This is a genomic window from Streptomyces sp. NPDC050504, assembly GCF_044458065.1.
In the GTDB taxonomy this organism is placed as follows: domain Bacteria; phylum Actinomycetota; class Actinomycetes; order Streptomycetales; family Streptomycetaceae; genus Streptomyces.
The window spans coordinates 343294-400056 of record NZ_JBITHO010000004.1 but is presented as its reverse complement, the minus strand read 5'-3'; the positions used below and the strand labels follow the sequence as shown (position 1 = coordinate 400056).

At 74.1% G+C, this 56763-nt stretch carries 48 protein-coding genes (2 of these 48 cut by a window edge); 23 read left to right on the top strand and 25 right to left on the bottom strand.

Annotated features, from left to right (window positions below):
- Positions 1 to 597: part of a trypsin-like serine peptidase coding region (locus tag ACIBNE_RS17065; protein ID WP_399272197.1), annotated on the bottom strand (this coding region is incomplete at its 3' end). Its footprint begins 338 nt before the window's first position; the window shows 597 of its 935 annotated nt.
- 164 nt (positions 598 to 761) lie between these two features.
- Complete coding sequence (locus ACIBNE_RS17060) at positions 762 to 1781, bottom strand: hypothetical protein (protein WP_399272195.1); 1020 nt, start codon at positions 1779 to 1781, stop codon at positions 762 to 764.
- A gap of 145 nt (positions 1782 to 1926) precedes the next feature.
- Between ACIBNE_RS17060 and ACIBNE_RS17055 the strand changes: the two genes are divergently transcribed.
- Positions 1927 to 4773: a M4 family metallopeptidase gene (locus tag ACIBNE_RS17055; RefSeq protein WP_399272193.1), complete on the top strand. Its 2847-nt coding sequence runs from the start codon at positions 1927 to 1929 to the stop codon at positions 4771 to 4773.
- An 83-nt stretch (positions 4774 to 4856) separates the two neighbouring features.
- On the opposite strand, the gene ACIBNE_RS17050 is transcribed toward ACIBNE_RS17055, so the two are convergent.
- A complete protein-coding gene (locus ACIBNE_RS17050; RefSeq protein WP_399272191.1) occupies positions 4857 to 5732 on the bottom strand; it encodes a lysozyme in 876 nt (291 codons plus the stop codon).
- A 253-nt stretch (positions 5733 to 5985) separates the two neighbouring features.
- Here ACIBNE_RS17050 and ACIBNE_RS17045 point away from each other — a divergent pair, with 253 nt between their 5' ends.
- Positions 5986 to 6471 (top strand): MarR family winged helix-turn-helix transcriptional regulator, encoded by a 486-nt coding sequence (locus ACIBNE_RS17045; RefSeq protein WP_399272190.1) that lies wholly within the window; start codon positions 5986 to 5988, stop codon positions 6469 to 6471.
- Between the two features lie 132 nt (positions 6472 to 6603).
- Here the strand turns inward: ACIBNE_RS17045 and ACIBNE_RS17040 are convergent, their stop codons facing one another.
- Positions 6604 to 7374: a hypothetical protein gene (locus ACIBNE_RS17040; protein ID WP_399272188.1), complete on the bottom strand. Its 771-nt coding sequence runs from the start codon at positions 7372 to 7374 to the stop codon at positions 6604 to 6606.
- Positions 7375 to 7728: 354 nt separating this feature from the next.
- Here ACIBNE_RS17040 and ACIBNE_RS17035 point away from each other — a divergent pair, with 354 nt between their 5' ends.
- The 5 genes from ACIBNE_RS17035 to ACIBNE_RS17015 all read left to right on the top strand — a co-directional run bounded on the left by ACIBNE_RS17035 (position 7729) and on the right by ACIBNE_RS17015 (position 13384).
- Positions 7729 to 10539, top strand: coding sequence for a nitrate- and nitrite sensing domain-containing protein (locus ACIBNE_RS17035; RefSeq protein ID WP_399272186.1), 2811 nt, complete (start codon positions 7729 to 7731; stop codon positions 10537 to 10539).
- Positions 10536 to 11054, top strand: a complete 519-nt coding sequence (locus ACIBNE_RS17030; protein WP_399272184.1) for a roadblock/LC7 domain-containing protein — start codon at positions 10536 to 10538, stop codon at positions 11052 to 11054. Before ACIBNE_RS17035 ends, ACIBNE_RS17030 begins: the two co-directional genes overlap by 4 nt.
- Complete coding sequence (locus ACIBNE_RS17025; RefSeq protein WP_399272182.1) at positions 11051 to 11449, top strand: DUF742 domain-containing protein; 399 nt, start codon at positions 11051 to 11053, stop codon at positions 11447 to 11449. Before ACIBNE_RS17030 ends, ACIBNE_RS17025 begins: the two co-directional genes overlap by 4 nt.
- A 73-nt stretch (positions 11450 to 11522) precedes the next feature.
- Positions 11523 to 12116, top strand: a complete 594-nt coding sequence (locus ACIBNE_RS17020; RefSeq protein WP_399272951.1) for a GTP-binding protein — start codon at positions 11523 to 11525, stop codon at positions 12114 to 12116.
- A 35-nt stretch (positions 12117 to 12151) separates the two neighbouring features.
- Positions 12152 to 13384, top strand: coding sequence for a styrene monooxygenase/indole monooxygenase family protein (locus ACIBNE_RS17015; protein ID WP_399272180.1), 1233 nt, complete (start codon positions 12152 to 12154; stop codon positions 13382 to 13384).
- A gap of 98 nt (positions 13385 to 13482) precedes the next feature.
- Here the strand turns inward: ACIBNE_RS17015 and ACIBNE_RS17010 are convergent, their stop codons facing one another.
- The 5 genes from ACIBNE_RS17010 to ACIBNE_RS16990 form a co-directional block, all read right to left on the bottom strand.
- Complete coding sequence (locus tag ACIBNE_RS17010; RefSeq protein WP_399272178.1) at positions 13483 to 14661, bottom strand: C40 family peptidase; 1179 nt, start codon at positions 14659 to 14661, stop codon at positions 13483 to 13485.
- A gap of 138 nt (positions 14662 to 14799) precedes the next feature.
- Positions 14800 to 17454: a PQQ-binding-like beta-propeller repeat protein gene (locus tag ACIBNE_RS17005; protein ID WP_399272177.1), complete on the bottom strand. Its 2655-nt coding sequence runs from the start codon at positions 17452 to 17454 to the stop codon at positions 14800 to 14802.
- A gap of 116 nt (positions 17455 to 17570) precedes the next feature.
- Positions 17571 to 17918, bottom strand: a complete 348-nt coding sequence (locus ACIBNE_RS17000; protein ID WP_399272175.1) for a hypothetical protein — start codon at positions 17916 to 17918, stop codon at positions 17571 to 17573.
- A 10-nt stretch (positions 17919 to 17928) separates the two neighbouring features.
- Positions 17929 to 18657, bottom strand: a complete 729-nt coding sequence (locus tag ACIBNE_RS16995; RefSeq protein ID WP_399272173.1) for a TetR/AcrR family transcriptional regulator — start codon at positions 18655 to 18657, stop codon at positions 17929 to 17931.
- 84 nt (positions 18658 to 18741) lie between these two features.
- Entirely contained in the window at positions 18742 to 19683 is a 942-nt protein-coding gene (locus ACIBNE_RS16990) for a diiron oxygenase (protein WP_399272171.1), read from the bottom strand.
- 179 nt (positions 19684 to 19862) lie between these two features.
- Between ACIBNE_RS16990 and ACIBNE_RS16985 the strand changes: the two genes are divergently transcribed.
- From ACIBNE_RS16985 to ACIBNE_RS16975, 3 genes are all read left to right on the top strand, one after another.
- Positions 19863 to 20960 carry a ferritin-like domain-containing protein gene (locus ACIBNE_RS16985; RefSeq protein ID WP_399272169.1) on the top strand — a complete coding sequence of 366 codons (1098 nt, stop codon included), beginning with the start codon at positions 19863 to 19865 and terminating at the stop codon, positions 20958 to 20960.
- Positions 20961 to 21053: 93 nt separating this feature from the next.
- Complete coding sequence (locus tag ACIBNE_RS16980; RefSeq protein ID WP_399272167.1) at positions 21054 to 21560, top strand: DinB family protein; 507 nt, start codon at positions 21054 to 21056, stop codon at positions 21558 to 21560.
- Between the two features lie 274 nt (positions 21561 to 21834).
- Positions 21835 to 23124, top strand: coding sequence for a hypothetical protein (locus tag ACIBNE_RS16975; RefSeq protein ID WP_399272165.1), 1290 nt, complete (start codon positions 21835 to 21837; stop codon positions 23122 to 23124).
- 326 nt (positions 23125 to 23450) lie between these two features.
- On the opposite strand, the gene ACIBNE_RS16970 is transcribed toward ACIBNE_RS16975, so the two are convergent.
- The 8 genes from ACIBNE_RS16970 to ACIBNE_RS16935 form a co-directional block, all read right to left on the bottom strand.
- On the bottom strand, positions 23451 to 25235 hold the full coding sequence (locus tag ACIBNE_RS16970; protein ID WP_399272164.1) for a trypsin-like serine peptidase: 1785 nt from the start codon (positions 25233 to 25235) through the stop codon (positions 23451 to 23453).
- A 97-nt stretch (positions 25236 to 25332) separates the two neighbouring features.
- Complete coding sequence (locus ACIBNE_RS16965; protein WP_399272162.1) at positions 25333 to 26409, bottom strand: amidase family protein; 1077 nt, start codon at positions 26407 to 26409, stop codon at positions 25333 to 25335.
- A gap of 179 nt (positions 26410 to 26588) precedes the next feature.
- On the bottom strand, positions 26589 to 28052 hold the full coding sequence (locus ACIBNE_RS16960) for a penicillin-binding transpeptidase domain-containing protein (protein WP_399272161.1): 1464 nt from the start codon (positions 28050 to 28052) through the stop codon (positions 26589 to 26591).
- Positions 28049 to 29428: an FtsW/RodA/SpoVE family cell cycle protein gene (locus ACIBNE_RS16955; RefSeq protein WP_399272159.1), complete on the bottom strand. Its 1380-nt coding sequence runs from the start codon at positions 29426 to 29428 to the stop codon at positions 28049 to 28051. Before ACIBNE_RS16955 ends, ACIBNE_RS16960 begins: the two co-directional genes overlap by 4 nt.
- 134 nt (positions 29429 to 29562) lie before the next feature.
- Positions 29563 to 29925, bottom strand: a complete 363-nt coding sequence (locus tag ACIBNE_RS16950; protein ID WP_399272157.1) for an SH3 domain-containing protein — start codon at positions 29923 to 29925, stop codon at positions 29563 to 29565.
- A 59-nt stretch (positions 29926 to 29984) separates the two neighbouring features.
- On the bottom strand, positions 29985 to 31430 hold the full coding sequence (locus ACIBNE_RS16945) for an ATP-binding protein (protein WP_399272155.1): 1446 nt from the start codon (positions 31428 to 31430) through the stop codon (positions 29985 to 29987).
- Positions 31427 to 32320: a hypothetical protein gene (locus ACIBNE_RS16940; RefSeq protein WP_399272154.1), complete on the bottom strand. Its 894-nt coding sequence runs from the start codon at positions 32318 to 32320 to the stop codon at positions 31427 to 31429. Before ACIBNE_RS16940 ends, ACIBNE_RS16945 begins: the two co-directional genes overlap by 4 nt.
- 242 nt (positions 32321 to 32562) lie before the next feature.
- Positions 32563 to 32898 (bottom strand): zinc-ribbon domain-containing protein, encoded by a 336-nt coding sequence (locus tag ACIBNE_RS16935; RefSeq protein WP_399272152.1) that lies wholly within the window; start codon positions 32896 to 32898, stop codon positions 32563 to 32565.
- A 118-nt stretch (positions 32899 to 33016) separates the two neighbouring features.
- Here ACIBNE_RS16935 and ACIBNE_RS16930 point away from each other — a divergent pair, with 118 nt between their 5' ends.
- On the top strand, positions 33017 to 33832 hold the full coding sequence (locus tag ACIBNE_RS16930; RefSeq protein WP_399272150.1) for a nuclease-related domain-containing protein: 816 nt from the start codon (positions 33017 to 33019) through the stop codon (positions 33830 to 33832).
- Positions 33833 to 34097: 265 nt separating this feature from the next.
- Here ACIBNE_RS16930 and ligD read toward each other — a convergent pair whose 3' ends face one another.
- A complete protein-coding gene (gene ligD / locus ACIBNE_RS16925; RefSeq protein ID WP_399272148.1) occupies positions 34098 to 34991 on the bottom strand; it encodes a non-homologous end-joining DNA ligase in 894 nt (297 codons plus the stop codon).
- Between the two features lie 59 nt (positions 34992 to 35050).
- Here ligD and ACIBNE_RS16920 point away from each other — a divergent pair, with 59 nt between their 5' ends.
- From ACIBNE_RS16920 to ACIBNE_RS16905, 4 genes are all read left to right on the top strand, one after another.
- The gene (locus ACIBNE_RS16920) at positions 35051 to 36097 is read left to right on the top strand and encodes a Ku protein (RefSeq protein ID WP_399272146.1); all 1047 of its coding nucleotides are present in this window, start codon (positions 35051 to 35053) and stop codon (positions 36095 to 36097) included.
- 212 nt (positions 36098 to 36309) lie between these two features.
- A complete protein-coding gene (locus ACIBNE_RS16915) occupies positions 36310 to 39030 on the top strand; it encodes a tetratricopeptide repeat protein (protein ID WP_399272144.1) in 2721 nt (906 codons plus the stop codon).
- Complete coding sequence (locus ACIBNE_RS16910) at positions 39027 to 40409, top strand: hypothetical protein (RefSeq protein WP_399272142.1); 1383 nt, start codon at positions 39027 to 39029, stop codon at positions 40407 to 40409. The genes ACIBNE_RS16915 and ACIBNE_RS16910 overlap by 4 nt, the downstream gene beginning before the upstream one ends.
- Complete coding sequence (locus ACIBNE_RS16905) at positions 40394 to 41458, top strand: hypothetical protein (protein WP_399272141.1); 1065 nt, start codon at positions 40394 to 40396, stop codon at positions 41456 to 41458. The genes ACIBNE_RS16910 and ACIBNE_RS16905 overlap by 16 nt, the downstream gene beginning before the upstream one ends.
- Positions 41459 to 41505: 47 nt before the next feature.
- On the opposite strand, the gene ACIBNE_RS16900 is transcribed toward ACIBNE_RS16905, so the two are convergent.
- A complete protein-coding gene (locus tag ACIBNE_RS16900; protein ID WP_399272139.1) occupies positions 41506 to 42087 on the bottom strand; it encodes a TetR/AcrR family transcriptional regulator in 582 nt (193 codons plus the stop codon).
- A 285-nt stretch (positions 42088 to 42372) separates the two neighbouring features.
- Here ACIBNE_RS16900 and ACIBNE_RS16895 point away from each other — a divergent pair, with 285 nt between their 5' ends.
- The 3 genes from ACIBNE_RS16895 to ACIBNE_RS16885 are packed head-to-tail and all read left to right on the top strand — an operon-like array spanning position 42373 to position 45385.
- Positions 42373 to 43635, top strand: a complete 1263-nt coding sequence (locus tag ACIBNE_RS16895; protein WP_399272137.1) for an ABC transporter substrate-binding protein — start codon at positions 42373 to 42375, stop codon at positions 43633 to 43635.
- On the top strand, positions 43632 to 44582 hold the full coding sequence (locus ACIBNE_RS16890) for a carbohydrate ABC transporter permease (RefSeq protein ID WP_399272135.1): 951 nt from the start codon (positions 43632 to 43634) through the stop codon (positions 44580 to 44582). The genes ACIBNE_RS16895 and ACIBNE_RS16890 overlap by 4 nt, the downstream gene beginning before the upstream one ends.
- Positions 44582 to 45385 carry a carbohydrate ABC transporter permease gene (locus ACIBNE_RS16885; RefSeq protein ID WP_399272133.1) on the top strand — a complete coding sequence of 268 codons (804 nt, stop codon included), beginning with the start codon at positions 44582 to 44584 and terminating at the stop codon, positions 45383 to 45385. The genes ACIBNE_RS16890 and ACIBNE_RS16885 overlap by 1 nt, the downstream gene beginning before the upstream one ends.
- 3 nt (positions 45386 to 45388) lie before the next feature.
- Here ACIBNE_RS16885 and ACIBNE_RS16880 read toward each other — a convergent pair whose 3' ends face one another.
- Positions 45389 to 46357, bottom strand: a complete 969-nt coding sequence (locus tag ACIBNE_RS16880; RefSeq protein ID WP_399272132.1) for an LLM class flavin-dependent oxidoreductase — start codon at positions 46355 to 46357, stop codon at positions 45389 to 45391.
- A gap of 125 nt (positions 46358 to 46482) precedes the next feature.
- Here ACIBNE_RS16880 and ACIBNE_RS16875 point away from each other — a divergent pair, with 125 nt between their 5' ends.
- Positions 46483 to 47382: a dihydrodipicolinate synthase family protein gene (locus ACIBNE_RS16875; protein ID WP_399272130.1), complete on the top strand. Its 900-nt coding sequence runs from the start codon at positions 46483 to 46485 to the stop codon at positions 47380 to 47382.
- A 184-nt stretch (positions 47383 to 47566) separates the two neighbouring features.
- Here the strand turns inward: ACIBNE_RS16875 and ACIBNE_RS16870 are convergent, their stop codons facing one another.
- The 5 genes from ACIBNE_RS16870 to ACIBNE_RS16850 all read right to left on the bottom strand — a co-directional run bounded on the left by ACIBNE_RS16870 (position 47567) and on the right by ACIBNE_RS16850 (position 52535).
- Complete coding sequence (locus tag ACIBNE_RS16870; protein ID WP_399272128.1) at positions 47567 to 49084, bottom strand: methyltransferase; 1518 nt, start codon at positions 49082 to 49084, stop codon at positions 47567 to 47569.
- Positions 49085 to 49401: 317 nt separating this feature from the next.
- The gene (locus ACIBNE_RS16865; RefSeq protein WP_399272127.1) at positions 49402 to 49875 is read right to left on the bottom strand and encodes a protein-tyrosine phosphatase family protein; all 474 of its coding nucleotides are present in this window, start codon (positions 49873 to 49875) and stop codon (positions 49402 to 49404) included.
- Between the two features lie 4 nt (positions 49876 to 49879).
- On the bottom strand, positions 49880 to 50632 hold the full coding sequence (locus ACIBNE_RS16860; protein ID WP_399272125.1) for an amidohydrolase family protein: 753 nt from the start codon (positions 50630 to 50632) through the stop codon (positions 49880 to 49882).
- Positions 50632 to 51411, bottom strand: coding sequence for a hypothetical protein (locus ACIBNE_RS16855; RefSeq protein ID WP_399272123.1), 780 nt, complete (start codon positions 51409 to 51411; stop codon positions 50632 to 50634). Before ACIBNE_RS16855 ends, ACIBNE_RS16860 begins: the two co-directional genes overlap by 1 nt.
- Entirely contained in the window at positions 51408 to 52535 is a 1128-nt protein-coding gene (locus tag ACIBNE_RS16850; RefSeq protein WP_399272121.1) for a DegT/DnrJ/EryC1/StrS family aminotransferase, read from the bottom strand. Before ACIBNE_RS16850 ends, ACIBNE_RS16855 begins: the two co-directional genes overlap by 4 nt.
- A gap of 160 nt (positions 52536 to 52695) precedes the next feature.
- On the opposite strand from ACIBNE_RS16850, the gene ACIBNE_RS16845 reads away from it, so the two are divergent.
- The 4 genes from ACIBNE_RS16845 to ACIBNE_RS16830 form a co-directional block, all read left to right on the top strand.
- Complete coding sequence (locus tag ACIBNE_RS16845; protein ID WP_399272119.1) at positions 52696 to 53922, top strand: hypothetical protein; 1227 nt, start codon at positions 52696 to 52698, stop codon at positions 53920 to 53922.
- 169 nt (positions 53923 to 54091) lie between these two features.
- A complete protein-coding gene (locus ACIBNE_RS16840) occupies positions 54092 to 55171 on the top strand; it encodes a mandelate racemase/muconate lactonizing enzyme family protein (protein ID WP_399272117.1) in 1080 nt (359 codons plus the stop codon).
- A 134-nt stretch (positions 55172 to 55305) separates the two neighbouring features.
- Positions 55306 to 56577, top strand: a complete 1272-nt coding sequence (locus tag ACIBNE_RS16835) for a sensor domain-containing protein (RefSeq protein WP_399272115.1) — start codon at positions 55306 to 55308, stop codon at positions 56575 to 56577.
- Positions 56577 to 56763 carry the beginning of a response regulator gene (locus ACIBNE_RS16830; RefSeq protein ID WP_399272949.1) on the top strand. 446 nt of this gene lie beyond the right edge of the window, so 187 of the gene's 633 nt are visible here — the first part of the coding sequence; the start codon lies at positions 56577 to 56579; its stop codon lies off the right edge, out of view. The genes ACIBNE_RS16835 and ACIBNE_RS16830 overlap by 1 nt, the downstream gene beginning before the upstream one ends.

The following is a 56763-nucleotide window of genomic DNA, read 5'->3' as shown; positions in this document are numbered from 1 at the left end:
CGTGCACATGATCGGGCGGTTGGTCGGGTTGTGGTCCGGGCCCGGGTAGCCGAAGACGGTCACGCGGCGTTCGGGCCCCGACGCCCAGTCCGGGGCCAGGCCGCCGACGACCTCCTGGACGCTGCGGCCCTTGGCGTCGGGGGCGAGGGTCAGGAAGGCGTAGTCGTACGCCTCCGAGTCGTCGCCGTCCGCGCGCCAGCGCGGGTCCACCTCGACCTTCGTCACCCGCCAGGTGCCGTACGGGGCGGTGCCCTTGCCCCGGCCCGAGAAGGAGGGGGCGAAGCTGAAGTCGGCGGCGTAGCGCTTGTGCTCGTACACGCAGTGGGCGGCGGTCGCCACGACGTTGCCCCGGGGGCTGTCGACCACGCTGGCCGAGCACCAGTGCTCGCCCTCGTTCTCCGGGTCGTCGTCCACGAGCACGCCCACGGCGGGGACGGTGGCGGTAGCGGAGACCGCGGCGGACTGGGTGGGGCGGGGCTGCTGCTTCCCGCGGGCGCCCGGGTGCTGGGATGCGGACGAGGCCGTGGTGCAGCCCGCGGTGGCGGTGGCCAGGGCGAGGGCGGTGAGCACCCCGGTGATCGTTCGGATCTTGCGCATGGCGTCCATCCTTAACCAGGTGACGCGGTGGATGGAAGCGTTGCTTTGGGGTGGGGTGTCCTGGTACGGGGTCCCGCGCCCCCGGAAGGGGCGCGGGGAACCGCGCGAGGGCGGGGCGGCGAGCCACCCCGCCCCGCGCCGCCCCACCCCGCGCCGCGCCGTTCCTAGAAGTGCAACCACCCCCGCAGCGTCGCCTGGGCGCCCGCCTGGAAGCGGGTCTCGGCCCCCAGGTGGTCCAGCAGCCGGCTGATCCGGCGCCGAGCCGTGTGCACGTGCACCCCCAGCCGTCGCGCTATCGCCTCGTCCTTCAGTCCCGACGCGAGCAGCCCGAGCAACTCCCGCTCCGGACCCGGCAGTTCGTCACCGGGCTCCGCGGGGCCTCCCGCGCGTCCGAGCGGGGTGGACCGCTCCCACACCGTCTCGAACAACGGCAGCAGCGCGTTCCGCAGCAGCGTGTCCCCGATCACCAGCGCCGTGGCCGTGGGATCCGTCGCGTCGGAGGGCGGCAGCAGCGTCACCCGGCGGTCCACCGCGATGAGCTTCGTCGGGACGCCGGTGCTCACCCGCGCCCGCAGGCCCTGCTCGACGAGCCCGGTCAGCGAGGCCATCCGGCCGGGGAAGGCCAGGCCCTCGCGGTCGATGACGGTGCGCACCTCCACCCCCCGGTCGAGCAGCGCCCCTATGTCCAGTCCCGGAGCGCGCGAACTCCCTTCCTCCGCACTCCCCTTGATGTAGGGAGGCCGGTCCAGGATCGCCACCTCGCGCTCCGCGGACGCCAGCAGGTACTCGGCGCGCTCCCCGATCGCCCGGGGCCCGGTCACCACCTCTATTCCGTCCTCCGCCGCGGCGGGCGAGCCGGACATCAGGCGTCCGGCCAGTTGGTCGGCGGTCATTCGTAGCCGTTCCAATTCGGCTGATTTCAGATGGAGTTCGGCCTGGCGCCGGTGGATGAGCGTGCGGATCGCGGCGGCAGGAGCGGCTGGTCTGGGCAGCTGTGCCGTCGGATCGGGCAGCGCGAAGCCGTGGGCCACGAGCCGGTCGAGCGCGTGGTCCACGTCCTCCTCCGAGAGTCCCAGCAGGGCGGCCAACTGGCCTGTCGTGTCGCCCTGTTCCCTGAGCAGCGCCTCGTAGGTCCGTTCTTCGGCCTCCCCCAGGCCCAGTGTGTGCAGTTCCCCCTCGTTCATGACGGGATTCTCACCTTGCATTCAGGAGCCACACAAGTGGGCGTGTCCACTTGTCAACACGGTCGCAACATTGATCGCCCGACCCCCCGGAAGGTTGCATGACCATGACCACCGCCAGGCTTGAGCAGCACGTGGGAGGGGTTTCGTGCGCAAGCACAAAACAGTCAGACGCGGCATATCCGGGGCTGCGGCCCTGCTGGGCGCCACCGCGCTCGCCGTGACCGCGCTTCCGGCACAGGCGGCCACCACCGCCGCGCCCGTACCGCCGGGAGACATCGTCCCGGGCACCGAGACCGCGACGCCCGCGCTCGTCGACGGGCTGCGCGAGGCCGTGGACGCCAAGGCCGCGCCGGCCGACGCGGCCCGCGGCCACCTCGCCGCCAAGGAGAGCCGCTACAAGATCGAGGACGCCAGGGGCGACCTCGTCCCGCTGCGCACCACCGTGCGCGGCGCGGAGGAGACCGTACGGCTCCAGCAGCGGCACAAGGGCGTCCCCGTGCTCGGCGGCCAGTACGTCGTCCGCATGGAGAAGAAGGCCGGGAAGCGCGTCGTCACCGGCACCTCGGGCAAGTACTTCACGGGCCTCACCGCCGACACCACGCCGAAGGTCAGCGAGGACCTGGCGGTGCGCCGCGCGGTCAGCGCCACCGCGGCCCGCCTCGGCGCGACCAAGTCGCTGAGCAAGGCCGACGCCGTGCGCAAGGAGGGCGCCAAGTCCGCCAAGGCGGCCGCGCTCAGCGGCACCGCCGCGGGCCTCGTGGTCGTCCCGCGCGGCGAGGGCGTCCTCACCTACCAGGTGACCGTGCGCGGCACCCACCCGATCACCGGCGCGCCCGTGATCCAGCAGGTGTACGTCGACGCGGACGCCGGCTACCCCGTGCTCCAGTACAGCGGCATCAAGACGATCGGCGCGCCGCACGCCGCGCAGGGCAGGGCGAAGGCCGCCGCGCGGACGAAGGCCGACCGGACGAGGGCCGGGCTCGGGGCCGTCGCCGACTCGCCGAGCATCGAGGGCGAGGGCACCCTGCTCAGCGGTGCCAAGGTGCCGCTGAACCTGTACTACAACAAGTCCAAGGGCGCGTACGACCTGATCGACTACGCGCGCATGGCGGGCACCAGCAAGAACGCCCTCACCACCTGGGACGCGCGCGGCCGCGACGTCAGCGAGGTCTCGGGCCGCTGGCCCAGCGGGCTCAAGGAGTTCACCTCGCCCGCGCTCGAACTGGGCAAGGAGCACACCGAGTCCGGCGCCGTGGACGCGCACTGGGCCGCGGGCGAGGTCTACGACTTCTACAAGGACCGGCTCGGCCGCGACGGCCTCGACGGCCGCGGCATGACGGTCAACTCCCTCGTGGGCGTCACCGAGTTCGGCCAGGGCTACGTCAACGCCTTCTGGGACGGCCAGAAGATGGTGTACGGCTCGGGCGACGAGGAGTACAAGCCGCTCTCCGCCGACCTCGACGTGGTGGGCCACGAGATGACGCACGGCGTCGTCGAGCACACCGCCAACCTGGTGTACGCGGGCCAGTCCGGCGCCCTCAACGAGGCGGTCGCCGACTACTTCGGCAACGCCATCGACGTCGAGGCGTCCGGCATCCCGATGTCCGACCCGGCCTCCGGCTTCATCGGCGAGGACCTCTGCCGCACCACCAAGCCCGCCGACTGCGCCTTCCGCAACCTCAACGACGGGCGCACCACGTCGAAGACGTTCCTCGGGACGACCTTCGACGACGGCGACAACGGCGCGGTGCACCGCAACTCCACGATCTTCTCCGGCGCGCTGTGGGACATCCGCCAGGACCTCGGCGACACCGTGCTCGCCGACAGGGTCGTCTACAAGGCGCTGGCCGACTACATGACGCCGCTGGACGGCTTCACCGAGGCCCGCAACGCGGTGATCGCCGCGGCCAAGGACCTGAACTTCACGGCGAAGCAGCTCAACGTCGTCAAGCGGTCCTTCAACACCCACGGCATCGTCCCCGGCTGGGAGGAGGCCCTGGGCGTCGACACCGACACCCTGCTCGGCTCGGTCAACACCAGCGGCACCGGCCTCGGCGCGGGCGGCGGCTGGTGGGCGGCCTCGCAGTCCAACGACGACGGCTCCGAGCCGTACTCCGTCTACGCGGGCCGCACCGACGGCGCGGGCGCGCCCAAGCTGATCAGCCCCAACGACGGGCGCTACCACGTCTACCCGGCGACCGACGGCAAGACGGTCGTCTGGGCCGCGTACGGCACGACCAGCGTGGACGTGCTCTCGCGCCGCATCACCGGCGGCCCGACCACCAAGCTGTACACCGCGTACGCCAACGTGCAGGGCCTGCGGGTGGAGAACGGCGTGGTCGTGCTGGAGACCAGCGACCCGTTCGGCGGCCGCCACGTCGGCTACCTGAAGCCGGGCGACCGCGAGCCCACCTGGGTCGACGGCGGCAAGTACTACCTCGGCACCGCGCTGCCCTCGATCAAGAACGGCAAGATCGCGTACGCCAAGCTGTACCCGGGCACGACCGACTACCTGCTCGGCACCGAGGTCTACGACCTGGCCACCAAGAAGACCGCGCTCGCGGGCCAGCTGGGCGAGCCGCAGAGCATCGGCCAGACCGCGATCAACGGCAGCAACGTCTTCTGGACCGTCGACGAGAACCCGAACGACGAGGGCCAGGTGGCGGTGCGCCGCGCCAAGCTGAACGGCACCGAGCCGTCCGACATCAGCTCGGAGCACAAGTCCGACGCGCTGTACGGCTACGAGCTGACGGCCTCCGACGAGGCGGTCACGGTCGCCTCCACGACGCCCGACACCGTCTACCGCAACGAGACGCTGTCCAAGCTGTGGCAGATCGCGCCCGACGGCTCCAGCAAGGTCCGCTTCTCCTGCAACCGCGGCGAGCAGCTCTGGCCGACGGCCGCCGGGGGCACGCAGGTGGTGTGGCTCGACGGTACGACGGGACGCACCAACCTGGTGACGCGCGAGCGCCCCGCGGACGCCTGCAACTGACCCGTTGGTGAAGTGGGTCGAAGTGGTCGGACCCCCGGCGCCCGTGCGCCGGGGGTCCTTCGCGTTCCCGTGCGGGCGTCCGCTCAGCCGTTGGCGAGGGCGACGACGCGGTCGAGGGCGCCGTTGAACTTGTTGTGGTCGCCGACGATCGGACCGGACGAGGTGTACTGCCACATCGTCTGGTAGCCCCAGCCCGCGGGCAGCGTGCCGGGCGTGGTGTTGTAGCGGGCGATCCAGAGCGGGTTGGTGGCGCCGAAGCCGCCGTAGTTGCCGGTGCACTGGGTCCACCAGCTGGTGGCGGTGTAGATCACCGCGTCGCGGCCGGTGCGGGCCCTGTAGCGGTTCAGGAAGTCGGCGATCCAACCGACCATCGCCGACTGCGACTTGCCGAAGCAGGCCGCGCCGTACGGGTTCCACTCGATGTCCAGCGCGCCGGGCAGCGTCCTGCCGTCGCGCGACCAGCCGCCGCCGTTGTTGACGAAGTAGTCGGCCTGGGCGGCGCCGGTGGAGGTGTCGGGGGTGGCGAAGTGGTACGCGCCGCGGACCATGCCGACGTTGTACGAGCCGTTGTACTGCTGCGCGAAGTACGGGTTCTTGTAGTACGTGCCCTCGGTCGCCTTGACGTAGGCCCACTTCACGCCGCTGCTCCACAGGCCGGACCAGTTGACGTTGCCCTGGTGGCTGGAGACGTCGACGCCCTCGGTCTGCTCGGCGCGGGTGTCGCGCGGCAGCCCGCCCTGCCCGTCGTGCTTCACCACGCCCGTGCCGAGGTGGGCGGAGCCGCGGGCGGGCCACGTCGCGGCCTTCGCGGCGCCGGAGTCCGGGTCGGCGGCGTGCGCGGTGGCGGGGAGCGCGAGGAGGGGTGCGAGGAGGGCGGCGGCCGCGAGGGCGCCGACGCGGGTGCGGGAGGGAGCGCGGTCGCGGGTGCGGGGGGCGGTGGCTGGTCTGAGCGCGGGCATGTTCGTGCCTCCGGGGCCTCGGTGGGGGGAGCTGGGGAGCTGATCCGGGACGTGCTCTGGGGCAGCCTGACGGCCGGTCGACATGTAATGGTGTGGACATGTCATGTACGACGCTACGCACGTAGACCCGGGTGGCGGAAGAGGGGCAGGTTTCCGCCGTTGGTCTACTCCTGCGAAATACTGGCCGAGCTGCGGTGATGAGTGGCGCGGGAAGAAACTTTCAGGATCGGGAAAGCGTGTGAGGGGTGCTGACGTGCACGGAAGCGGAAGTGAGGGTGAACCTCCGGTTGGGGTCGGGAGTGGTGTGAACCAGGAATTCCTGACCCTGGAACGGGAGTTGGCCGTCTTCCTGCGCCGCGCGCGGGCGTCGTCCGGGGAGATGGCGCGCGAGCTCCACCCGGAGCTGGAGCCCGCCGCGTACGGCCTCCTGGTCCGGCTGGAGGAGGCGGGTGCCCAGCGGGCGACGGACCTGGCCGGGTACTTCGGGGTCGGCAAGGCGACGATGAGCCGCCAGCTGCGGGCGCTGGAGGAGCTGGGCCTGGTGACCAGGGAACCCGACCCGGCGGACGGGCGCGCGTCGCTCGTGCGGCTGACGGGGGAGGGGCGCGAGCGGTTCGGCCGGGTGCGGAGCGCGCGGCGGTCGCGGTACATGCGCAAGCTCGCGGGGTGGGACAAGGGAGAGGTCGCGGAGCTCGCGAGGCTGCTGCGGCAGCTGAACGCGGGGGAGGCGGAGGAGTAGGGGGGGCGCGCTCCCGGGCCCCGTTGCCCTGGTGCCGTTGCCCTGGCCCGCCCAGGGACCCCGCTGCCCCGGGACCCCGCCGCCCCGGGGTAACGGCGTCCCTGGGCCGCGGGGTCCCCGGTGGGCCGCCCCCTAGAGCTCCGCCCACACCACCGTCGCGTCGTCGTGGCGCTTCCCCGGGTGGCCTCCGGTCTCCTCCAGCTCCCGCACCCGCGCGACCAGCGCCTCCGCCCCCTCCTTCTTCACGACCCCCAGCAGCTCGCTCCAGTCGCCCGCCCCGAAGACCTCCGTCCAGCGCGTCGCGCCGTCCGTCAGGGCCAGGAGCGCGCGGACCTCCGCGCGCGGCGTACGGCCGGTCACGGCCCTCGCGGCCACCCCGGGATCCGCCGCCGCGGTGAAGAAGCCGCCCTCCTTGTTGCGCAGCGTCTCGTCCGTGGCCTCCGCCGTCCGCAGGGCCTCCCGCGGCACGCGGTCCAGGCGGTCGTCCAGGACCGGGAGCACCTCGCCCGACGGCGACTCAAGGAGCAGCGCCGAGTCCGAGAGCACCAGGTGCTCCACCTCCTCCGCGTCCCAGCGCGCGATCACCACGGTTGCCTGAGGAGTGCGTACGTGAGAAAGGTCACAGGTCTCCGCATGCGCCGCCGCCGTCCGCGCGATCCCCGCGGAGAGAATCTCGGCCAGCGTCAGGTTCCGGTGCGAACCGGACAGTTCCAGCAGCGCGCCGCCCAGCCGCGCCGTGAACCAGGGGACTCCGTGCACACATCCGTCGTCTCCCCGCGGCGGCGTCACCCCGTCGAGAACGACGAGTGTTCCTCCCTGGCCAGAAGCGGGGATGGCGGTTCCGGTCCAGTCTTCGTTGGGGCGTTCGACAGTGCCCGGTGCGGTGGTCTGTTCGATGCGCATGGCAGCCAGTCTGCACGACGTCTCCACGGCGCCCACACGGCACGTGAAATGGCCCGTACCAGCAGGTCACGGCCGTTCGACGGGCCGGAGAACACCAGGGTTCCGTACTGCGGGCGGGCATCCTGCCAAAGCCCGCGCGGAAGTTCCAACCGGCACCCCGCGACCCCGCCACGACGGCTTGATCGTCAACTCACGATTGTTGTTCACTCGTTCGGGTGGTGGAACGGTCATCGTGCATTGCCCTCCCAAAAGCACTGGAATGGTCTGAAGCCGTGCCAGACGCACCAGGGGCGGGCTCACATGACCGAGCGTCACCTCTGCTGAAGGGCGGACTAGTCGAGATTGCGAGCATCGGTGCAGAAGAAGCGGCCGCGGGGCAACGACGCCCCCCAGACCGGCTCCCCCCAAACCACGGGTAGCACCGAAAGCCCAGGCGCCGAGAGCCCCGGCAGGGCGCGCCGCGTCCGCACCCGCCTCGTCGCCTCCGTCGCCGCCGTGGGACTCGTCGTCATCGGCGCGGGCACCCCCGCGGTCCTCACGGCGTCCGGCGACCTCAAGGACGCCCAGAACCTCGTCACCCTCGCCGAGCTCAACCAGCAGGCCCTCACCCTCGCGCACTCCCTCGCGGACGAGCGCGACGAGATCACCGCGTACATCGCGGCGGGCCGCGCCGACGGCGACGGAAAGCTCACCGACGCCCGCTCCACCCGCGTCGACCGGCAGATCGACGAGATCCGCCCCGAAGCCCCCGCCGAGCTGCGCCGCGAACTGGCCACCGTCGCCTCCGTCCGCCGCACGGCCCTCACCGGCAAGGGCACCGCGCTCGAAGCCCACAAGGCGTACTCCGACGTCATCGGCAAGCTCCACCGCATCGCCGACGACCTCGCCGAGCGCACCCCGGCGGCCAACGCGTCGTCCGGCGCCCGCCTGGGCCGCGCCCCCGCCGACCTCGGCCACGCCGTCGAACAGGCGTCGGCCACCGGCGGACTGCTCCTGGCCGCGCTCTCCGTGCCCCGTGCGGAGAAGGCGGACGAACCGGAGTACGACCCGGTCACCGGCCGGCGCGTCGAGAGCGGCGAAAACGGCGAGAACGGCGGAAACAGCGAGAACGGCGACAGCGAGGCCGACCGCGCGCGCGGCGCCCTCACCGCCGCCGCCCAGCAGGCCCGCGTCCGCGAGCTGGCCTTCCTCGCCGACTTCGACCAGGCCGCGTCCGCCGCCGACCGCGACTCCCTGGAGTCCACCGTCGCGGGCCCCGAGGTCAACGCGGCCGAGCGCTTCCTCGCCCAGCTCACCGACCGGCCCACCCTCACCGGGGACGAGCTGAAGACCGCCCCCGACAAGCTGGCCGCCGCGCTCTCGGCCCGCACCGACCGGATGCGCGGCGTCCAGTCGACCATCGGCGCCGCCCAGGTCCAGCGCATCGAGGCGCTGCGCGACGACGCCGTCACCGACCTCGAACTGCGCATCGCGCTCCTCGGCGGCTGCCTGCTGCTGGCGATCGGCGTCTCCACCGCCACCGCCCGCACCCTCACCCGCCCCCTCGCGGTGCTGCGCATCGGCGCCGCCAGGCTCGCGGCCGCGCCCGACCCCAAGGCCGAGGAGCAGATCCGCTTCACCGGCCGCAACGACGAGTTCGCCCAGGTCGTACGGTCGCTCAACGCGCTCCAGGGCAAGCTCGCGACCCTCTCCTCGCGCGCCGAGCGCGTCGAGGCCGACCGCACCGTCGTCGTCGCGGAGCGCACCGCGCTCACCGCCGAACTCTCCGAGCAGCGCGCCGAGCTCAGGCGCCGCACCACCGAGCTGACCGTCGAGCTCACCAAGCTGCGCGACACCGTGCACCACAGCTTCGTCAACCTCTCCCTGCGCTCGCTCGGCCTCGTCGAGCGCCAGCTCTCCATCATCGAGAAGCTGGAGGAGCGCGAGCAGGACCCGGAGCGCCTCTCCACCCTCTTCAAGCTCGACCACCTCGCCACGGTCATGCGCCGCCACAGCGAGAACCTGCTGGTCCTCGCGGGCACCGAGCACCAGCACGGCCACGCGGGGCCGATCCCGCTGGTGGACGTCCTGCGCGCGGCGGTCAGCGAGATCGAGCGGTACGAGCGGGTCGACATCCAGTCCCTGCCGCCGCACGCCCAGGTCGCCGGGTTCGCCGCGGACGACCTCAGCCACCTCCTCGCGGAGCTGCTGGAGAACGCCACCGCCTTCTCGCCGCCCGACTCCCGCGTCAAGCTCTCCGGCTGGCTGCTGGAGAGCGGCGACGTGATGCTCTCCGTCCAGGACGAGGGCATCGGCATGGCGGGGGAGCGGCTGGCCGAGCTGAACGCCCGCCTCGCCGACCCCGAAGGGGCCGTCGACCCGAAGGGCGAGGGCCTGGGCATCCGCGTCACCGCGCTCCTCGCGGCCCGGCACGGCGTCCGCGTCGAGCTGCGCGACCAGAAGCAGGGCGGCATCACGGCCGTCGTCGTGCTCCCCGGCACCCTGCTCCCCACGGCCCCGCCCGCCACGCCGTCGCCCGTCGCGGTCGTCGCCGCCGCGGCCCTCGCCGAGCCCCCGGCCCCGGTGAACCTGCCCGGTTCGGTCGCGGAGGCCAACTCCAACGCGCTGCCGCCCCGCGGCGCGCCCGGCGACCCCGAGACCACCCTCCAGGTGCGCCGCCCCGACCCGTACGCGATAGGCCCCGACACCCACGAGCGCGCCGACGGGGCCACGGGGGAAGCGCCCGCCGAGGCCGCGCCCGCCGGCGCCGATGCGACCGCCGCGGAACAGGCCGCCGGGACTGCCACGGAACAGGCCACCGAGACCGTCGCGGAACAGGCCGCCGAGACCGCTGAGACCGCCGAGACCGTCGAGCCGGCCGCCCCCGCGCCCGCCGTCGACGGGGCGACGGGCGAGCGCCTGACCGACAAGGGGCTGCCCAAGCGCACCCCCAGGATCACCAAACCGGCCGACGCCCCGGAGCGGGGCCGCGGCGGCATCGACGCGGAGGAACTGCGCCGCCGCCTCGGCGGCTTCCACCAGGGAGCCAAGGACGGCAGGCGCGACGTCGAAGCGGAACTGTCGGAGACGGCGGCGGCAGCGTCAACAGCAGCACCAGCAGTGGCAGGATCAGAGAAGCAACTGACCGAGGACGCGGGGGACAGTGTCGAGGAGGCACGCAGTTGACTGCGCCCAGCACGTTCGGACTGAGTAACGCAGCCCAGAATCTCCACTGGCTGCTGAGCAACCTCGTCGAGGAGGTGCCAGGGGTCCACTCGGTCGCGGTCGTCTCGTCCGACGGACTGCTGCTGCTCTCCTCCGACCCGACGCACGCCGAACGGCGCGCCGAGCGCCCGGCGGAGAACGCCGAACAGGCGCCCGGCGGACGGCGCGACGGGCCCCGGGGCTCCAGCGCCGACCTCGCCACCATCGTCTCCGGCATCGCCAGCCTCACCGTCGGCGCGGCCAGGCTGATGGACGGCGGCGGTGTCAAACAGACCATGGTCGCGATGGACCGGGGCAGCGTCTTCGTCATGTCGATCAGCGACGGATCGCTGCTCGGGGTGCACGCCGCGCCGGACTGCGACATGAGCGTCGTCGCGTACCACATGGCGCTCTTCGTCGGCCGCGCGGGACACGTCCTGACGCCCGAACTCCGCAGCGAACTGCGGAAGTCCATGGAGCTGGAGGGGGACAGGTGACCCCTGCCTTCCCCGGCCTCCCGGTGCGCGGCGAGGGGCGCAGGCCCGCGCGGGTGCGCCCGTACTCGCTCACCGGCGGCCGCACCAGGGCGGGCCGCGTCCTGCTCGTCGAGACGTTCGTCGGCGCGCTGGAGGCCCCCGCCGTCCGCGGCGAACTGACCGGCGGGGAGCGGCGGACGATGCCGGAGATGGCCGCCATCGTCGAGCTGTGCCGCCGCATGCGCACGGTCGCCGAGATCTCCGCGCTGCTGAAGATGCCGCTCGGCGTGGTCCGGGTGCTCCTCAGCGACCTCGCCGACCAGGGAAAGATCCGTGTGTACGGGACCGGGCACGGCGAGGGACGTCCCGACCGCGCACTGCTCGAAAGGGTGCTCAGTGGACTCCGTCGGCTCTGAGGTCGGCAGGACGCGGGAACGGGTGCCGGATGCCGTGCCCCAACAGCGCGCCACGGACGGGCCGCCGGCCGCCGTGGCCGACGAAGGCACCCCGCGCGCCTGGGAGTTGGAGACCGACCGCGCACCGATCTCCACGAAGATCGTCGTCGCGGGCGGCTTCGGCGTGGGCAAGACCACGCTGGTCGGCTCCGTCTCCGAGATCACGCCGCTGCGCACCGAGGCGCTGATGACGACGGCGAGCGAGGAGACCGACGACCTCGCCGCGACGCCCGACAAGCTCACCACGACCGTCGCGATGGACTTCGGCCGGATCACGCTCGACGACGACCTGGTGCTGTACCTCTTCGGCACGCCGGGCCAGCAGCGCTTCTGGTTCATGTGGGACGACCTGGTGCGCGGCGCGGTGGGCGCCGTGGTGCTCGCCGACACGCGCCGCCTCGCGGACTGCTTCCCCGCGCTCGACTACTTCGAGAGCTGCGAACTGCCGTACGTGGTTGCCGTCAACCACTTCGAGGGTACGGAGAGGTTCGAGGCCGAGGACGTGCGCGAGGCGCTGACCGTACCGCCGCACGTGCCCGTGCTGATCATGGACGCACGCGATCGCATCACGGTCGTCGAGACGCTGCTGGCGCTGGTCGCCCGCGCGCTCGACACCACCCCCGAATAGCCGACGGACCCACCAGCACACGGAGAACCACCGCCATGCGGAAGATACTCATAGTCGGAGCCGGCCAGTCCGGGCTCCAGCTCGCCCTCGGCCTCCAGTCCAAGGGCTACGAGGTCACCCTCATGTCCCAGCGCACGGCGGACGAGGTCCGCGCCGGGCGGGTCATGTCCACCCAGTGCATGTTCCACACCGCGCTCCAGCACGAGCGCGACCTCGGGCTGAACTTCTGGGAGACGCAGGCCCCGAGGATCGAGGGCCTCGGCGTCTCCGTCGGCGCCCCCGACGGCACGCGCCCCATCGACTGGGTCGGCCGCCTCGACGGCTTCGCGCAGTCCGTCGACCAGCGCGTCAAGATGGCGGGCTGGATGGAGACGTTCGCCCAGCGCGGCGGGCAGCTGGTCATCCACGGCGCGGCCGTGTCCGACCTGGACTTCTTCGCCCGTACGTACGACCTGGTACTGGTCTCGGCGGGCAAGGGCGAGCTGGTGTCGATGTTCGCGCGGGACGCGGCGCGCTCGCCGTACGCCGAGCCGCAGCGGGCGCTGGCCGTGGCGTACGTCCACGGGCTCGGCCCGCGCCCCGAGCACCCCGAGTTCGACGCGGTCCGCTGCAACGTGGTGCCCGGGGTGGGCGAGCTGTTCGTGATGCCGACGCTCACCACGTCCGGCCGGGCCGACATCCTCTTCTGGGAGGGCGTGCCCGGCGGGCCCGTCGACGTCTTCCGGGGCGTCAAGGACCCGGCCGAGCACCTGGCGCTGACGCTGGAGCTGATGGAGAAGTACACGCCCTGGGAGTACGCGCGGGCGACGAAGGTCGAGCTGACGGACGCGAACGCGACGCTCGCGGGGCGGTACGCGCCGACCGTCCGCACGCCCGTCGGGCGGCTGCCCGGGGGCGGGGCGGTGCTCGGCGTCGCCGACGTGGTCGTCGCGAACGACCCGATCACGGGCCAGGGCTCCAACTCCGCGTCGAAGTGCGCGGCGGCCTACCTCGACGCGATCGTAGAGCGGGGCGAAGGGGCGTTCGACGAGGCGTGGATGCGGGCGACGTTCGACCGGTACTGGGAGACGGCGCGGCACGTCACGAAGTGGACGAACGCGATGCTCGGGGAGCTGCCGGAGCACGTGGCGGGGCTGCTGGGCGCGGGGAACGGGGCGCAGGCGGTGGCGGATCGGTTCGCCAACGGGTTCAACGACCCCTCGGACTTCGAGGGGTACTTCTACGACCCCGAGAAGACCGCGGCGTACCTCGCGGAGGTGGCGGGCTAGTCCCGTTGCCCGGGGGCGCCCGCTTCGCGGGGTTCCCGGGCGACGGGGTGCCGTTTCCGCCTGCGGCGGGCCCGCTCGCGGCGGGCGGGCCCGCGCCGCTACCCGTTGAAACCGGTGTCCGCCCCCGCCCCCGCCCCGGGAGGCAGCTCCGGCGGGGCGTACGACTCCACCGCGCCCGCCCCCGGATCGGGCCGCACCGCCCCCAGCAGGGGGTTCGCCGCGATCGGCGAGACCTTCACCCGCGCCCCCGGGCGGGGCGCCTGCACCACCATCCCGTCCCCCAGGTACATCGCCACGTGCGTGGCCTTCGGGAAGTAGACCACCAGGTCACCGGGGCGCAGGGCGCGCAGCGGCACCTTCGGCAGCCGCTTCCACTGCTCCTGCGACGTCCGGGGGATCGCCCGCCCCGCCCGCCCCCACGCCTGGGACGTGAGCCCCGAGCAGTCGAACGCCCCGGGCCCCTCCGCGCCCCACACGTACGGCTTGCCGATCTGTGCGACCGCGTACCGCAGCGCCGCGTCCCCCTCGTCGGACGGCGCCCGCTCCCCGCTCAGCGCGCCGCTCGCCAGCAGTTCCCGCTGGGCGGACGCCAGCTGCGCGGACTCCAGCCTGGCGACCTCCGCCAGCTGCTCGGGCGTGAGCGAGGCCAGCAGCGCCTCGACCTCCTCCAGCCGCCCCCGTACCGCGTCCCGCCGCTCCTTGCCCGTCCGCGCCAGCTCCTGCTGCTTGTCCAGCGCGCGCCGCGCCGCCTTCGCCAGCTCCGCCTCGCCGCGCTCGCGCCGCTCCAGCCGCGCCACCGCCGCCGTGCGCGCCCGCGCCGCCCGCTCCAGGACGTGGCTCTGGTCGAGCGCGCGCCGCGCGTCGCGGGAGAGCAGCAGGTGGAGGTACGGGGAGATGCCGACGCGCCCCTGGTACTCCTCGCGGGCGAGGCGCCCCATCTCGCCCCTGCTGCGGGCCAGTCGCAGACGGGACCTGGTGAGCGCGCCCGTTGCCCGCGCGGTCGCCGCGCGCTCCCGCTTCAGCGCCTCCTCGACCGCGTTGTACGCCTCGCTGGCCTCCTCGGTCTGCCGGTACAGCGTCTGAAGCCGCGTCAGCAGGCCCGCCACGGACGAGGGTTCGGCGGCGGCGGTGACCGGTGCGGGCTCGGCGGCCGCCGGTACGGGCGCCGCCGTCAGCGCGGCCAGTACGACCGCCGCGGCCCCCGCGACCCGCAGTCCCCGCCCCCGGGCCCGCCCCCGCGAGCCCGCGTCCGCGCCCCGCGCTCCCGTGCCTGACACCTCATCACCTCCGCCCGCGGGCCGGTCCCTCCGGCCCATGGTGATGATGCGGCGGTACGGCGGCGCCCACCTCGCGGGTGGGCGAGACGCCGCACCGCGCTCACTCGTTGAGGCGATTCCCGGCGTGGCGCCTGGACCTCACGCCACCGGCAGCGCGTACACGTTCGGCCCGCGCCAGACGACCAGCCTGCCGCCCGCCGCCAGCGCCCGGTAGCCCGCGCCGCCCGCCCCCGGCCCGCCCGCGTCCTGGAACTTCCACAGCCGCCGTCCGTCCGCCGCGCCGAACGCGGTCACCTGCGCCGCGTCCACCGCGAGCACCGTGCGGCCCGAAGCGCTCACGGTCACCACCGGCAGCCCGCCGCCCGGCGCCTCGGTCGTCTGCCGCCACCTCCTCCGGCCGCTCGCCGCGTCCACCGCGAACACCTCGGCGGCGCCGTTCGCCACGTACACCGCCGTGCCGTCCGCCCGCGCCGCGCCGAGCGCGGTCGCCCCCGTGGCGAGCCGCCAGCCGCGCTTCGCGCCGCGCGCGTCGTACGCGTCGAGGTTGCCGCCCTCCGTCGCGTACAGCGCGCCGCCGCCCCGCGCCCGGTCGCCGGTCACCGCGACGTTCTGCCGGATCCCCGGCGAGTACGCGGCCCACGTCCGCCTCCCGCTCGCGCGGTCCAGGTGGAAGAAGAGCGCCCGCCCCTTGGCCCGGTTCTTCTGTACGGGGGTGAGGGTGCCCGCGACCTGCCGCAGCACGATCCCGTCGGGGCGCACGGACACCGCCAGGAACGTGGGGAACGCCGCGCCGACCGCGTTGTCCACCGTGCTGCGCCACAGCTCCTTGCGGGCGGCCGTGTCGTACGCGAAGACGTAGCTGCGCTTGTTCCTGCCCTTCAGGGTCTGCCCCGCGAACCAGACCGTCGTGCCGTCGGCAGCGATGACCTGCTGCACCGTCGTCGTCGCCCCCGGCGTGAGCGCCGAGCGCACCGGCACGCGGAACTTCACCGCGCCGTCGCGGGCGCCGACCCAGAGGAACTCGGCGGCCCCCACGACGAAGGCGTGCGCCGCGTCCGCTGCGACCGGCCGGTGCGCGGTGGCCGCGGCCGACTGCGTCCAGAGCCTGCGCCCGGTCCGCAGGTCGACGCCGGTCGTCGCGGCCTTGTCCGCGACGAGCAGCACCTCGTCGCGCCAGACGACGGTGTTCGGGCCCGCGGGCCCGGAGTGCCGGTAGTGCCAGAGCGGGGCCGGAGCGACGCCGGGGACCGGCGCGGGCGGGGCCGCGGCAGGCCGCGGGCGCGGCTCGCCGGTGGGGCCGTCGGCCGCGGCGGCCCCGTCGCCTTCGCCGTCGGTCAGCAGGGCGCCGCCCGCCCCGCCGACGGCCAGCCCGGCGGCCCCGCCGACGAGCCCGAAGAGCAGCGCGCGGCGGGAGGGCGCGGCGGGGGAGGCGGGGGCCGGTCCGGAGGCGGGGACGGGCGTCGGTACGGGCGTGGGCGCGGGGCCGAACTGCGCCGGGGGCGCGGCCGTGGCCGGACCGAACCGCCCGGCGACGGGCTGGGCGGCGACGGGCTGGGCGGCGGCCCGCTCGGCAGGGGCGGGCGCCGCCCCCTGGGCGGGAACGGCCTGGGCGACCGCGGGCAGCGGGGCGGGCGCCCCCGGCGCCGGAGCCTCCGTCGCCAGGGGCAGCGCCTGCCGCGTCGCCCCCGGGGTCAGCGCCAGGGTCGCGGACTCGACCGCGCCCTCCTGCCTGACGCGGGGGATGCCGAGCGCGGCGGTGGCCCGGTCCCGTACCGGTTCGAGGTCCGACACCGCGACGCCATCGGCGGCGGGCACGGAGTCGGAGACCGCGTCGGCCACGGGCACCGCGTCCCGCGGCCCGGCTTCCGCCGTACTCACTGCTCCTTCTGCTCCTTCTGCTTCTTCCGCTGCTCCGGTCTGCTCGGCCCGCTCCGCCCGCGCCGCCTGTTCCATGACCGCGGCGAGTACGCGCTCCGGCAGCCAGCCCGCCGTCGCCAGCGCCGCCGCGCCCTCCAGGGCCAGCTCGGCGGCGACCTCGCCCGCGCCAGGCCGGTCGTCGGGGGCCTTGGCCAGGCACCGGGCGACCAGGCCGCGCAGCGCCTCGGGGACCTCGGACAGCTCCGGCTCCGCGTGCGCGATGCGCTCCGCGTCGGCGTCCGGGAAGGGGGTGGTGCCGGTCGCCGCGTACGCGAGGAGGAGGCCGAGCACGAACACGTCGGACGCGGGGCCCGGCCGGCCGCCCGCGACCTGCTCGGGCGTCAGGTAGCCGAGCCGTACGGAGAGCTGGCCGCCCTCGCGGGCCTCGGCGGACGCCGCGGCGCCCAGCGGGCCGAACGCGGTGAGCCGGGGGCCGTCGGCGGCGAGCAGCACGGTGTCGGCGGCGAGCCCCTGGAGCGCGGCGCCGGTCGCGTGGACCCGGGAGAGGGTCTCCGCGATGCCCGCGCCCAGCACGCGCACCGCGCGCTCGGACAGCGGCCCGCCGAGCGCGATGGCCTCGCCGATCGTCACGGCGGGGACGTAACCGGTCGCGGTCCACAGCTCGGCGCCCTCCGTGCGGGAGGCCAGCGGCGGCTGGACCCAGCCCCCGGCGAGGAGTTCACCGGTCCTGGCCTCCGCCGCGTACCTGCGGCCGAACGCCGGGAGCGCGGCCAGCTCGGGGCGGGCGCGGGAGACGACCACCGCGGCGACGTCGCCCTCGGCGAGGTACCGCACCGTGCTCGCGGTCTCCCCGAGGCGCCCCAAGGCCCGGTAAGGGCCGATCTGGTGCGGGTCGTCGTGACGCAGCGGTTCCATGCGCATCCCCCTCGTGGGCCGGAAGTGCCCGACCCCTGGATCGGTGTGCCGACCGGTCCGTCCGGTGCGCCGGGCGGCGGGTCCCACCGGCCCCGTGCGGCACAAGTGCGCCGATCCTACGAGGCATCCCCGTCCGGGCGCTGCCCGCTCGGCCCAGGGTTCCCTCCTTCGGGGTGCCCGGAGTCCCCGCGGGCCCCGCTCCTGGGCTTGGACCAGGGCCAGCGCAGCTCGCGCCGCTCGCGCCCGCCGGGTGCGTACGCGTACTTCCAGCCGCGCTGGAGGCCGAGGCGCTTGGTGTAGCCGTACGGCACGCGCTCGTAGGCGTACACGGTCGGCGGGCCGCCGTCGGCGTCCGGGACGGGGACCTCGTACCACTTCGGCGGGTGCCCGGTGGGGCCGACCAGGACCGGCAGGACGCGGCCGTCCAGCGGGCCGCCTTCGAAGGGGGTGTTCTCGCTCTTCACCCGGCCAGTGTCACAGCAGGTGGGCCGCCTCGCTCACCACGGGCACGACCTGGCGGGCGAGGCGGCCCACGGGGCTGTCCGCGGTCTCCAGGCGCAGGATGCCGGCGACGACGCCCGCCGTCTCCTCGTCGGACGCGGCGGTGACCGCGAGCAGCCCGATGAGCTGGTCGACCAGCCAGTCGCGCAGCTCGTCGGCGGGCGGTCGCTTGCCCTCGTCCAGCCAGATCAGGGACGCGGCCTCGACGGACGCGATCCAGGTGCGGGCCGTCATCCGCAGCCGGGGGCCGGGGTCGGGCCGCCCGAGGTGCAGCAGGATCTGCTCGGCCGCCACCCGCCGCACCTCGTCGACGATGGAGGTGGTGCGCGAGGTCTCCACGACGCTGCCGCCGCGCAGCAGCGCGCTGAAGCCCGCGTCGTGCTCGTCGACGAAGGCGAGGTAGCGGGTGAGGACCCGGGCCAGCCGCTCGGTGGGCGGCCCCGCGGGCGGCTCGCCGAAGCACAACTCCAGCTCGTCGGCCGCCGAGCGCAGCGCCGCCTCGTACAACTGCTGCTTGCCGCCCGGGAAGTAGCGGTAGACGAGCGGCCGGGAGACCCCCGCGACCTCCGCGACGTCGTCCAGCGACACGTCCTCGGGGGCGTGCTGCGCGAAGAGCGACAGCGCGGCGCCGAGGAGTTGGCGGCGCCGCTCGGTGACGCTGAGCCTGCGGTACGCGGGAGTGGTCGCCGTCGGAGGTGTCATGTTCGGCAGCGTAACCGCACCCTTCGCGGCGGGCGGAGGGGAGTGGGGCAGCTCACGGGCGCCCGCCCGCGCGGCCGGCGGCACTCACGCGAGCAGGCCCGAGCTCTTCCACAGGCGCCGCCCGACGCCGCGCAGCACTCCGATGTCGTCGAGGAAGTCGGTGAGCCGCTTGGCGCCCGACCGCATGACCTCGGCGCGGTGGCCGCTCGCCCGCACCTGGGCGAGCGCCTCGTGGCGGTCGAGGCCGACGTTCTCGTACGCCAGGGGGTTGATGAAGCAGAGGGAGAAGACGCGCGCGGCCTCGCCGCAGCTGACCCGGGTCAACTCCCGTTCCCAGCGCGGCGCCGTGACCATCTGGCGGCGCAGCTCCTCGCGGGCGTAGCGGACGTGGCGCGCCTCCTCGACGACGTGGATGCGGGTCACGCCGCGCACCAGCGGCTGTACGCGCTCGTCGGGGAAGGTGAGGCGCTGCATCCAGTCCAGGACCTCCTCGCCGAGCAGGGTCGCGGCGAACGAACCCGGCGTCGTGGAGACGGTCTTCAGGACGCGCGCGAGGTTGTGGTAGACCCTCGGGACCGGGTATTCGGGCGCCCCGCCCTTCTCGATCATCCGGGCGAACATCATGGAGTGGCGGCACTCGTCCGCTATCTCGGTCAGCGCGTACCGGACGTGCTTGCTGGTCACGGGCTTGTCGTAGATGTGCCGCACGAGCAGCTGCATCAGGATGATCTCGAACCAGATGCCGAGCGAGGCGAGCGCCGCCGCCTCGTGCCGCGCGAGGTCCATCCGCTGCTCGTCGGACATCCTCCGCCACAGCGGGGTGTCGTAGAGCGAGACCAGCTCGGGCGGCCAGAACCACTTGCCCGCTTCGAGCGGCGCGTCCCAGTCCAGCTCCTCGTCCGGGTCGAAGGAGTGCTTCGCGGAGGATTCGAGCAGCCGCGCGGCGACCTGCTCGCGGTCCCTGAGCGGGCCGAGCGCGTCGCGCAGGAGCTGGACGTCGCGTTCGGTCACTGGCGTGGTCGTCATGGCTGAGAACACCTCGTGCGGTGGGCGGTGGGTGGTGTTACCGGTGGTCACCTCTTATGAGACTGCCCGTCAGCAAGCTGGTCAATCCCTTGCGCACGACTTGTTGACCGGGCGTCTACCAACGTGTGAGCCTGCCAACACCCTTACCTGTAAAGGGACATGAGGTGAAGGAGTCGCCGGTGTCGACGCACGACCTGTACACGAGTGCCCCCGCTGAACCGATCTGGCAGGTGCCCGCCACCGGTGCGGCGCGCTTCAACTGGGAGTACGACGAGGGGCGCGAACGGCTCCTCGCGCTCTACCAGAAGGGCAAGGACAAGCAGTGGGACGGCGCTAAGCGCATCGACTGGGACGCCGAGGTGGACCCCTGCGACCCGCTCGGCACCCCCGACGAGGTGCTGACGCTGTACGGCACCCGGCACTGGGCCAAGCTCACCGAGAAGGACAAGGGCGACCTGCGCAGGCACTACGCCTCCTGGCAGTTCAGCCAGTTCCTCCACGGCGAGCAGGGCGCGATGGTGTGCGCGGCGCGCATCGTGGAGTCCGTGCCCGACCTCGACGCGAAGTTCTACTCCGCGACGCAGACCATGGACGAGGCGCGGCACGCGGAGGTGTTCGGCCGCTTCCTGCACGAGAAGGTCGGGATGCTCTATCCCGTCAACGACAACCTCCAGGCCCTGCTCGGCGACACCCTGCGCGACTCGCGCTGGGACATGCCCTACCTCGGCATGCAGGTCCTCATCGAGGGCCTGGCGCTCGCCGCCTTCGGCATGATCCGCGACACCACGGACAAGCCGCTGCCGAAGCAGATCCTGGCGTACGTGATGCAGGACGAGGCCCGGCACGTGGCCTTCGGCCGGATGGCGCTGCGCGACTACTACAAGCAGCTCACCGACGCGGAGCTGCGCGAGCGCGAGGAATTCGTCATCGAGGGCTGCTACTTGATGCGCGACCGGCTGCGCGGCGTCGAGGTCCTGGAGAACTTCGGTATCCCGAAGGCGGAGGCGGAGGAGTACAGCGAGCAGTCGGAGTTCCTGAGCCTCTTCAGGAAGCTGCTGTTCAGCAGGATCGTCCCGTGCGTCAAGGACATCGGCCTGTGGGGCGAACGGCTCCAGAAGGCGTACGTGGACATGGGCGTCCTGGAGATGGGCGACTCGAACCTGGACCTGCTGATGGCGGAGGACGAGGAGATCGCGGAACGCCTGGACAGGGAGCGGTTCGCCGCCGAGGAGGCGGGGCGGGTCGCGGAGGTGGCGGAGACGATCGCGGAGGCCTAGGGCGTGTCGGGGGTGGTGCGGGGTGCCGGGCGGGGCGCGCGGGGAGTGCGGGGCGCCCGCACGTGCAACTCCCCGCCCGGATAGCGTGACTCGATGACGCAGACGCAACGAAACCGAGACGCGGGCCCTCCCGAGTGCCCGCCGGACGAGAAGTCGACCCTGCTCGCGTTCCTGGACTACGTCCGCGCGTCGGTGGCCGCGAAGGCGCTGGGCCTCGACGACGAGCGGGGCCGGACGCCCGGAGTGCCCTCGGGCACCAGCGTCCTCGGCCTGGTCAAGCACCTGACGGCGGTGGAGGTCTACTGGTTCGCCTGGGCCTTCGACGGCGCCGACGTCCCGCACCCGGACTTCGGCATGGACGTCGCCGACGACGAGAGCGCGGAGGGCCTCGTCGCCGCCTACCGCGCGGCGGTCGAGCGGTCCAACGCGATCGTCGCGCGCTGCGACGACCTGGAGCGGCCGTGCGCCCGCGCGGCGGGCCGGGCCGGGCTCGTGCGGTCGCTGCGCTGGGTCCTCGTGCACATGATCGAGGAGACGGCGCGGCACGCGGGCCACGCCGACATCCTCCGCGAACAGGCCGACGGCGCGACGGGGCGGTGAGCGGGGCGGGGCGGTGACCGGGGCGGGGCCGTGGCCGATGCGATTCGGCGTACCGTAGGAAAGTATTCCGGTTAGTAACCCTTCCGGGTGATTACCTCCAAGGGCCCGTGGGGGTAATGCTCCCTTCAGCCGTACGGCTCCAACATCCGTACGCCGCGGCCCCGTTCACGTCGCATCCGTCGTGGGCGGGGCCGCAGGGCGTCACGCCCCGTCGCGCCGGTCCCTGTCGGTGGGGCCGCCGGGGGTGACGCGGAGGGGAAAGGGGACCACCCCCATGTCACGCACCACTCTTCACCCCAGGCCCGCCGGCCGCCTGCGCAGACGGCTGACCGCGCTGGCCCTGCCCGGCACGCTGACCTTCGCGCTCGTCGGCACGGGACTGGTCGCGCTCGCGCCGCCCGCCGCGGCCGACACGGAGACGACCTTCTCGTACACCGGCGGCGCCCAGTCCTACACCGTGCCCGCGGGGGTGACCGCGATCGTGGTGGACGCCTTCGGCGCGCAGGGCGAGGAAGGGGCCGTCGGCGGCAACGCGGGCGGCAGGGGCGGCCGGGCCAAGGCCCAACTGCCGGTCACGCCGGGCCAGGTGCTCCAGGTCAACGTCGGCAGCGTCGGCGGCTGGAACGGCGGCGGCGCCGGGGGCGCGGGCACGCGGCCCGGGGCCTACGGCGGCTCCGGCGGCGGCGCGTCCGACGTGCGCGCCGACGGCTACGGCCTGGGCGACCGGCTGCTGGTGGCCGGTGGCGGCGGCGGTGGCGGCAACTGGTTCGACAGCAGCCCCGGGGGTACGGGCGCCGGAGGCGCCGGGGGCGGCACCAACGGCGTCGCGGGCGCCGACGGCAACGGCGGATCCGCAGGCGGTGGGGGAGGAACCGCCTCCGGAGGGGCCGGCGGAGCGGCCGGGAACGGCGCCGCGGCCGGAGCGCCCGGCACGGAGGGCGCCGGAGGCGCGGGCGGCGCCGGCGTCAGCGGCACCACGGGCGCGGGCGGCGGCGGTGGTGGCGGCGGCTGGTTCGGCGGCGGCGGTGGCGGCGGCCAGCAGCAGGCCGACGGCAGCGCGGGCTCGGCAGGCGGCGGCGGGGGCAGCGGCCACGGCCCGGCCGGGACCGCCTTCGACACCGGCGTGCGTACGGGCAACGGCCAGGTGACCATCACCGCGGTCGGCGGGAACACCGCGGCCGACATCGACGTGGACGTCACCGCGAAGCCGAACCTGGGCCTCCTGGTGCCCTACCTCACGTACACGCTGACCGCCCGCAACACCGGGCCCGACGCCGTCGACCACGCGACGGTCACCGCGACGCTGCCGCAGGGCGCGGGCGCCACCAACCTGCCCGCCGGATGCACCGCGGGAGCGGGAACCGTGACCTGCTCCTACGGGGCCATCGCCGACGGCGCGAGCGCGTCCAAGTCGTTCCGCGTCCCGCTGCACCTGCTGTCCCTGGGAGGGGTGTCGGTCACCGGCAAGCGCACCGCGTCCGCCCCGAACGACCCCAACCCGGCCAACGACAGCGAGTCGGTCAACTGCACGGTCGTCTCGATCCTGCTGGCCACCTGCAACTGACCGGGCCCCCGGCCCGGCCGTCCGGCAGCGGACGGCAACCGGGCCCCGGGCCGCGTCCCTCCTGGGAGGAACGCGGCCCGGGGTCCGTGCGCGGCGCCCCCAGGAGACGGGGGATGTGCCCCCGGGAGCGCCGCTTCCCTCACCCGCGCCGACAGCGCGCACGCGCCGCGCCTGCTCGGGTAGTCACGAGTGGGCCGCCGCGCCGAGCACTGCTGCCCGGACCGCTTCCCTCTGCTGCTCAGAGCCTTTCACCGGGGTGCGGGCGGCGGTATCTGCCGATCGGCAGAGATCGACGGGCGCGGGCGCGGGACCGTGGCCCGACCGGGCTACTTGACCTTCGGCGGTACGAGCCCGCGCTCCGTTCCCGCGCCCGTCCGCAGCGAGAGGGCGCCGTCGCTCCAGCGGACCAGGAGGTCGTCCGGGCGGCCCCCGCCGTCGTAGTCGCCCGCCGTCACCACCAGCGGCCGCTTCCACAGCGGGTTCGCCGCAGGCAGCGGCGTCCCCGGGCCGAGCCCCGCCGCGCTCACGTCCTGGTAGCGGGTCAGCCCGCCGTCGGCCCCGCGCACCAGCAGGTCCCCGTAGGAGTTCCCGGCGAAGTCGCCGTCGGCCAGCAGCGTCGCCGCCGCCCACCGCGGACCGGGCCCCACGAGCCGCTTCTCCCTGCTGAACTTCGTCCGGTCGCCCACGTCCGAGTACAGCGAAAGCTCGCCGTCCTTCCAGCGCACCACGACGTCGTCGGCCCGCCGGTCGGCGCCGTGCCGACCCGCGACGACCTGGGTGGCGCTCTTCCAGACCGAGCCCTTGGGCGCGAGCACGATCTCCTTGGTGGGCTTGGCGTTCGGGCTCACGTCCGCGTAGAGGCTCACCTTGCCGTCGGGCCAGCGCACGAGCAGGTCCGGCGCCGCGGTGCCGGTGAAGTCGCCGCCGGTGACGGCCGCCGCGGTCCGCCACAGGGAGTTCTTCCGCAGCAGCTGGACCTCGCCGCCGTAACCGCCCCTGCCGTTGCCCCGGTACAGGGTCACCTCGCCGTCCGCCCAGACCACGACGGTGTCGGTCCTGCCGTCGCCGTCGTAGTCGCCCGACGCGGTGTGCCGCGCGGCCGCCCACCGCTCGCCCGCCCCGCGCGCGTACGGCGAGTAGGGCAGCGCGGGCCGCCGCGGGGTGCGCCCCGCGACGGCGTCGTCGTACAGCCTGAAGGCCGCGTCGCCGAAGAGCGGGGCGAAGGAGATCCGGTCGCTGCCGTCGAGGAGCCCGCCGCCGTTCCAGCCGCCGAGGGCGCCGATGACGTCGCCGGTCTTCGTGGCCTCGTCGAAGTTCGCGATCCACGGGCTGCCCGAGGTGCCGCCGTGGAACCCGGCGCACTCCATGCGCATCTGCCGGTAGCCCGGCAGCGGGGCCGTTTCGACCCGGCAGCCCACCGGCCGGTCCGCGGGGGAGTTCTTCCGGGTGGGGTAGCCGACCACGGTGACCGTGTTGGTGTAACCGGCCGCGCGCGCGAGGCGGTTGGCCCCGGTGACGGACTCCAGACCGCGGCCCCGCCCGTCGGGCTTCACCGTGGCGAAGGCGAAGTCCAGGTCGGAGCCCGGCCCGAAGTCCGTGCGCCGGGGATCACGGAACACCCGGTCGACGGCCCAGATGCCGTACGGCTGCCGCGCGGGCGCGAGGCCCGCGCGGTACTGCGGGACGAAGGCGCGCTTGTCGTCGAGGCCGCAGTGCCCCGCGGTCAGCAGGAGGTTGCCGCGCGGGCTGTGCACCACGCTCGCCGTGCAGCTGTGCGTGGCCAGGTCCCGGCCGACGAAGTAGACCGTGCCCACGGTGGGGATGCCGTCGGGGAGGTACGCGGCGGCGGCGGACGCCTTCGGCTTCGGCGCGGTGCGCGCCCCGCCCCCGACGGGGGCCGCCCCGCCCCCCACGGGGGTCGCCGAACGCATGCGCTGCGCGGTCCAGAAGCGCGCGGCGTCCTCGCCGGTCCACCCGCCGGCCGGGGCGGGGGCGGGCGGGGGAGCGGCGAAGGCCCCGGTCACCGGCAGGGCGGACAGGGCCAGCACGCCGACCCCGACGCGTACGGCGAAGGCTCTGGAAGCACGGGCAACGCGGGCGGCACGGGTCACAGGGGTAGGGCGCACGGTCCTCTGGGTCTCTGTCTTCGGGATCTCCGGACGCGGAAGATCAAACGGACCAAGCATGCACCAGGGGGGTGTGCGGAGATCAAAGGGTCCCGTGCGGGCGCGTGGCGCGGTCGGGCCAGCACGGCACCGCGTCGAGCGCGGCCTCGCACAGGGCGGCGGTCGCGGCGAGCACGGCGTCGGAGCCGTGTGCGGCGACGAGTTGCAGCCCGACCGGGCAGCCGTCGGCGGTGAACCCCGCGTGGACGGTGGCGGCGGGGTGGCCACTGAGGTTGAACGCCCAGGTGAGGTCGGTGGAGTAGCGCTCGCCCGGCCCTTCGTGGCCGTGCGGCGGGTTGGGCGTGGTGGGGGTCAGCAGCAGGGGCACGCGGCGCAGCAGGGCGTCGATGCGGTGGTCGTTCCCGGCGCGGAGGGCGTCGGTGGCGGGGGTGGGCGCACCGGCCCGGACCGCGAGCCAGGCGGGGGCGGGGTCCCGCAGCGCGAACGGCGGGTCGTCGGCGGGGTCGACGCGTACGGCCCCGGACGCGTCGATGCGGTGCACGGCCGCCGCCGTGACCGCCGCGATCTCCTCGTCCACGCGGGCGAACCCCAGGTCGGGCGAGTAGACGGCGTGGCGCAGGGGGCGGGGCGCGGTCGGCGGGCCGGGGAGCACGTGCCGGAGGTACGGCGCGGCCTCGGCCGCCGTGCGGGTCAGGATGCCCGCGGTGGCGAGGCGGGTGCGGTCGGGGGAGCGGAGGAGGCCGCGGGTGGTCTTGAGGCCGAAGACGCCGCACCAGGCGGCGGGTATGCGGATGGAGCCCGCGCCGTCGCCGGCCGTGGCGACGGCGGCCATGCCGGTGGCCACGGCGACGGCCGCGCCCGCCGACGAGCCGCCCGGGGTGCGGTCGGGGCGCCAGGGGTTGAGCGTCGGCCCGTGCGCCCCGAGCCCCCACGTCTGCCACACGGTCCCGGGCCCGGGGGTGGCGGTGGCCCCGAGCGAGACGGCCCCCGCGGCGAGGAGCCGCTGGGCGGCCTCGGACCGGAGCCCGTGCGCCCCTTTCACGGCGAGCGGGACGCCGGTGCCGCCGGGGGGCGGGGCGTGCAGCTCGCGGAAGGCGGAGAGCCCGGGGTCGTGGGCGGCGATGCGGTCGAGGAAGGGGGCGAGGGGGAGGGGACGCACGCGCCAAGTGTGCGGGCCCGCCGCGCGGGGCGTGCGGGCGGGGTGGACGCGCGGGGTGGACGGACGGGGCGGACGGGCAGGGAGTGCGGGCGGGGCGGCGGGCTTCAGCGGCCGTCCGCGGTCGCGGCGGGCAACCGCCCGCCCCCGCCGCCCTCCGCCGCCCCCCCAAGAGCGCCCCCTCACCCCGCCTCCCGCAGCCCCGCCTCCATCACCGCCCGCGCGATCGGGGCCGCACTGCCGCCGCCCGAGATGTCCGCGCGGTTCGCCGCCGCGTCCTCCACGACCACCGCGACCGCGACCGCGGGCTGTCCCGCGCCGTCGGCCTGGGCCCAGGAGATGAACCAGGCGTACGGCGTGCCGGAGTTGTTCACGCCGTGCTGCGCGGTCCCCGTCTTGCCGCCCACCCGCGCCCCGGGGATCGCCGCGTTCGTGCCGGTGCCCTCCTCGACCACGTCCACCATCAGCTGCTGGAGCTGCTGGGCCGTCGCCGGGTTCATCGCCTGCGCGTACGAGCGGCTGCCGGTCACCGACAGCACGTCGTTGTCCGCCGTGGTCTGCCGGTCCACCAGGTACGGGTACCGCAGCTCGCCGCCGTTGGCGACGGCCGCCGCGACCATCGCCATCTGGAGCGGCGTCGCCCGCGTGTCGAACTGCCCGATCGACGACAGCGCCAGCTGGTCCCCGCTCATCGCGAGGTCGAAGTTGGACTTCACGACCCGGGACGGGATCCGCAGGCCCGCGTCGTTGAAGCCGAACCTGCCGACCGCCTCCACCATCCGCGCCTGCCCCACCGCCACCCCGAGGCCCGCCATCACGGTGTTGCAGGACCACTTGATGGCGTACGCCAGCGACGCGTCGCCGCAGTTCGGCACCTCGTTGGGCAGGACGCGGCGGGTGCCGGGCAGGACGTACGGGTCGGGGGTGTCCGTGGGCGCGTCGACGTCGCTCACCACGCCCGCGTCCAGCGCCGCCGCGGCCGTCACGATCTTGAAGGCGGAGCCGGGCGGATACGTCTCCCGGATCGCCCGGTTGAGCATCGGCTGCGCGCGGTCCCCGTTCAGCCGCGCCCAGGCGCCCGTCACCGCGGGGCCCGTGCCCGACAGCACTCCGGGGTCGTACGAGGGGCTGCTGACCAGCGCCAGGACCTTCCCCGTCGCAGGCTCGATCGCGGCGACCGCGCCGCGCTTGCCGCCCAGGCCCTCGTACGCGGCCCGCTGCACCGACGCCTTGATGGTCGTGGTGGCGTTCCCGCCGGACTGCCGGGAGCGGGTGAACTCGTTCCAGAAGGGCAGCGGGGACAGCGCCGGATCGGTGCCGGAGAGGATGTCGTCCTCGGCGTTCTCCACGAGCGTCGTGCCGTACGTCTGGGAGGCGTAGCCGGTCACCGGCGCGTACAACGGGCCCTGGAGGTAGGTGCGTTCGTAGCGCAGTTGCTGGCCGGTGTCCTTGGAGCCGGTGACGCTCCTGCCGTCGACCAGGATGTTGCCGCGCGGCTCGGCGTAGCGGGCGATGCTCTGGCGGCGGTTGGCCGGGTCGGCGTCCAGCGAGGGGGCCTCGAAGACCTGTACGCGGGCCGCGTTGACCAGCAGTGCGACCAGCAGGAAGAGGCAGAGGGCCGCCGCCCGCCTGATGTACCTGATCATCGCTCGGCGTCCTCGACCCGGGCGATCACGCCCGTCTCCACGTGTTCGGGGTGCGGCGCCCGCGCCGAGTCGCTGACCCGGATCAGCAGCGCCACGATCATCCAGTTGGTGACGACGGACGAGCCGCCCTGGGCGAGGAAGGGCATCGCCATGCCGGTCAGCGGGATCAGCCCCATCACCCCGCCCGCGATCACGAACACCTGGAGCGCGAGGATCGACGCGAGGCCGATCGCCAGCAGCCGCCCGAAGGGGTCGCGCAGCGCGAGGCCCGCCCGGTAGCCGCGCGCCACCAGGAGCGCGTACAGCAGGAAGATCGCGGTCAGTCCGACGAGCCCCAGCTCCTCGCCCGCCGTCGCCAGGATGAAGTCGGACTTCGCGGCGAAGCCGATCAGGATCGAGTGGCCCAGGCCCAGGCCCGTGCCGAGCATGCCGCCCGCGGCGAAGGCGAAGAGGGACTGCGCGAGCTGGCCGGGGCCCCGGCCAGCTTCGATCGAGGCGAACGGGTCGAGCCAGTCCTCGACGCGGGTGTGCACGTGCGGTTCGAGCGAGCCGACGACGAACGCGCCGACCCCGGCGAGCAGCAGTCCGACCGCGATCCAGCCGGTGCGGCCCGTCGCCACGTACAGCATGATCACGAAGAGGCCGAAGAAGAGCAGCGAGGTGCCGAGGTCGCGCTCCAGGACCAGGACGCCGACGCTGAGCAGCCAGATCGCCACGATCGGGCCGAGCACCCGGCCCGTCGGCAGCTGGAGCCGCCAGACCCGGCGGCCGGTGTACGCGAGGGCGCCCCGGTTCGCGGCGAGGTAGGCGGCGAAGAAGACCGCGAGCAGGACCTTGGCGAACTCGCCCGGCTGGAAGGAGAACCCGGCGACCCTGATCCAGATCTTGGCGCCGTTCACGGCGGGGAAGAAGATCGGCACGATCATCAGCGCGAGGGCCGCGGCCACCGACACGTACGCGTACCGCTGGAGGACCCGGTGGTCGCGCAGCAGGAGCACGACCGCGATGAAGAGGCCGACGCCGAGCGACGACCAGACCAGTTGGGTGGAGGCCGCCTGGTCGGACGGGGTCTCCAGGTCGAGGCGGTAGATCAGGACCAGGCCGAGCCCGTTGAGGAGCACCGCGATGGGCAGCAGCAGCGGATCGGCGTACGGGGCGCGCCGGCGCACCGCGAGGTGCGCGAGGAGGGCCAGGACGCCGAGGCCCGCGCCGTAGTCCAGGGCGTCGGACGGGGCGGAGCCGTGCTTGGCGATGCCGACGGCCGCGTAGCCGTAGACGGGGACCAGGACGGCGACGACGAGGAGCGAGAGCTCGACGCCCCGCCGTTTGGGCAGGCGTAGGTCGGGCGGTGGGCCGTCCGCCGTCGTTGCGGTCATGGCCGCAACGTAGCAAGCAGTCGTGCCTTATGTCCCTTTATGTCATAGTGTGCCGAAAGATTTAATGATCGTGTCGAGCGTGTTGTGGAAATTCGCGGCCGCGAATCATTGGTGCTCTCGTGCTGCGGGCCCTGTCAGCACCAGCGGGGGGCGGGGCCGATGTTGGCGATGTAGGCGGCCGAGGCCCAGGCCCAGGTGCCGTCGGTGAGCAGGTACCAGCGGGGGTTGCCGTTGACGGTCTCGCCCGAGGTCTTGCAGAAGATGTGGACGACGGCGCCGTACGCCGCGTGCCCGACGATCCTGCTGCTCCTGGTCGGCTTGTCGCGCAGCAGCAGCCCCGACTTGGCGGTGACCCGCCCCTTGTAGTCGGAGTGCGCGGCGGCCTCTTCGGAGAGGGCCGACGCCGGGGCCGCGGCGAGGGTCGCGGTGAGCGCCCCGGCCGCCGCGCAGAGCGCGATCCTGCGGGCGGCGCCCGCGAGGGGTGAGGGAGAAGACATGCTGCCTCCTGAGGTGCGGTGCTCCCACCCTAGGATCGGCCGTTCGTGATCGCAAAGTGTTACGGGGCGTCACCCTGGGCGTCGGTCGGGCACGCGTCGTCGTCCAGCCGCACGTACTCCGGCAGCGTCAGCCTGGCCACCGCGCCGCCGTCCGGGGCGTTCGCGAACTCCAGCTCGCCGCCGATGACTTGGGCCTGGCCCACCGCGATGGTCAGCCCCAGGCCGTGGCCGGTGCTGCCGCCGCCGCTCTCCGTCCTGAACCGCTGCGGACCGTGCGCGAGCAGGTAGTCCGGATATCCCGCGCCGTGGTCGCGGACCGTCACCACGGGCCCGTCCACCGTCAGCTCCACCGGCGCCGCGCCGTGCTTGTGGGCGTTGGCGACGAGGTTGCCCAGCACCCTCTCCAGGCGCCGCTTGTCCGTCTCCACGTACGTGTCGCGCGCGACGCGCACCTCGGTCTCCGTGCCCGAGCCGCGCACCACGCGCCGCGCCAGCAGGCCCAGTTCGTGCACGTCCAGCTCGACCTTCTCGGTACGGGTGTCGAGCCGCGAGATCTCCAGCAGGTCCTCGGTCAGCGAGCGCATCGCCTGCACCCGGTCGCGCACCAGCTCCGAAGGGCGGCCCGGCGGCAGCAGCCCGGCGGCGGCCGTCAGCCCGGTCAGCGGCGTGCGCAGCTCGTGCGCCACGTCGGCGGTGAACCGCTGCTCGGCCTGGAGCTTGCCCTGGAGCGTGGCGGCCATGGCGTCCAGCGCGCTGGAGACCGTGGCGACCTCGTCCAGCGGCCGCGAGGGGTTCTTCGTACGGGGGTCCGCCACGCGCGCGTCCAGGTCGCCCGCGCTGATGCGGCGCGCCACCCGCGCCGTGGTGTGCAGCCTGCGCGTGACGCGGGTGACGGCGAACGCGCCCACCAGCAGGGTCGCGCCGATCGCCAGCACGGACGAGCCGAGGATCGCCTGGTCCAGGCCGTTGATGGTGCGGGCGCTCTGGCTGTAGTCGACGCGCACCGCGAGGGCCCGGTCGTCCGCGGGGCCCGCGGCCCACATGGTGGGGCGGCCGTAGCTCTGGGCGACCACGGTGCCCCGCTTGCCCGCCACCGCGAGCTCGCGCAGCGACGCGGGCAGCTCCGGCGGGTCGAGCGAGGCGAACGGCGGCAGCGGCTCGCCCGCCTCGTACTGCTTCGTCACGTCCTCCAGCCTGCTCAGCGCCTTGTCGCGGGCCTGCTCCACGGTCTGCCGGGTGACCGAGACGTGCACCAGCACGCCGAGCAGCGCGGCGAGCGCGCAGCACATCACCGTGATGAAGCAGGCGGCCTTCCAGGTGAGCGTCGCGGTCCAGGCGGGCACGCGCAGCCCGCGGCGGCGGGGGCGGAGGCGCTTGCGCGGGGGATTGGCGCGGGCGGTACCGGTGCCCGGGGACGCGTCGTGCGGGGACGCGGCGGGGGAGGGGGCCTCGCGGGAGGCGGCGGTGCGGGAGGAGGCGCTGCGGGAGGGGGTGGTGCGGCTCATGACTCGCTCGCGTCGTCGGACCAGTCGGCCGTGGGGGCCTCGGCGGAGAGTTCGGGGACCGGGGGCGCGGCGGGCGGCGCGGGCTCGGGGTCCAGGACGCCGGACGTGGGTCCGGGCGACGGCGCGGACGCGGGCGGCGCGGGCGCGGGCGACGAGGTGGGCGGCAGGGGGGTGGGCGAGGTGAGCGGCTTGGGCGGCGGGGCCTTGTCGGGGCCGATCCGCAGGAACTCGTCGTGGGTCGGGAACATCGCGCGCTGCCGGTCGTCGTACGACCAGGCCGTGCGGTACTCGTAGCCGGGGATGCCCGAGGTGGCCCGGATCAGCAGGTCGCGGCCCGCCAGCTCGACGTTGATCACGGCGTCGGACGTGGACATGATGCGGATCATCCGGCCGGCCTCCGCGGTGTAGACGCGCACCGCGAGCTGGCTCTGCGGCATCTTGATGCCGACGATCATCTCGTCCCTGCCGTTGCCGGTCAGGTCCCGGTAGTACGTCTGGAGGACCGGGCAGGCGTCGGGCTTGTCGCCGCACTCCCTGATCTGCCGCGCGGTCGACTCGAAGAGCCCGTCCGCGCCGGTGTACTCCTCGGGGTGGGCCTTCACCTCCGCCTGGACCACCGAGACCGCCGACACCTCGTGCACGTCGTCGCCCGGCACGGAGACGCCGGGGACCGTCTCGCGGTTGCCGTCGCCCAGCTCGTACGGGTCCGTGGTCGCCCGGGGCAGGTCGGGCCAGAGCCGGGAGGGGCCGATCGCCTCCGGGGTCTCGCCCGCGCTCTTGAGGCCGCCCGCCGAGGTGCCGCCGCAGCCGGACAGCACCGCGGCGAGCAGCGGCGCGGCACAGGCCGTCAGCAGCAGGGCCCCGACAGGGGCGCGGAAACGGCTGCTCAAGGTGGTACCTCACGGGGCGACGGGCTTGCGGGCTGGCGGGCGACGACGGAGAAGGCGGTGCGGCGGTGCCGCGGGTCCCGCGGTGGCCATTGTCGACGGGGCCGCGGAAGGAGATCGGCCGGGGGCGGACCCACGACCGATCCATACACCTTATTCGTACGGAAGTCCTTTTTGTCGACCCGCCGGATCGGCGCCCGCCGGTCCGAGCCCGTCAGCCGGTGCCCGTTAGTCAGCGCCCGTCCCTACTGCCGGAACGGGTTGCCGCCCTGCTGCGGGGCCTGCGGCTGGGCGAACGGGTTGCCGCCGCCCTGGCCGGGGGCCGCGCCCTGGCCGCCGCCGTGCGCCGCGGCCTGCGCGAGCAGCTGCTCGGCCTGCTCCTTGGGCACCTGCTGCTCGCCGCCGCAGAAGGTGCACTGCGTCGCGAACTTCGTCGAGAAGGGGAAGAGCGGGACGAAGAAGAGGGTGAACTTGGTGACCCGCTTGCGCAGCGTGTGCGCGGCCGGATTCCCGCACCAGCCGCACACCAGCGTCAGTATCGCGAGCTGGTACAGATACCCCTTGGTGCCGAAAATGATCATGATGGGCCCCTTCCCCCGTGTCCCCGGCCGGCCCCGGGCGGGGCGGCGGGGTTCACGGTAACGCGGATATTGCCCCGGCGGGCCCGGTGCTGTTCCCATGGGCGTGGGGGTGATGGGGATGGGCGCTCTGCGCGTTTCACCGTCCTTCGGACACGGGCGGGAGCGGCTGTACGTCGGCCTGCCGGACGGTTCCCTGGTCGCCTGGTACGACCGGGACACCGGGCGGGTCAGCCTGCTCGTCGAGACGCGCGCCGACGAGGTGCTCGCCGCGCTCGGGCCCTACCTCGCCGGGCCCGTCAGCGTCGGCCCGCCGCCGGTGCCCGGCCCCGCCGAGCTGGCCGGGCTCGCGCTCCACCCGGACGACGACCTCGCGCCCAACCGGCCGGGCGAGGCGCTGCACGCCGCGCTCGACCGGAACCCGCCGCGCTCCCGCCCCTTCGGGTTCCCCGGCGCGGACCCGCGCCGCGCGGAGCTGGCCGCGCAGGAGCGGGTCGGCGGCGAGCTGGACCGGCTGGAGGCGGCGGGCTGGCGGGTGCTGCACTCCGTACCGCTGCCCGGCGACGACCGCATCCACCACCTGGCGATCGGCCCCGCGGGGGTGCTCGCGGTGCGCACGCTGCCCGCGCCGAGGCAGCGGGTGCGGATCGGGGACCCGGACGTCACGGTCGGGCGCGGCCGCTCCGCCCCGCAGCTGCGCTGGGCCAGGCGGGCGGCCGAGCGGGCGTCGCTGGCGCTCGCGGCGGCGGTGCGGCCCGTGCTGGCGGTGGTGGGCGCGGCGCGGCTGGCGGTGGAGCAGCCGCCGCCCCCGGGCGTACGGATCCTGCGGGACGACGAGGTGCCCGCGCTGGGGCGGCTGGGTGGCGTGCTGAAGCCCGCGGACGTGGAGGCGCTGCACGCGGTGGCGCGGGACCGGAGGACGTGGGCGCGGGCGTGACGCGGGCGCTGGCGTTGCGCGGGCGCGGGCGTTGTCCGAGGTGGGGGGCGTGCGGTGGGTGCTGGCGTGACGCGGGTGCCGACGTAACGCGCGTGCGGGGGGCGTGACGCGGGCGCGGTGTGGGCTCTGCGGCGTGCGCGGCAGCGGGCGGGCGCTGGCGTTGCCCGAGGTGGGGGCGTGCGGCGGGTGCCGACGTAACGCGCGTGCGGGGGGCGTGACGCGGGCGCGGCGTGGGGTCTGTGTCGTGGGTCCTGCGGTGTGCGGCCTACGGTGTGCGCGGCAGCGGGCGGGCGCGGTTCAGGTTGATCAGCGGGCCCAGCAGGTCGCCGTGGCGGCGCAGCCGGGGCGCGATGTCCTCGATGCGGAAGACGAGGTCGCCAGGGGTCCGCGCCGCCGCGACCTCGTCCCAGGTCACGGGCGTGGAGACGGTCGGCTCCTGGCGGGCCCTGACGGTGTAGGGCGCGGCGGTGGTCTTCGACGCGGAGTTCTGGCTGTGGTCCACGAAGACCAGGCCGGGCCGCAGCGCGCGCGTCATCCGGTGCGTGACCAGGCCGGGGAGCACGGCCTCCGCCTCCCGCGCCAGCTCCTTCGCGTACGCGCGGACCGCGTCGGACGGCGTCGGCTCCAGCGGTACGAGGACGTGCAGCCCCTTCGAGCCCGAGGTCTTGCCGTACGCGTGCAGCCCGTCGGCGGACAGCCGCTCGCGCAGCCACAGCGCGACCGCGCAGCACTCCACGGCGGTCGCGGGCGCGCCCGGATCCAGGTCGAACACCAGCCGGTCGGCGATGCCGGGGGCATCGGCCCGCCACTGCGGGGCGTGGAACTCCACGACGAGGTTCGCCGCCCACATCAGGGACGCCACGTCCTGGAGCAGCACCTGCCTGGCGCGCTGCCCCTCGGCCCTGGGCACCTCGGCGGTGCGCACCCAGGACGGGGTGCCGGGCGGCGGGTTCTTGGTGAAGAAGCGCTGCCCCGCCACGCCGTCGGGGAAGCGGAGGAAGGAGACGGGGCGGCCGGAGAGGTGGGCGAGCAGGCAGCCCGCGGTGGTCGCGCAGTAGTGCAGGACCTCGCCCTTGGTGGTGCCGGTGGCGGGGTAGAGCACCTTCTCCAGGCGCGAGAGGGGCAGCCGCCGCCCCTCCACTTCGGTGATGGGCGACATACGATGAGACTCCCACGAATGCTGATGAAATGCCCATAAGTCATCGAAGGGGAAAAATCGTGCGATCCATATGGAACGGAGCGATCTCCTTCGGGCTCGTCTCCATCCCGATCAAGCTGGTCAACGCCACGGAGAGCCGGTCCGTCTCGTTCCGCCAGATCCACCTCACGGACGGCGGGCGCGTGCGCTACCGCAAGGTCTGCGAGCTGGACGGGCAGGAGATCACGGCGGCGGAGATCGGCAAGGGGTACGAGACCGAGGGCGGCGAGGTCGTCCCGGTCACGGACGAGGACCTGGCGGGGCTGCCGCTGCCGACGGCGAAGACGATCGAGATCGTGGCGTTCGCCCCGGCGGGCTCGATCGACCCGTTGCAGCTCGACGCCGCGTACTACCTCGCGGCGAACGGCGTCCCCGCGGCGAAGCCGTACACCCTGCTGCGCGAGGCGCTCAAGCGCAGCGAACAGGTCGCGGTGGCGAAGTACGCGCTGCGGGGGCGGGAACGGCTGGGGATGCTGCGGGTGGTGGGCGACGTGATCGCCATGCACGGGCTGCTGTGGCCGGACGAGATCCGCGAGCCGCAGGGCGTGGCGCCCGAGACGCGGGTGACGGTCAGGGAGGCCGAACTCGACCTGGCGGACGCGCTGATGGCGACGCTGGGGGAGGTGGACCTGGGGTCGCTGAAGGACGAGTACCGCGAGGCGGTGGAGGCGATGGTGGCGGCGAAGGAGTCGGGAGCGGCGCCTTCGGAGCGGACGGCCGGGGCCGGGGGCGGCGGCCGGGTGCTGGACCTGATGGCGGCGCTGGAGAGCAGCGTGCGGGCGGCGAGGGCGTCGCGCGGCGAGGGACCGGGCGAGGTGTCGGGCGAGGGGCCCGGGGCCGGGGTCGCGGAGGTGACGCCGATCAAGAGGGCGGCGCGGAAGAAGGCCCCGGCGCCGGCCTCCGGGGCGGGGCGCGCGCGGAAGGCGGCTCCGGCGGTGCCGAAGGCGACGGGCACGAAGGCCAAGGCGAAGGCGGAGCCGGGGGCGGCGGCGCCGAAGAAGTCCACGGCGGTCACGGAGAAGGCGAAGCCCAAGAAGGCGGCACCGAAGAAGCGGGCGTCGGCGTGAGCGGCACGGGCCCCGGCGCGGTCCGCCCCGCCTACCCCCGCGCGGCCACCGCCCGCTACCCCCGTGCCCCCCGCGCATTGTGGTGAAAGCGAGGTGAACCGTCACCTCTTCAGGACCTGTTTATGAAGGAAACGTGAGGGTCGCGCCCCTCCCCGGGGGTATACCGTTCGGACAAGGTGCAGCCAACAAGGTGCAGCCAACGGGGGGCCGGTATGGCGCTACTTCCGCATCGAGGGACGACGGGACAACAGCCCGAACCACCGGAACTGGACGACGACTCCGTCCTGCGGGACGTCCTCCACGAGGCGAGCCGCCTCGTGGGACACGGCACGGCGGTCGTCGTGCTCCACGGCCCGCCGGGCATCGGCAAGTTCACCCGCGCCAACCGCGCCGCCCTCCAGCTGCGCAGGCAACTCGGCGCGGTGCTCATGGAGTTGCGGCCGGGCCGCACGCCCAGCGGCGCCGCCAACGAGTTCCGCGAGCTGCTGTCCATGCTGGGCGCCCGCGCCCTGCTCCCGCTGGAGATGGACGCCGACCACCTCAGCGAGGAGTACGCCAAGGTCACCGAGCGGGTGAAGACCGTCCTGCTGCTGGACGACGTCGCCGACTGGGACCAGGTCCAGCCGCTCCTGCCCGCGGGCAGCGACGGACTGGTCATCGCCACCAGCCTCGCCCCCTGCCCGGAGACCCTGGGCCTGGCGGCGGGGAAGGTCGTCAACATCCCCGTCGAGGGCCCGGACCTGACCGGCTGCGTCGAGGCGTTCCGGGAGGCCGCGGGCGCCCGCGGCGGACGCCCCTCGCGGGACATGGTCGTCTCCGTCGTCGAGCAGTGCTTCCGCAGCCCGCTCGCCATCCAGCTGACCGGCGCGCTCTACGCCCACCACACCGGCCTCGCCGTCCCCGACCTGGTCAAGGAGTTGCGCAGACGCCTCAGCGAGCGCAAGCGCCTCCCGCTCGGCAACCACCCCGCCGACGCCGACCTGCTCCTGTGGGCCGTGCTCGACTGGGCCTGCGAGGACCTGCTGGAGCCCGAGCACCGCGGCCTGCTGGAAGTGCTCTCGCTGCCCGAGACCTCCACGGTCGGCGTGCACACGGCGGCCGAGCTGTTCCACCGCAAGGCCGGGGCGTACGGCCCGGAGCGCGTCGAGCAGGTCGCCGCACTGCTCCGGGACCTCGCCGACCGCTACTTCCTGGAGCTCCAGGGCCGCGACCGCTTCCGCATCTCCTCCGCCGTACGGCAGTTCGCCGCGTACCGCCTCTCCCACCCGCCGGACGCCGACGAGCCCGGCAGCAAGGTCGCGCCGCTGATCCTGCGCGCCGCCTACTGCCGCCTCACCCTGGCCGCCAGGCCCGCGGTCGACGGGCACCTCGAACCGCTGCCGCCCTTCGCCGACTCCGACTCCGCGCTCGGCTGGCTCGCCGAGGAGAAGGGCGCCGTCATCCGCGCCCTCCAGATCGCCGAGCGCGTCGACCCGGGCATCACGCTCGACGTCATCAAGGCGCTGTGCACCTTCTTCGTCACCACCGGCGACCTCAACAGCCTCTCCATGCTGGAGGACGTCGTCGACAAGGAGAGCACGGGCCGCAGGATCCCCCTCGGCGAGAACGGCCTGCTGCGCTCGGTGCGCTGCGCCATCGACATGGCGGTCGGCATCGGCGCCCGCAGGGACGGCCAGCTCACGGCCTCGTACGAGCAACTGCGCGCCGTCCGGGAGAGATACGCCGAGGACAACAACGGCTTCGACGAGGCGTGGGCGCTGCGCCACATCGGCGTCACGCTGCACTACATGGGCGACTTCGCGCCCGCCATGCGCTACCTGCGCCGCGCCCGCGACCAGCTCGCCCCGCTCGACCACCTCGGCAACCCCGAGGCGCAGGTCCGCATGGCGTGGGTGCTGCACGGCCTCGGCGCGCTCTACGCGGACGTCGGCGCCTTCGACGAGGCCAGACGGATCCTCGACCGCAGCCTCGAACTCCACCAGCTGCACCGCGGCGTGCGCGGCAGGTCCTGGGCCCAGCTGGTGCTCGCCTCCTGCTGCACCAAGGCCGACGACGACCCGTCCGTCGCGCTCGGCCTGCTCACCCGGGCGGCCGAGGGCTTCGAGCAGACCGGCGACCAGGCGGGCCTCGCCTGGGTGCGGCTGGAGAACGCGCGCAGCCAGATGGCGCTCGGCCGCCTCGACAAGGCACGCAGGGAACTGCGCGAGGCGCTGGACGTCCTGGAGCCGTCCCAGGAGGGCGAAGGCGAGACGGCCCGCCCCGGCGCGCCGCACGTGTGGATCGACCGGCGCGCCCTGGCCTGGACCCGCTTCGAGTACGCCCGCTGTCTGCGGCACCCGTACGAGGTGGACCTGCGCGCCGCGGAACTGGCGGCCGCGCGGCGGCTGTTCGAGGAAATCGGTGACCGCTACGGCGCGCGCTGCGCCGCCGCGGAACAGTCGGGGCGGACGGAACGGCCCCGCAGGAGCGAAGTGACCGTACCCGAGGAGGACGAGGAGTCCGACGGAGGAGAAGGAGAAGACATGCCGAACCACCAGGTCGACCCGGTCTGTGAATCCCGCTGCTACATCGAGGCCAGTGTGCTCGGCGACGTGCCGGTCGTGCTGGAACAGCCCTACCGAATACGTCTGGACGTCCAACTGGACCAGGACCTGGTGGAAGCGCTGGAGACCGGGAGCGAGAAGGACGGACAGCTCAAGCTCCTCACCATGGCGCCCTACGCCAAGATCGACCCGCCCGTGCAGATGCTCCAGCCGGTGGGCTCGCAGTGGCCCCTCACCGCCGACATCGAGCTCGAATCCCAGCTGACCGGCCCGCAGCACCTGCGGTTCGTGCTGATCACGGCCGCCAACGACACCGTCCTGCAGGACGTGCGCTGCCAGGTGGAGGTCTGCCGCGTCGAGCCGGCGGTGGCGGAGGTCGCGGAGCCATGACCCCGCCGGACAAGCTCCCCGGCAGGCGCACCCCGCTGAGGGGCACCGCCGACGCGGACAACAGCGCGGGCGACCTCACCAGGAAGTACTTCTCGTCCAAGGGTCCCGAGCGCGACATCAGCCTGTGGATCCAGTTCCGCCCCGAGCGCGACGCGCTCGACTTCAGCCTCCAGGGCATCGGCCTGCGCCACGGCAACTCCCTGCACGCACAGGCGCCCCGCGCCCGCGAACTCATGCGGGACATGCACGAGTTGCGCCGCGAGTGGGAGAACGCGATCCACGACCACTACCGGCCCGGCCCGGACGGGCGGCAGTCCTGGCAGCCCTTCTTCAACGAGACCGACTTCCGCGGCGCCGCCTGGGACCCCTCCAAGGAACTGCTGCCCGCGATGGCCGCGTACGGCCGCGACGCCTTCAACACCCTGTTCAGCAGCGAGCGCGGAGCGCTGGAGTCCAAGGACATGACGGCCCTGCGCGACTTCTTCCTGCACATGCTCACCACGTCGGCCGACGAGTCCGGCTGCTGTCTGATCACGATCAGGCCCGACCGGTTCTACGCGCCGTGGCCGCTGCTGTGCGTGCCGCCGCCGGGCGTCGACCCGGACGGGGTGCCCGACAAGGAGTGGTTCCTGGGCTACCGCCACCAGATCGAGGTCCGCACCTCGCAGCACGACAACCTGCCGGTGGAACTGCGCGTCGGGCGTGGCGCCAGGCCGTCCGTCGCGGCGATCGTGGACCGGCTGCTGGACGACGACATGCCCCTCGACCGGCGCACGGGCCGACGCACGTCCTGCGTCGAACCGGTGCTCACCGCCGCCCGCGAGGTCCCCTCCGACGTCGACGAGTACGAGACGCCGGACGCGGTCAGGCGGCTGCTGCGGCAGGGCGCGCCCGGCGTGCACCTGCTCTACCTGGGCTGCCACTGCGAGTACGACGCCGAGGCCGGGCCCCTGCTGCACCTGGGGCGCAGTCCGCGCGGCGGCACCGGGCGCGGGACGCTGGGCCGCGTCCAGGCCGAGCAGTGGGCCGCCGACGCGGGGCAGCCGATGCTGGCGGTGCTCAACTCCTGCCGGGGCGGCCTCGCCCACCGCGAACTGGACCGCGGCTTCGTCGAATCGCTGCGCGCCAAGGGCTGGTTCAGCGCGCTGGCGGCGCCCGAGACGGAGATCCCGATCCGCTTCCTGGGGGAGTACGGCCGCCGGTTCCTGGAGGAGTTCCTGGGCCGCGACGGCCGCGCCGCCAAGGACGTGGGGACCGTGGTGCGGCTGCTGGCACGGGAGTTCATGGACGAGCAGCACAACCCGCTGGGCCTGTTGTACTGCGTGCACCGCAACCTGGAGACCCACCTGTGCCGGGAGGACCTGTGCCCGGCCGCCTGAGGCCGGGGAGCGGTCGCAGGGGGCGCGGGAACAAGGGCTCCGCGCCGCCGCCGGGCCCCGCGCCGGACGTCGTCCCCATCGACCTGGACGCGCGCGGACGGCTGCTGGACCCGCGCACGGGCGAACCGGTCCCGGTGGACCGCGTCCCCGCCGTGCTCGGCCGTACGGTGCCCGTCGCGCCGCACGTCACCGACATCGTGCTCTTCGCGCACGGCTGGAACACCCGGCGCGGCCGGGCCACGAAGAACGCCGGGGCGCTCATCGTCCACGCCGAGCGACTCCTCGCCGCGCGGCCGCGGGCGTACCCGGCGCTGCCGGCCGAGCCGCGCAGCAGGCTCTACCTCGTGCTGCGCTGGCCCTCCGCCAGCAGCCCGCTGCGCCGCGGCTACCGCAGGATCCGCGACCGGGCGCACGCGCTGAGCACCGAGGGCAACGCCGCGCACGTCCTGGCCGCGCTGCTGGGCTACCTCAACCACCCCACGGACGGGCGGATCCTCCCCAGGGGCGCGACGGCGCGCAGCTCGGGCGGGCAGTACCTCACCTGCGTGGGGCACTCCTTCGGCGGCCGGGTGCTGTGCCAGGCGATCCAGGAGAGCTCGCGCGCGGGGACCGCGGGACCCGTGCGGGCCGATCCGCGCTACCCGTACACCGTGGACAACCTGCTGGTGTTCCAGATGGCGGCCCTGCCCGGTTCGTTCGCCCCCGAGGGGGTGTTCCGCACGCTGCTCACCGCGGCGCCGGTCAGCGGGCCGGTGACGCTCACGACGTCGCACGCCGACCGGGCCACGGGCGTGTGGCACTGGCTGGCGGAGCGCACGGGCGGCATCGGCACGGTGGGCGTGCGCGGCGCGGTGGTGGAGCCCGCGCGGACGGTGCTGCACGGGACGGAGGCGCCGTACGAGGGCAAGGAGCTGGGCCACGTCCTGGTGGAGGTGGACGCGGGGTGGCGGTTCCGGGGGCGCTGGTGGACCCCGGCGGGCGGCCACTCGGACATCCGCCACCCGGAGTCGGCGCACCTGCTGCTGAGCCTGATGGACTTCAGCCGCTGAGGCGGGCCCGGCGCGCGGGAGGGGCCCGGCGGGCTCGGGAGGGGGCCTCAGCTCTGCCCCGTCTCCCGCACCGGCCGCAGCAGGGTGTTCAGCACCGCCCTCATGTACTCCGTGCGGGCCCGGCCCGTCGGCAGCGCCTGCGGCACCGCGTGGGTCAACTGGTCGTGCCCGAGGTGCGCGCAGTACGCGAACAGGCCGCGCTCCTGCGCCTCGCTGGGCGAGAACCCCAGGTCCTCGAAGAGCTGTGAGGTGTAGGCGATCCGGCGCTCCGTGACCCGGTGCAGCACCGCCGCGACCACCGGGTGCTTCGCCGACGCGAGCAGCGCTATTTCCAGCCGGTCCTCGGCGGCCGAGGCCGTCGCCCGGTCCAGCAGCCTGTGCAGCCGCAGCTCCGGGTCGGGCTCGGCCTCCACGAAGGCGATGATCTCCTCCGTGCAGATCTCCTCCCAGCGCTTCAGCGCGGCCTCGACCAGCGCGTCGCGGTTGGGGAAGTGCCAGTAGAAGCTGCCCTTGGTCGCGCCGAGCCGGGCGGCGAGGGGTTCGACGGCCACTCCCGCGATGCCGCGCTCCGAGATCGCGGCGAGGGCCGCGTCCGCCCAGTCCTGCGAGGTCAACGTTCTGCGTACCATGGCCGTACGGTACCGTATGGAGGCACATTCAGGCCATGGGGAATCATACGAAGACGCGCCACGCGCCCCCACCCCCGGTGTGCCGCGAGCATCGCCCCCCGGTCTCGACCGGCCGTGCGGAGAAGCGTCAAAGGGCCCTGGAAACCGGCGATGTGACGAGACGTCAGGGTCGGCGCGAGTCGATTCCCCGGGCATTGACAGGCAAAAACAGCGGGGCTACTTTCGGGCCAGGCCGAAACGGCGGCCGGGTGCCGACTCCCTTTCCGAGGCCCTGCGGAGGCCCCCATGAAGTCAGGTGTCAAGCGCGCCACCGTCCCCCTCGCACTCCTGGCCGCCACCGCCCTCGTCACCGCCGGATGCGGCGGCGACGGCGGATCGGGAGGGAAGAAGGTCACCGTCTGGATGTATCCGGTGATCATGGACCCCAAGGCCAACTCCGCCTACTGGGACGGCGTGGAGAAGGCGTTCGAGAAGGCCGAGTCGGGCGTCGACCTCGACGTCGAACTGCTCCCCTGGGAGAACCGCGACCAGAAGCTCGCGACCGCCTTCGGCAGCGGCAAGGGACCCGACGTCGTGCTGCTTGGCCCCGACCAGATCCCGCAGTTCCAGGCGAACGGCGCGCTGCGCCCCGTCGACGGCGCCATCGAGGACGTCAGGGCCAAGTACCGCCCCGCCGCGCTCGAAGCGATGACCAGGGACGGCAAGGTCTACTCGGCGCCGATCTACCACACCGTCACCAGCACCCTCTACAACAAGAAGCTCCTGACCGCCGCGGGCATCGACGAGCCGCCCGCCACCTGGGACGAACTCAAGGCGGCCGCGCCCAAGTTGAAGGCACGGGGCGTCGCGGTCCTGGACTACTCCGCGTCCAACGAGGCCTCGCTCAACATGAGCTGGTACCCGCTGCTGTGGCAGGCAGGCGGCAGCGTCTTCACCGACGACGGAAAGAAGACCGCGTTCGCGGGCCCCGCCGGGGTCGCGGCCCTCACCTTCCTCGTCGACCTCTACAAGGCGGGCTCGGTGCCCCGCTCGGCGCTCACCAACGCCAACCTCTTCACCGACCACCCCATGGGCAGGCAGCAGGCCGCCGTGAGCCACACCGCGACCCCCGCCGACGCCGCCCTCGCCGCCACCGCCTGGGGCAAGGAGAACGTCGTCGTCGGCGCCCCGCTCACCGGCCCCGGGGCGCAGGTCTCCTTCGGCATCCCCGGCGGCCTGGGCATCAACGCCAGGACCGATAACCCTGAGGGAGCGGAGAAGTTCATCGCCTTCATGACCGGTCCCCGGCAGATCGAGTCCCTCGGCAGGGCGGGCGGCTTCTTCTCGCCGCGCACGGACGTCACGGTGCCGAACTCCAGCCCGTACGCCAAGCAGTTCGAAGCGGCCCTCGCGTATACCAGGCCCGGCGAACCAGCCCCAGCGGCACGGCAGTTGATGTCGCTGATCGCCCCCGAGATCCAGGCCGCGCTCACCGGCAAGAAGAGCCCGGAGGACGCCCTGAAGGCGGCGGCGAAGGCGGGCGACGACCTGCTGGCGCGGCAGCGTTGACCGAGACCGCACGGGGCGGGGCGCGGCGCACCCGGCCCGCGGGCGGGCGGGCGGCGCGGGAGGGGAACGCGGGCGGCCGGGCGGCGCGGCGCAGGGAGGCCAGGACCGGGCTGCTCTTCGTCGCCCCGATGCTCCTGCTCTTCCTGGTCTTCCGCTTCGGCCCCACCCTCGGCGCCGCCCTCCTCTCCCTCACCGACTACCGCATCAACGGCGAGTGGACCTTCATCGGCGCCGAGAACTACACCCGCCTCCTGGACGACGACCTCTTCTGGGAGAGCCTCGGCGTCACCGCCGCGTACACCGCCGTCTTCGTCCCCATGACCGTCGGCCTCTCCATGGCAACCGCCCTGCTGCTGCACCGCGCGCTCTGGCTGCGCGGCTTCTTCCGGGGCCTGTTCTTCCTCCCGTACGTCACCAGCGTCGTCCTCGCGGCCGTCATCTGGAAGTGGATCTACGAGGTCGAGGACGGCCTGCTCAACACCGCGCTCGGCGCCCTGTCCCTGGGCCCCGTCGACTTCCTCGGCGACGAGGACCTGGTCCTGCCGTCCGTCGCCGCCGCCTCCGCCTGGCGCGGCTTCGGCTACTCCATGCTGATCCTGCTCGCCGGACTCCAGTCGATCCCGCGCGAGACCAGCGAGGCCGCCACCCTCGACGGCGTCGGCCCCTGGCAGCGCTTCCGCTGGATCACCCTGCCGCTGCTGCGGCCCGTCCTCTTCTTCGTCCTGGTCATCGAGGCCATCCAGGCCTTCCAGGTCTTCGACGCGGTGTACGTGATGACGGCGGGCGGCCCGGTCCGCGCCAGCTACTCGCTCGTCTACTTCGTCTACGACTCCGGGTTCAAGTTCTTCGACTTCGGCTACGCGAGCGCCGCGGGCATCGTCCTCTTCCTGGTGGTCCTGGTCTTCTCACTGGTCCAGCGGCGGCTGCTGGGCGGGGACGAGGACTGATGGGGCGCCTGCGACTGCCCGTGCTGCTCCTCCTGGTCGCGTTCGTCACGGCCGCGCCCTTCGTCGCCATGGTGCTGGTCGCCTTCGCGCCGCCCGGCGGGCAGACCCTGCCGGGCGCCTTCGACCTGACCCGCGCCACCTGGCGGAACTTCTCCGACGTCCTCGACAGCGCCGACATCGGCCGCTGGGTGGTCAACTCCCTGGTCTACTCGCTCGTTTCGGTCGTGCTGATCCTGCTCTTCGCCTCCATGGCCGGGTACGCCTTCGCCAAGAAGCGCTTCCCCGGGCGCGAGGTGATGTTCTGGGCGTTCCTGGCGACGCTGATGGTCCCCTTCCAGGCCACGCTGATCCCGTACTACGTCCTGGTCTCCGAGCTGGGCGGCGTGGACACCTACTGGGGCCTGATCGTGCCGACCCTCGCCAACTCCCAAGCGGTTTTCCTGATGCGGCAGTTCATCGTGGGGCTGCCCGACGAGCTGTTCGAGGCCGCGAAGATCGACGGGGCGTCGGAGTGGCGGATCTACACGACGGTCGTGCTGCCGCTGATCCGCCCGGTCCTCGCCACGCTCGGCGTGTTCGTGTTCCTCTGGCACTGGAACGACTTCCTGTGGCCGCTGGTCATCGGCCAGTCCGAGGAGATGCGCACGCTGACGGTGGGGCTGGCGACCCTGGAGGGCGAGAACGTGCCGGTCAACCAGGTGATGGCCGGGGCGACCATCACCGTACTGCCGTGCCTGCTGGTCTTCGGGCTGCTCCAGCGGTACCTGACGGACTCGATCGCGACGTCGGGCCTCAAGGGGTAGGGGTCATCCGGCGAGCGCCCCGAACGCCTCGATGGCGCGCAGCGCGTCCGCCTGCCCCATGCCCGGCGGCTGCACCCGAAGGACGACGCCGTCCGCGCCCGACTCCGCGTAGTGCGCGAGCCGTTCGGCGCACCGGGCGTGCGAGCCGATGACGCCGCGGGCCGCGATGTCGTCCCACTCCTGGGCGTAGCGCGCGGCGTCGGGCGAGGTGCGCTTCCAGTCGCCGTACGCGTCGTACAGGCTCCGCAGCGGGGCCTGGAGCGCGGCGCGGGCCGCCTGCGAGGTGTCCGCCGCGTACCCCTCGCGGCACACGATCACCTCGCGGCCCAGCGAGCGCGGGCCGCCGGGGAGCGCGCGGTACTCCGCGATCTTCTCCGACAGCTCCCGGTCCGTCTCGTTGAACGAGGTCGTCCAGCCGTCGCAGAGCAGCGCGGTGCGGCGCAGCGTCGCGGAGACCCGGCCGCCGTTCCAGATCCGGGGGCGCGGGGCCTGTACGGGGCGCGGGCTGAGGAACGCGGACTCCACGCTCGTCCAGCGGCCTTCGTACGTCACCTCGTCCTCGGTCCACAGCCTGGTCACCAGCTCCAGGCACTCCTCGAAGCGCGGCACCCGCTCCTTGGCGTGCGTGCCGTACAGCGCGAACTCCTCGGGCCGGTAGCCCAGGACGAACCCCGCGGTCAGCCGCCCGCCGGACAGCACGTCGAGGTGCGCCAGCGTCTCCGCGAGGTGGACCGGCTGGTGGACGGGGGCGATGAGCCCGGCCGTCGCGAGGCCGATGCGCTCGGTGTGCGCGGCGAGGTACGCGAGGGAGGTCAACGCCTCGTGGTAGCCGGGGCGGTGCAGCCGGCGCTCGCCGACGACCGCCCAGGCGAACCCGGCCCGCTCCGCGAGCCGCACCTGCTCCACGGCGTCGGCGAGGCGCGGGCGCTCGCCGTCCGCGGCGTAGAGATTGACGTACAGCCCAAGCCGCATGGCCTCAACCCCCCTGATGGCGAAGCGAATTGCCGCCCTCTGGCGCCCTCTGTCGTCCTTTACGGTCCGGGCCGCAAAGGCTAGCGTGTCCGCGACGTCCGGGACAGACGGGATGGGGTGCCCACATGGCCGCGACCGCCGAGCTGGTGCGGAGGCTGCGCGGGACGGTGCTCCCCGCGGTGCTGACCCCGATGTCGGAGCAGGGGGCCGTGGACTTCGACGCGTTGCGGGGGTACGCGGCGCGCATCGCGGCCGAGCCGATCGGCGGGGTCGCCGTCTGGGCGCACACGGGCAGGGGCCTGCACCTCTCGCCGGAGGACCGGCGGCTGGTCCTGGAGATCTGGCGGGCGGCGGTCGACGGGGCGGTGGTGGCGGGCGCGGGCGTCCCGAAGTCCCTGACGCAGCGCGGGGATTGGTCGGCTGCCGAGGCGGCCGACGCGACGGTCGCGATGGGCGTCGCGGCGGCGGAGGGCGGGGCGGACGCGGTGATGGTCTATCCGCTGCCGGGGCTCTCCGAGCCGGAGACCGTACGCCTCCACGAGCGCGTCGCGGCCGCTTCGGGGCTGCCGGTGCTCGGGTTCTTCCTGCACGCGGAGGCGGGGGGCTGCCGCTATTCGCCCGAGCTGATCGCGGCGCTGCTCGCGCTGCCCGGGTGCGCCGGGGTGAAGCTCGCGACGCTGGACCGGGCGGTGGACTGCCAGGACGCGATCAGGGCGGCGACCGGCACGGGGAAGCTGGTGGTCACGGGGGAGGACCGGATGTTCGGCCCGTCCCTGATGTGGGGCGCGGACACGGCACTGGTGGGGATCGCGGCGGCGCGGGTGGGGCTGACGACGGCGGTGCTCGACGCGTGGCGGGCGGGGGAGTACGCGGAGTTCGTCCGCGCGTCGGACCGCCTCGACCGGTTCGCGCGGGAGACGTTCGTGGCGCCGATCGAGGGGTACGTGGGGCGGATGCTGCGGGCGGCGGCGGAGGAGGGCCTGATCCCGGAGGCGTCGGCACACGACCCGTACGGCCCGGGGTAGCGGTGTGCGCGGCGCGTGCGGACCTGCGGGTGCGGGGTGGGAGACCCCGCCCGCGCGGCGGAGCCGCGCACCGGCACGGCCCCGCGCCCCTTTCGGGGGCGCGGGGAACCGCGCGGGAGCGGGGCACGCGCACACCGTGCCCACGAACCCCGAGCGGGCTCGCCACCCCCTGCTCGCAGCCGGTCTACTTGTAGCCGATCACCACCGACACCGGCCCCTCCAGGGGCCGCGCCGCGCATCCCTGGAACCCCGCCTCCCGCATCCACTCCACGCAGTCCGCCCCGCTGTAGTCGAAGCCCCCCGGGCTCTCCAGCAGCATGTGCAGACTCGTCAGCAGCCCGAACGCGTTCGTCCTGCGCTCGTCGTCGATCATCGACTCGTACACCACCACCGCACCCCCCGGCGGCAGCGCCGCATGCGCCTTGGCGAGCAGCATCCGCTTGGTCTCCAGGTCCCAGTCGTGCAGGATCCGGCCGAAGACGATGACGTCGGCGCGCGGCAGCGGGTCGGTGTGGAAGTTGCCCGGCACGAAGGAGGCCCGGTCGGCCAGCCCGTGGTGCGCGCTGTGCTCCGCGAAGGTCGGGCCGACCTGCGGCAGGTCGAAGCCGACCCCGGTGAGGTGCGGGTTCTCGCGCAGGACGGTGCTCAGCAGGATCCCCTCCGAGCAGCCGACGTCCGCGACCACCAGGTGCCGCTCCCAGGGGAACGTCCGCGCCAGCGCCCCCGCCGCCGCCATCGAACCGCCGGTCATCGCCTTCTGGAAGCGCCGGGTCAGCTCAGGGTCGGCGTACAGCGCGGCGAACGGATCGCCCCCGTCCCCGCCGAGGTTGTTCTGCGGCTCCCCGGTGCGCAGCGCGGTGGTGAGGCGGCCCCAGGAGGCGTACCACTTCTCGCCCGCCATCTCCAGGAGGCCGCCGATGTAGCTGTCCTTCGCCGGGTCGAGGAACATCTCGGCGTCGGGGGTGTTGCGGTACACCCCGTCCTCGCGCTCCAGGATCCCGAGCGCGACCTGGCTGTCGAAGAAGTCGCGGGCGCCGCGCTCGTGCAGTCCGAGCCTGGCCGCGAGGGTCGCCGCGTCGGCGGGGGCGCCGGACAGGGCCTCGTACACCCCGAGCTCCAGCGCGCTCAGCAGCACCTTGGCGGGCCAGAAGCCCAGCCCCAGCTGGATGAACCGGTCCGGGTCCGGCGCCTTGGCGCGCCGGCCGCGGCGCAGGGCGGACGACGAGGTGACGGCGCGCAGCGCACCCCGTACGGGCTCGGTGTCGAAGCGCTCCTCGAAGCGGCCGATCTGCCCGTCGGAGATCTTCCACAGGTGGGTGAAGGGCACGGTGCGGGCCTGCCCGCCCGGCGCGCGGACGTGGCGGGTGCCGAGCACCAGCACACCGTTGTCCGGGGTCTCGACGAACTGCTCGGGCACCGCGCGGAACTCGTCGAACACCCGCGGCACGCGGTCGAGGAAGAGCCGGGCGCCCGCGGGGCCGATCCGGGTGCCGCCGAGGCCGTACGGAGAGAGCCCTTCCGGCTGGATCCATTCGGCGGCGGGCGCGAGCATCGCGAGGAGCTGTTCCGTCTCGCCTTCGGCCAGGAGCTTGTAACAGAGCCTGACCAGCTCGGTGTTCGGAGTGGTGGAGAGCGAGGAAGCCCCGGCGGACGGGGCGAGGGGGTGACCTGAGGGCTGCAGAAGCACATGGCCGAAACTCATGCGCCGTACGCTATGTCGCTCCTCGGGGCCCGTCGTGGGCCCACGGCATCGTTGGCATTCTGCTGCCACTGAAGTCCCAGAGACATCACGAGTCACATGAGTTGCAGCGACATATCGGACGGGACGCCGAAGAAAATCAGGCAACTTCCGGCTCACTGTGCGAGAAAATGCAACCGTGGAGCCGCATTCGCTTCTATGACGGTGTATGGGGCACGCGGATCTCGGGGTCCACCCTGAGGCGGCCTCGGGGCGGACCCTGAAATCCGGTCGCCACGGGGCCCGTTGGCGGGTGCGCCCCGCCCGTCGGGCGCGGGCCCTCAGGCCGTGAAGCGCCGCACGTACCTCTTCTGCCAGGGCGTCTCCACCGCGTGCCGGTCGTAGCGGGCCCGTACGTACGCCACCGCCTCGGCCGGCGGTACCCCGTCCAGCACCGCGAGACAGGCCAGCGCCGTCCCCGTGCGCCCGCGCCCGCCGCCGCAGCCCACTTCGACCCGCTCGACGGCCGACCGCTCCCACACCTCGCGCAGCACCTCGCGCGCCTCGTCCCGGTCGCCGGGCAGCCGGAAGTCCGGCCAGCGCAGCCACCGCACCTCCCAGTCAGCACCGTCAAGCGGCACGCGCCCGCCGAGGAGTTGGACGGTCAGCGCGGGCAGCGGCCCGGCCGGGAGGGGCTTGCGCAGCCCCCGGCCGCGCACCAGCCGCCCGGAGGGCAGCTCCAGGACGCCGGGCGCGCCGGGCTGCCAGGTGCCGGGCGCCCCGGCGTGCGAATCGGCGTTCGACTGTTCGGCCATCCCGTCACGCTACCGGCGTGATCGCCTCCCCGAGGCCGAACAGTTCGGCGGCGTTGCGCCACAGCACCCGCTCCAGCTCGTCGGGGGCGAACCTGGCGTCCCTGATCACCCCGAGCGAGACGCACGGGTCGATCAGGCTGGCGTCCGTGCCGAAGAGGATCTGCCCGATGTCCACGCCCGCCCCGCGCGCGTACGCGATCCGGCCCGCGTTCGTCAGCGTGCGGCAGTGCTCCAGGTAGAGGCGGTCGCAGGCGGCCGCCGCGTGCGCCGCCTCCTGCCACGCCTCGCCGCCCGCGTGCCCCATGATCACCCGCAGTCCCGGGCGCGCCTCCAGCATTCCCGGCAGCCGCTCCACCTCGCGCCCCCAGGTGTGCAGCAGCAGCGGCACCCCGGCCTCCGCGACCAGGTCGAACGCCTCGGCCATCTGGCGCGTGCCGGGCAGCCGTCCGGGGTACGCGGTGTGGATCTTCGCGCCCACGAACCTGCCCGTCGCCAGGCACCGCTTGAGGTCGTCCGCGCTCTCCTCGATGCGGTTCGGGTTCACCACCGCGTACCCGTACAGCCTCGGATGGCGCTCCAGGTCCGCGCGCAGCGCCTCGTTGCCCGCGACCGCGTCGAACACCACGCCCTCGGACGCCGACACCAGCTGGAGGTCGATGCCGTACTTGTCCATCTGCGCGACGTTGACCTCGGCGCCCCCCGTGGAGAGGTGGAACTGCCAGCGGCCCACGTGCGCGTGCACGTCGATGATCGGCATCAGCCCAGCAGCTCCTCTACGTTCCCGCCCGCGATCGCGGTCCTGGCCGCGTCGTCGATCGCCGCGTACCGCAGCCGCAGCGTCTGCGGCGAGATGTCCATGAACGGCGTGCGCGAGCCGAAGACCAGGTGCCGCGCGCCCACCGAGTCCACCACCCGCTCGATCGAGTCGGGGCCCGACAGCATCCGCGTGGTGACCATGAAGCCCGGTTCCTCGCGCGCCAGCAGCAGGAAGTCCGCCAGGTAGTACGCGTGCAGGTCGAGGAAGACCACCTTCGCGCCGCGCCCCGCGAGCACCGGGCCGTACAGCCGCGGATCGCCGTCCTGGAGCAGGACGAAGCCCCGCGCGACCGCCTGCGCGACGACGTGCCGGTAGCCGGGGAAGCCGGGCTGCGCGGTCTGCTCGACGGTGAACAGGCGCAGGAACCGCACCCCGGCACCGGCCAGTTCGTCGAGGCGGTCCTCGGCGGTCAGCGCGTCGCGCACGTCGACCGTGCCGACCGGCAGCAGCTCCGGGCAGTCCGCGAGGTCCCGCAGCGTCTCGGCGTTGCCCGCCGCGTCGTCGAAGAGCGCGCCGCGCGTGGACAGCGCGAGGCCCCCGGCGACCGGCGAGCGGTCGAGGCGCGAACGGACCTGCCGGAGCGTCGAGTCGTGCGGATGGCGCGGCCAGGGTCCGTACAGCACGTCGACGTCCCAGGCGACGTGCTCCTCGGGGGCGGGGTGCAGCCATTCGTACGAGGAAGGGTGCGCGGCGGGCGCGTCGGGCGCGGTGCTGGTCATCGGGCGGAAGCCTCCCGGAGTGTCGCGGCGATGTGATCGACGTCGTCCTTGGTGTATGCCTCGTTCCACGGCAGCACAAGCAGGGTGTGCGCGATCAACCGCTCCGCACGGGGGCACGGGCCGCCGCGCGCGATGCCCCCGAGCGCCGGGTTGGCGTACAGCGGGCGCTCCAGGTAGCCGCCGACCGCCCCGATCCCGGCGGCCCGCAGCGGCCCCGTCCAGCGCGCGTGCTCCGCCACCAGCAGCGGGAACGTCCACCACGCGTGCCCCACCGGACTCCCCGCCGGCTCCGCGCCCGCGATCCCGTCCAGCGCGGCGAGCAACTGCCGGGCGCGCGCCCTGCGCACCCGTACGACCTCCGCGACCTTGCCGAGCTGGGCCCGCGCGACGGCCGCGACCAGCTCCGGCATCCGGTAGTTGAGCCCCGGCTCGCGGTGCACCCGCCCCTCGGTCCTGTCCCACCCCTTGTCCATGAACAGCCGCATGCGGCGCGCCAGTCCGGGATCCCGGGTCAGCGTCAGACCGCCGTCGCCCGCCGTGATGTGCTTGTACTGCTGAAGGCTCAGACAGGCGATGTCGCCGACCGTGCCCAGCAGCCGCCCCTCGGCGTCCTCGCCGAGCCACGCCTGCGCGCAGTCCTCGATCAGTACGAGGCCGTGCGCGTCGCACACCTCCCTCAGGCGCCGCGCCCCGGCGTCCGCGCCGAACAGATGGACCACGATCACCGCCCTGGTGCGCCCGGTGACCGCGGCGGCCACCGCGTCGGCGTCCAGGTTGCCGTCCTTCGCGCGCACGTCCGCGAAGACCGGGTGCGCGCCCTGCGCGACGACCGGGGCGACCGTGCCGAAGTCCGAGATCGGCGTCGTGATCACCTCGTCGCCCGGACCCACCCCGGCGGCGGCGACCGCGAGGTGCACGGCGGCCGTGCCCGAACTGCACGCCACGGCCTCGCCCCCGCCGTACAGCGCGGCCAGCTCGCGCTCCAGCGCACGGGCCTCCCCGCCGAAGGCGCTGCACAGCACGCCAGACTCCAACACCCTCAGGACGGCGGCCCGTTCCTCCTCGCCCAAGGTGCGTCCGCGCGGTTCGAGAACTGTCGGCAGCGGCATTTCCCGTTCGGGCATCGGGGCACTATCCTCTCGGCGACGGACGGTTGCGGCCTGGGCCGAAAGTAGGCCGCGGGGCCATGGGCGTCAATGCGGCGGAGCGGGCGGTACGAGCCCTTCCCGCGTCGGCCCGCCCCGGGAGACCGAGTGCCCGGCACACGAGAACGGAGAGCGGCCGATGCCTCTCAGGGTCGGCGTGATAGGCCCCGAAGACCTGGTCGACAAGGTGATCGCGGTCGGCGGCGGCGCGGGCCCGGCCCGGCTGCTGCCCTTCCCCTACCGGCACGAGGACGAGACCGCCGACGTCCTGGAGCGCTCCCGCCGGGTGAGCGACGCCGTGCTGTTCACCGGCGTCGTCCCGCACACCATCGCCACCGGGAAGGGCGCGCTCGACCGGCCCGCGATGTACGTCCCGTACAACGGGGCGACCCTGCTGCGCGCCCTGGTCGAACTGCTGCGCCTGGGCCACGACATCTCCCGCATCTCCATCGACACGCTGCGCCGCGACGAGGTCATGGAGACCCTGACGGAGGCCAAGCTCCCCACCGAACACGTCCACGTCCTGCCCTACCGGCCGGGACTGACCTCGCAGGACCTGGTCGACTTCCACCTCGGGGCGCGCGACGGCAAGCAGTCCAGGGTCGCCGTCACCTGCCTCGGCTCCGCCTTCCACGTGCTGGAGCAGCAGACCCACGCCGTGCGCCTCGCCCCGTCCCGGCACTCCATCCTGGCCACGCTCAGGGCGCTGGTCCTCACGGCGGCCGGGCAGCGCAGCGGCGACGCGCAGGTGGCGCTCGGCATCGTCGACCTGCCGGGCCCCGACGACGCGCTCGCCGCGGACCTCGCCGAGCTGGGCGGCAGCCTCGCCCGGCTCTCCGACGGGCGGCGGCTGGTGGTGACCACGCGCGGCATGCTGGAGCGGGTCACCGAGCGGTTCACCGTGCTGCCCCTGTTGGAGGGGCCCGCCGCCCGGCACCGCACGGTCCACGTCGGGTTCGGCCTCGGGCGCACGGCCGCCGAGGCGGAGGCGCTGGCCAGGCGCGCGGTCAACAGGGCGCGGGCGGTGGGGGAGGTGGCCGGGGTCGTCTCGCTGGGCGACGACGTCGACATGGTCCTGGCGCGGACGGCGGGCGCGGGCCCGGACGTCGGCACCGAGAGCACCGAGGTGCTGGCGCGCCGCGCGGGGATCGACCCGCGGACCCTGGACCGGCTGCGCGAACTGGCGGGCGAGCGGCCGGAAGAGGGCCTGACCGCGCTCCGCGTCGCGGAGCACCTGCGGGTGCAGCAGCGCACCGCGCGGCGCATCCTCAAGCGGCTGGAGCGCGCGGGGGTCGCGGTGGCGACGAGCGACAGGCAGGAAGGCAGGACGGGACGCCCGCCGATCGTCTACCGCATGAAGGTCTGACGCGGCCGGGGGCATTGCGGCCGGGTCCGAAAGGCGTGTGGGGCCACGGAGGGCGTGTGTGGCCCCGAAGGCGTGTGCGGTCACGAACGGCGTGTGCGGCCACGGAAGGCGTGCGGTCACCGAACGCGTGCGGTCACGGACGCGTGCGACAACGGAAGGCAGGCGCAGCATGAAGATCCAGTCGATCCACACCCGGGTGGTGCGGGCCCGCTACCGCCGCCCCTTCGTCATCTCCAGCGGCGTCAGCCCCGAACTCATCAGCCTCGTCGTGGAGTTGCGCACGGAGGACGGGGCGTCCGGCTTCGGCGAGGCGTCCCCGATGACCGCCTACACCGGAGAGACGCTCGCCGGGGTCGAGGCCGCCGTCACCGGGCACGCGGGCCCCGTGCTCATCGGCCGCGACGCCCGCGACATCGCGGGGGCGCACGCCGCGATGGACACGGCGATCAGAGGACAGCACCTCGCGAAGGCCGCGCTCGACCTCGCGCTGCACGACCTCGTGGCGCGCTCGGCCGGCTGGAGCGTCAGCCACCTCATCGGCGGGCCCGTGCGGACCCGGGTGCCCACGGCCTGGGTGGTGGGCCTCGGCACGCTGCCCGAAATGGCCGAGGAGGCCGCGCGGTACGCGGAGCGGGGCTTCGGGCACATCAAGGTCAAGGGCGGCGCGGACCCGGCGCGGGACGTGGAACTGGTCAGGGCGGTGCGCAAGGCGGTCCCCGCGGCGGTCGAGCTGTCGCTCGACGCGAACGAGGGGTACGCGCCGGGGGTCGCCGAGCACGTGTGCGCGCGGCTCGCGGACGAGGGGCTCGACCTGATCGAACAGCCCCTTCCGCGCTGGGACCTGCCGGGCCTCTCCGCGATCCGGGGGCGCGGGGGGCTGCGGGTCGTCGCGGACGAGTCGGTGCAGTCCCTGCACGACGCGCTGGAGGTCGTACGGCGGGGCGCGGCGGACGTCCTCAACATCAAGATCCTGAAGCTCGGGGGGCTGCACAGGGCCCGGCAGGCCGCGGCGGTCGCGGAGGCGGCGGGGGTGGCGGTCAAGGTGGGCACCATGCCGGAGCTGGGCGTGGCGACGCTCGCGGCGGTGCACCTCGCCGCCGCGCTGCCGGGGGCCGGGGTGGCGCCTGACCTGGTGGGCCCGCTCCTGGTCGAACACGACCCGCTCGCCGCGGGGGCGTTCGCGGGGGTGGAGGAGCGGGGCTGGATCCCGGTCCCGGCGGGCACGGGCCTGGGCCACGGCCTGAGCTGAGGCGGCGCCCCCCGTCCAACGGGACCCCACCCCGTACAAAGCACCCCGCCCCCGCGAAAGGTAGGGCCAGGCATACCCCCGCCCTCCGGACAGACGGATGGCCCCCGCGCGCCCGCCCTCCGTACCGTTCCCCCATGCCCCGCCCCCGCTCCCGTCCGCGCCCCCACCGCGCCGCCGCCTACCTCCTCACCTCCACCCCCCTGGGCGCCCTCACCCTCCTCACCCTCCTGACCACCGCCCTCCTCGGCACCGCCCTCGCCGTGCTCCTCGTCGGCCTCCCGCTCCTCGCCCTCCTCGCGTTCAGCGGCATCCCGCTCGCGGCGGTCGAGCGGCGCAGACTGCGCCTCGTCGACGACCGCCCCGCCCCGACCCCGCACCGCACGCCCCCCGCCCCCGGCCTCGTCGCCTGGGCGCGCACCCGGGCGCGCGAGCCCGCCACCTGGCGGGAACTCGGCTTCGCCGTCGCCTTCGCGACCGTCCTGTGGCCCCTGGACCTCATCGCCGCGACCCTCGCGCTCCTCGTCCCGCTCGCCCTGGTCGCCACCCCCGTCCTGCTGGCCGCCGTCGGCGAGGACCGGGGGATACGGATCCTCAAGTCCCCCTGGGTCGCCGACACCTGGCCCGAGGCCGCCGCCGCTGCCGCCGCGGGACTCGCCCTCCTCGCCGCGGGCGCCTGCGCGCTGACCTTCGTCGCGGCGGGCCGCGCCCGCCTCACCCGGTACCTCCTCGTCCCGGCCGACGCCGAACTGGCCCGCCGCGTCACGGAACTGACCCGCTCCCGGGTCCGCCTCGTCGACGCCTTCGAGGCCGAACGCCGCCGCATCGAGCGCGACCTGCACGACGGCGCCCAACAGCGCCTGGTCGCGCTGACGATGACGCTCGGTCTGGCCCGCCTCGACGCGCCCCCCGGCCCCCTCGCGGACCGGCTGGCCACCGCCCACGACGAGGCGGGCCGCGTCCTGGCGGAACTGCGCGAACTGATCAGGGGCATCCACCCCAGGGTCCTCGTCGACTACGGCCTGCCCGCCGCCGTCGCCGACGCGGCCGACCGCTCGCCCGTCCCGGTGGACGTCACGCTCGACCTGACCGGGCGCCTGCCCGAACCCGTCGAGACCGCCGCGTACTTCGTGGTCAGCGAGGCGCTGGCGAACATCGCCAGGCACAGCGGCGCCGAACGCGCCGAGATCACCGGCGGGCACGCGGACGGCCGCCTCGTGCTCGACGTGCGCGACGACGGCGCGGGCGGCGCCGACCCGGCGGGCGGCAGCGGCCTCACGGGGCTCGCGGACCGGATCTCCGTACTCGATGGCAGACTCTCCCTCACCAGCCCGCCGGGCGGCCCGACCCTGCTTCGTGTGGAGATTCCGTGCACAGCGCTGTCCCCGTCCCCGAACCGCTGCGCGTAGTGCTCGCCGAGGACGGCGTCCTGCTGCGCGAGGGCCTGATCGGGCTCCTCGCCCGCTTCGGCCACGAGGTCGTCGCCGCGGTCGGCGACGCGGACGCCCTGCTCGCGGCCGTCGCCGAACACGCCCCCGACGTCGTCGTCACCGACGTCCGCATGCCGCCCGGCTTCCAGGACGAGGGCCTGCACG

What these genes read in the sequence shown, in the direction of transcription:
- ACIBNE_RS16835 (WP_399272115.1), top strand. Translation starts at nt 55,306, where the DNA reads ATGCCCCGCCCCCGCTCCCGTCCGCGCCCCCACCGCGCCGCCGCCTAC.
- ACIBNE_RS16840 (WP_399272117.1), top strand. Translation starts at nt 54,092, where the DNA reads ATGAAGATCCAGTCGATCCACACCCGGGTGGTGCGGGCCCGCTACCGC.
- ACIBNE_RS16885 (WP_399272133.1), top strand. Translation starts at nt 44,582, where the DNA reads ATGGGGCGCCTGCGACTGCCCGTGCTGCTCCTCCTGGTCGCGTTCGTC.
- ACIBNE_RS16990 (WP_399272171.1), bottom strand. Translation starts at nt 19,683, where the DNA reads ATGACGACCACGCCAGTGACCGAACGCGACGTCCAGCTCCTGCGCGAC.
- ACIBNE_RS16945 (WP_399272155.1), bottom strand. Translation starts at nt 31,430, where the DNA reads ATGAGCCGCACCACCCCCTCCCGCAGCGCCTCCTCCCGCACCGCCGCC.
- ACIBNE_RS16980 (WP_399272167.1), top strand. Translation starts at nt 21,054, where the DNA reads ATGACGCAGACGCAACGAAACCGAGACGCGGGCCCTCCCGAGTGCCCG.
- ACIBNE_RS16995 (WP_399272173.1), bottom strand. Translation starts at nt 18,657, where the DNA reads ATGACACCTCCGACGGCGACCACTCCCGCGTACCGCAGGCTCAGCGTC.
- ACIBNE_RS17015 (WP_399272180.1), top strand. Translation starts at nt 12,152, where the DNA reads ATGCGGAAGATACTCATAGTCGGAGCCGGCCAGTCCGGGCTCCAGCTC.
- ACIBNE_RS16900 (WP_399272139.1), bottom strand. Translation starts at nt 42,087, where the DNA reads ATGGTACGCAGAACGTTGACCTCGCAGGACTGGGCGGACGCGGCCCTC.
- ACIBNE_RS17060 (WP_399272195.1), bottom strand. Translation starts at nt 1,781, where the DNA reads ATGAACGAGGGGGAACTGCACACACTGGGCCTGGGGGAGGCCGAAGAA.
- ligD (WP_399272148.1), bottom strand. Translation starts at nt 34,991, where the DNA reads ATGTCGCCCATCACCGAAGTGGAGGGGCGGCGGCTGCCCCTCTCGCGC.
- ACIBNE_RS16875 (WP_399272130.1), top strand. Translation starts at nt 46,483, where the DNA reads ATGGCCGCGACCGCCGAGCTGGTGCGGAGGCTGCGCGGGACGGTGCTC.
- ACIBNE_RS16845 (WP_399272119.1), top strand. Translation starts at nt 52,696, where the DNA reads ATGCCTCTCAGGGTCGGCGTGATAGGCCCCGAAGACCTGGTCGACAAG.
- ACIBNE_RS16935 (WP_399272152.1), bottom strand. Translation starts at nt 32,898, where the DNA reads ATGATCATTTTCGGCACCAAGGGGTATCTGTACCAGCTCGCGATACTG.
- ACIBNE_RS16850 (WP_399272121.1), bottom strand. Translation starts at nt 52,535, where the DNA reads ATGCCCGAACGGGAAATGCCGCTGCCGACAGTTCTCGAACCGCGCGGA.
- ACIBNE_RS16895 (WP_399272137.1), top strand. Translation starts at nt 42,373, where the DNA reads ATGAAGTCAGGTGTCAAGCGCGCCACCGTCCCCCTCGCACTCCTGGCC.
- ACIBNE_RS16960 (WP_399272161.1), bottom strand. Translation starts at nt 28,052, where the DNA reads ATGATCAGGTACATCAGGCGGGCGGCGGCCCTCTGCCTCTTCCTGCTG.
- ACIBNE_RS16975 (WP_399272165.1), top strand. Translation starts at nt 21,835, where the DNA reads ATGTCACGCACCACTCTTCACCCCAGGCCCGCCGGCCGCCTGCGCAGA.
- ACIBNE_RS16950 (WP_399272157.1), bottom strand. Translation starts at nt 29,925, where the DNA reads ATGTCTTCTCCCTCACCCCTCGCGGGCGCCGCCCGCAGGATCGCGCTC.
- ACIBNE_RS16865 (WP_399272127.1), bottom strand. Translation starts at nt 49,875, where the DNA reads ATGGCCGAACAGTCGAACGCCGATTCGCACGCCGGGGCGCCCGGCACC.
- ACIBNE_RS16860 (WP_399272125.1), bottom strand. Translation starts at nt 50,632, where the DNA reads ATGCCGATCATCGACGTGCACGCGCACGTGGGCCGCTGGCAGTTCCAC.
- ACIBNE_RS17040 (WP_399272188.1), bottom strand. Translation starts at nt 7,374, where the DNA reads ATGCGCATCGAACAGACCACCGCACCGGGCACTGTCGAACGCCCCAAC.
- ACIBNE_RS16880 (WP_399272132.1), bottom strand. Translation starts at nt 46,357, where the DNA reads ATGCGGCTTGGGCTGTACGTCAATCTCTACGCCGCGGACGGCGAGCGC.
- ACIBNE_RS16915 (WP_399272144.1), top strand. Translation starts at nt 36,310, where the DNA reads ATGGCGCTACTTCCGCATCGAGGGACGACGGGACAACAGCCCGAACCA.
- ACIBNE_RS17050 (WP_399272191.1), bottom strand. Translation starts at nt 5,732, where the DNA reads ATGCCCGCGCTCAGACCAGCCACCGCCCCCCGCACCCGCGACCGCGCT.
- ACIBNE_RS16955 (WP_399272159.1), bottom strand. Translation starts at nt 29,428, where the DNA reads ATGACCGCAACGACGGCGGACGGCCCACCGCCCGACCTACGCCTGCCC.
- ACIBNE_RS16930 (WP_399272150.1), top strand. Translation starts at nt 33,017, where the DNA reads ATGGGCGCTCTGCGCGTTTCACCGTCCTTCGGACACGGGCGGGAGCGG.
- ACIBNE_RS16910 (WP_399272142.1), top strand. Translation starts at nt 39,027, where the DNA reads ATGACCCCGCCGGACAAGCTCCCCGGCAGGCGCACCCCGCTGAGGGGC.
- ACIBNE_RS16855 (WP_399272123.1), bottom strand. Translation starts at nt 51,411, where the DNA reads ATGACCAGCACCGCGCCCGACGCGCCCGCCGCGCACCCTTCCTCGTAC.
- ACIBNE_RS17005 (WP_399272177.1), bottom strand. Translation starts at nt 17,454, where the DNA reads ATGGAACCGCTGCGTCACGACGACCCGCACCAGATCGGCCCTTACCGG.
- ACIBNE_RS16870 (WP_399272128.1), bottom strand. Translation starts at nt 49,084, where the DNA reads ATGAGTTTCGGCCATGTGCTTCTGCAGCCCTCAGGTCACCCCCTCGCC.